Annotated in this window: 57 protein-coding genes and 1 tRNA gene (2 of these 58 running past the window's edge); 26 read left to right on the top strand and 32 right to left on the bottom strand. The window is 61.1% G+C overall.

The genetic code is table 11. From position 1 onward, the window contains the following. On the bottom strand, positions 1-18 hold the start of the coding sequence (locus tag LF41_RS03285; RefSeq protein WP_036165508.1) for a hypothetical protein. It extends 882 nt beyond the left edge of the window; only the first 18 of its 900 coding nucleotides appear in the window; it begins with the start codon at positions 16-18; the stop codon falls past the left edge of the window. Here LF41_RS03285 and LF41_RS03280 point away from each other — a divergent pair. Further along, positions 17-1,624: an FG-GAP-like repeat-containing protein gene (locus LF41_RS03280; protein ID WP_036165505.1), complete on the top strand. Its 1,608-nt coding sequence runs from the start codon at positions 17-19 to the stop codon at positions 1,622-1,624. The genes LF41_RS03285 and LF41_RS03280 overlap by 2 nt on opposite strands. Positions 1,625-1,636: 12 nt before the next feature. Here LF41_RS03280 and LF41_RS03275 read toward each other — a convergent pair whose 3' ends face one another. Continuing rightward, positions 1,637-1,828, bottom strand: coding sequence for a hypothetical protein (locus LF41_RS03275; RefSeq protein WP_036165503.1), 192 nt, complete (start codon positions 1,826-1,828; stop codon positions 1,637-1,639). Positions 1,829-1,960: 132 nt separating this feature from the next. Between LF41_RS03275 and LF41_RS03270 the strand changes: the two genes are divergently transcribed. Continuing rightward, positions 1,961-2,671, top strand: a complete 711-nt coding sequence (locus tag LF41_RS03270) for a M15 family metallopeptidase (RefSeq protein WP_084073281.1) — start codon at positions 1,961-1,963, stop codon at positions 2,669-2,671. Here LF41_RS03270 and LF41_RS03265 read toward each other — a convergent pair. After that, on the bottom strand, positions 2,668-3,714 hold the full coding sequence (locus LF41_RS03265; RefSeq protein WP_036165500.1) for a serine hydrolase domain-containing protein: 1,047 nt from the start codon (positions 3,712-3,714) through the stop codon (positions 2,668-2,670). The two genes, LF41_RS03270 and LF41_RS03265, sit on opposite strands and share 4 nt — an antisense overlap. Positions 3,715-3,836: 122 nt before the next feature. Here LF41_RS03265 and LF41_RS03260 point away from each other — a divergent pair, with 122 nt between their 5' ends. Then, positions 3,837-4,376: a hypothetical protein gene (locus LF41_RS03260; protein WP_036165497.1), complete on the top strand. Its 540-nt coding sequence runs from the start codon at positions 3,837-3,839 to the stop codon at positions 4,374-4,376. Positions 4,377-4,382: 6 nt separating this feature from the next. Here LF41_RS03260 and LF41_RS03255 read toward each other — a convergent pair whose 3' ends face one another. Together LF41_RS03255 and LF41_RS03250 are read right to left on the bottom strand one after the other, a co-directional pair. Then, on the bottom strand, positions 4,383-5,021 hold the full coding sequence (locus LF41_RS03255) for a hypothetical protein (RefSeq protein WP_152599871.1): 639 nt from the start codon (positions 5,019-5,021) through the stop codon (positions 4,383-4,385). A 35-nt stretch (positions 5,022-5,056) separates the two neighbouring features. After that, positions 5,057-5,542: a GNAT family N-acetyltransferase gene (locus LF41_RS03250; protein ID WP_036165491.1), complete on the bottom strand. Its 486-nt coding sequence runs from the start codon at positions 5,540-5,542 to the stop codon at positions 5,057-5,059. Positions 5,543-5,628: 86 nt separating this feature from the next. Between LF41_RS03250 and LF41_RS03245 the strand changes: the two genes are divergently transcribed. Continuing rightward, positions 5,629-6,213, top strand: a complete 585-nt coding sequence (locus LF41_RS03245; protein WP_036165489.1) for a hypothetical protein — start codon at positions 5,629-5,631, stop codon at positions 6,211-6,213. 5 nt (positions 6,214-6,218) lie between these two features. Further along, on the top strand, positions 6,219-7,154 hold the full coding sequence (locus LF41_RS03240) for a hypothetical protein (protein ID WP_152599870.1): 936 nt from the start codon (positions 6,219-6,221) through the stop codon (positions 7,152-7,154). Positions 7,155-7,169: 15 nt separating this feature from the next. Here LF41_RS03240 and LF41_RS03235 read toward each other — a convergent pair whose 3' ends face one another. The 9 genes from LF41_RS03235 to LF41_RS03200 all read right to left on the bottom strand — a co-directional run bounded on the left by LF41_RS03235 (position 7,170) and on the right by LF41_RS03200 (position 12,100). Further along, the gene (locus LF41_RS03235; protein WP_036165483.1) at positions 7,170-7,493 is read right to left on the bottom strand and encodes a hypothetical protein; all 324 of its coding nucleotides are present in this window, start codon (positions 7,491-7,493) and stop codon (positions 7,170-7,172) included. A 250-nt stretch (positions 7,494-7,743) separates the two neighbouring features. Beyond that, positions 7,744-8,472 carry a DUF4365 domain-containing protein gene (locus tag LF41_RS03225; RefSeq protein WP_084073279.1) on the bottom strand — a complete coding sequence of 243 codons (729 nt, stop codon included), beginning with the start codon at positions 8,470-8,472 and terminating at the stop codon, positions 7,744-7,746. A 43-nt stretch (positions 8,473-8,515) separates the two neighbouring features. Beyond that, positions 8,516-9,199 (bottom strand): hypothetical protein, encoded by a 684-nt coding sequence (locus LF41_RS16655; protein WP_152599869.1) that lies wholly within the window; start codon positions 9,197-9,199, stop codon positions 8,516-8,518. Positions 9,200-9,424: 225 nt separating this feature from the next. Next, a complete protein-coding gene (locus LF41_RS16875; protein WP_161786910.1) occupies positions 9,425-9,598 on the bottom strand; it encodes a hypothetical protein in 174 nt (57 codons plus the stop codon). A gap of 273 nt (positions 9,599-9,871) precedes the next feature. Further along, positions 9,872-10,165, bottom strand: coding sequence for a DUF3800 domain-containing protein (locus LF41_RS17340; protein ID WP_202594009.1), 294 nt, complete (start codon positions 10,163-10,165; stop codon positions 9,872-9,874). Next, complete coding sequence (locus LF41_RS17255; RefSeq protein WP_202594008.1) at positions 10,134-10,598, bottom strand: DUF3800 domain-containing protein; 465 nt, start codon at positions 10,596-10,598, stop codon at positions 10,134-10,136. Before LF41_RS17255 ends, LF41_RS17340 begins: the two co-directional genes overlap by 32 nt. 142 nt (positions 10,599-10,740) lie before the next feature. Beyond that, positions 10,741-11,121 carry a hypothetical protein gene (locus LF41_RS03210; RefSeq protein ID WP_036165474.1) on the bottom strand — a complete coding sequence of 127 codons (381 nt, stop codon included), beginning with the start codon at positions 11,119-11,121 and terminating at the stop codon, positions 10,741-10,743. 17 nt (positions 11,122-11,138) lie between these two features. Then, positions 11,139-11,651 (bottom strand): hypothetical protein, encoded by a 513-nt coding sequence (locus LF41_RS03205; RefSeq protein ID WP_036165471.1) that lies wholly within the window; start codon positions 11,649-11,651, stop codon positions 11,139-11,141. A 20-nt stretch (positions 11,652-11,671) separates the two neighbouring features. After that, on the bottom strand, positions 11,672-12,100 hold the full coding sequence (locus LF41_RS03200; RefSeq protein WP_052116078.1) for a hypothetical protein: 429 nt from the start codon (positions 12,098-12,100) through the stop codon (positions 11,672-11,674). A 199-nt stretch (positions 12,101-12,299) separates the two neighbouring features. Between LF41_RS03200 and LF41_RS03195 the strand changes: the two genes are divergently transcribed. Together LF41_RS03195 and LF41_RS16650 are read left to right on the top strand one after the other, a co-directional pair. Continuing rightward, positions 12,300-13,280: a restriction endonuclease gene (locus LF41_RS03195; RefSeq protein ID WP_237577587.1), complete on the top strand. Its 981-nt coding sequence runs from the start codon at positions 12,300-12,302 to the stop codon at positions 13,278-13,280. Continuing rightward, positions 13,281-14,036 carry an 8-oxoguanine DNA glycosylase OGG fold protein gene (locus LF41_RS16650; RefSeq protein WP_338037841.1) on the top strand — a complete coding sequence of 252 codons (756 nt, stop codon included), beginning with the start codon at positions 13,281-13,283 and terminating at the stop codon, positions 14,034-14,036. A 53-nt stretch (positions 14,037-14,089) separates the two neighbouring features. On the opposite strand, the gene LF41_RS03190 is transcribed toward LF41_RS16650, so the two are convergent. From LF41_RS03190 to LF41_RS03185, 3 genes are all read right to left on the bottom strand, one after another. Then, a complete protein-coding gene (locus tag LF41_RS03190; RefSeq protein WP_036165465.1) occupies positions 14,090-14,599 on the bottom strand; it encodes a hypothetical protein in 510 nt (169 codons plus the stop codon). Between the two features lie 998 nt (positions 14,600-15,597). After that, positions 15,598-15,978 carry a hypothetical protein gene (locus LF41_RS16645; RefSeq protein WP_152599867.1) on the bottom strand — a complete coding sequence of 127 codons (381 nt, stop codon included), beginning with the start codon at positions 15,976-15,978 and terminating at the stop codon, positions 15,598-15,600. A 145-nt stretch (positions 15,979-16,123) separates the two neighbouring features. Further along, a complete protein-coding gene (locus tag LF41_RS03185) occupies positions 16,124-16,447 on the bottom strand; it encodes a hypothetical protein (protein ID WP_152599866.1) in 324 nt (107 codons plus the stop codon). A gap of 1,204 nt (positions 16,448-17,651) precedes the next feature. On the opposite strand from LF41_RS03185, the gene LF41_RS17335 reads away from it, so the two are divergent. Next, positions 17,652-17,960, top strand: coding sequence for a DUF6804 family protein (locus LF41_RS17335; protein ID WP_036165460.1), 309 nt, complete (start codon positions 17,652-17,654; stop codon positions 17,958-17,960). 510 nt (positions 17,961-18,470) lie between these two features. On the opposite strand, the gene LF41_RS16640 is transcribed toward LF41_RS17335, so the two are convergent. The 3 genes from LF41_RS16640 to LF41_RS03165 form a co-directional block, all read right to left on the bottom strand. After that, complete coding sequence (locus tag LF41_RS16640; protein WP_152599865.1) at positions 18,471-18,716, bottom strand: hypothetical protein; 246 nt, start codon at positions 18,714-18,716, stop codon at positions 18,471-18,473. Positions 18,717-18,746: 30 nt separating this feature from the next. Continuing rightward, positions 18,747-19,664 carry a restriction endonuclease gene (locus LF41_RS03175; protein ID WP_036165458.1) on the bottom strand — a complete coding sequence of 306 codons (918 nt, stop codon included), beginning with the start codon at positions 19,662-19,664 and terminating at the stop codon, positions 18,747-18,749. A gap of 1,145 nt (positions 19,665-20,809) precedes the next feature. After that, positions 20,810-21,244, bottom strand: a complete 435-nt coding sequence (locus LF41_RS03165; RefSeq protein WP_036165457.1) for a hypothetical protein — start codon at positions 21,242-21,244, stop codon at positions 20,810-20,812. Between the two features lie 652 nt (positions 21,245-21,896). On the opposite strand from LF41_RS03165, the gene LF41_RS16635 reads away from it, so the two are divergent. Further along, positions 21,897-22,589, top strand: coding sequence for a hypothetical protein (locus LF41_RS16635; protein WP_152599864.1), 693 nt, complete (start codon positions 21,897-21,899; stop codon positions 22,587-22,589). A gap of 97 nt (positions 22,590-22,686) precedes the next feature. Here the strand turns inward: LF41_RS16635 and LF41_RS16630 are convergent, their stop codons facing one another. Beyond that, the gene (locus LF41_RS16630; protein WP_161786909.1) at positions 22,687-23,226 is read right to left on the bottom strand and encodes a MarR family winged helix-turn-helix transcriptional regulator; all 540 of its coding nucleotides are present in this window, start codon (positions 23,224-23,226) and stop codon (positions 22,687-22,689) included. 115 nt (positions 23,227-23,341) lie between these two features. Between LF41_RS16630 and LF41_RS03145 the strand changes: the two genes are divergently transcribed. The 3 genes from LF41_RS03145 (at position 23,342) to LF41_RS03140 (ending at position 26,458) form a co-directional block, all read left to right on the top strand. Then, on the top strand, positions 23,342-24,106 hold the full coding sequence (locus tag LF41_RS03145; RefSeq protein ID WP_036165450.1) for a hypothetical protein: 765 nt from the start codon (positions 23,342-23,344) through the stop codon (positions 24,104-24,106). A gap of 105 nt (positions 24,107-24,211) precedes the next feature. Beyond that, positions 24,212-25,342 (top strand): hypothetical protein, encoded by a 1,131-nt coding sequence (locus LF41_RS16625; RefSeq protein ID WP_152599862.1) that lies wholly within the window; start codon positions 24,212-24,214, stop codon positions 25,340-25,342. 540 nt (positions 25,343-25,882) lie between these two features. Continuing rightward, complete coding sequence (locus LF41_RS03140; protein WP_036165447.1) at positions 25,883-26,458, top strand: hypothetical protein; 576 nt, start codon at positions 25,883-25,885, stop codon at positions 26,456-26,458. A 129-nt stretch (positions 26,459-26,587) separates the two neighbouring features. Here the strand turns inward: LF41_RS03140 and LF41_RS16395 are convergent, their stop codons facing one another. Continuing rightward, entirely contained in the window at positions 26,588-27,034 is a 447-nt protein-coding gene (locus LF41_RS16395; protein WP_084073273.1) for a helix-turn-helix domain-containing protein, read from the bottom strand. Between the two features lie 686 nt (positions 27,035-27,720). On the opposite strand from LF41_RS16395, the gene LF41_RS03135 reads away from it, so the two are divergent. From LF41_RS03135 to LF41_RS03120, 4 genes are read left to right on the top strand one after another with little or no spacing between them, the layout of a single operon-like run. Then, positions 27,721-29,283 carry a type I restriction-modification system subunit M gene (locus tag LF41_RS03135; protein ID WP_036165444.1) on the top strand — a complete coding sequence of 521 codons (1,563 nt, stop codon included), beginning with the start codon at positions 27,721-27,723 and terminating at the stop codon, positions 29,281-29,283. Continuing rightward, positions 29,280-30,536 (top strand): restriction endonuclease subunit S, encoded by a 1,257-nt coding sequence (locus LF41_RS16390; protein ID WP_084073271.1) that lies wholly within the window; start codon positions 29,280-29,282, stop codon positions 30,534-30,536. The genes LF41_RS03135 and LF41_RS16390 overlap by 4 nt, the downstream gene beginning before the upstream one ends. A gap of 1 nt (position 30,537) precedes the next feature. Next, entirely contained in the window at positions 30,538-31,722 is a 1,185-nt protein-coding gene (locus LF41_RS03125; protein WP_036165441.1) for an AAA family ATPase, read from the top strand. Beyond that, on the top strand, positions 31,715-34,816 hold the full coding sequence (locus tag LF41_RS03120; protein ID WP_036165439.1) for a type I restriction endonuclease subunit R: 3,102 nt from the start codon (positions 31,715-31,717) through the stop codon (positions 34,814-34,816). The genes LF41_RS03125 and LF41_RS03120 overlap by 8 nt, the downstream gene beginning before the upstream one ends. 507 nt (positions 34,817-35,323) lie before the next feature. On the opposite strand, the gene LF41_RS03115 is transcribed toward LF41_RS03120, so the two are convergent. Next, entirely contained in the window at positions 35,324-36,055 is a 732-nt protein-coding gene (locus LF41_RS03115) for a tyrosine-type recombinase/integrase (protein ID WP_052116076.1), read from the bottom strand. Between the two features lie 354 nt (positions 36,056-36,409). On the opposite strand from LF41_RS03115, the gene LF41_RS16620 reads away from it, so the two are divergent. Continuing rightward, on the top strand, positions 36,410-37,048 hold the full coding sequence (locus LF41_RS16620) for a hypothetical protein (protein ID WP_152599861.1): 639 nt from the start codon (positions 36,410-36,412) through the stop codon (positions 37,046-37,048). A gap of 14 nt (positions 37,049-37,062) precedes the next feature. After that, positions 37,063-39,006 (top strand): hypothetical protein, encoded by a 1,944-nt coding sequence (locus LF41_RS03110; protein ID WP_152599860.1) that lies wholly within the window; start codon positions 37,063-37,065, stop codon positions 39,004-39,006. Positions 39,007-39,200: 194 nt separating this feature from the next. On the opposite strand, the gene LF41_RS03105 is transcribed toward LF41_RS03110, so the two are convergent. From LF41_RS03105 to rnd, 3 genes are all read right to left on the bottom strand, one after another. Further along, complete coding sequence (locus LF41_RS03105) at positions 39,201-40,397, bottom strand: tyrosine-type recombinase/integrase (RefSeq protein WP_036165436.1); 1,197 nt, start codon at positions 40,395-40,397, stop codon at positions 39,201-39,203. A gap of 143 nt (positions 40,398-40,540) precedes the next feature. Further along, positions 40,541-40,616: transfer RNA gene (locus LF41_RS03100), tRNA-Ala, on the bottom strand. Between the two features lie 85 nt (positions 40,617-40,701). Continuing rightward, positions 40,702-41,799: a ribonuclease D gene (rnd, locus tag LF41_RS03095; protein ID WP_036165433.1), complete on the bottom strand. Its 1,098-nt coding sequence runs from the start codon at positions 41,797-41,799 to the stop codon at positions 40,702-40,704. A 118-nt stretch (positions 41,800-41,917) separates the two neighbouring features. Here rnd and LF41_RS03090 point away from each other — a divergent pair, with 118 nt between their 5' ends. Together LF41_RS03090 and LF41_RS03085 are read left to right on the top strand one after the other, a co-directional pair. Further along, positions 41,918-43,765 carry a formylglycine-generating enzyme family protein gene (locus LF41_RS03090; protein ID WP_084073269.1) on the top strand — a complete coding sequence of 616 codons (1,848 nt, stop codon included), beginning with the start codon at positions 41,918-41,920 and terminating at the stop codon, positions 43,763-43,765. Positions 43,766-43,794: 29 nt separating this feature from the next. Next, positions 43,795-44,682 (top strand): M48 family metallopeptidase, encoded by an 888-nt coding sequence (locus LF41_RS03085; RefSeq protein WP_036165431.1) that lies wholly within the window; start codon positions 43,795-43,797, stop codon positions 44,680-44,682. A gap of 15 nt (positions 44,683-44,697) precedes the next feature. On the opposite strand, the gene phbB (LF41_RS03080) is transcribed toward LF41_RS03085, so the two are convergent. From phbB (LF41_RS03080) to gluQRS, 4 genes are all read right to left on the bottom strand, one after another. Further along, positions 44,698-45,438: an acetoacetyl-CoA reductase gene (gene phbB / locus LF41_RS03080; RefSeq protein WP_036165429.1), complete on the bottom strand. Its 741-nt coding sequence runs from the start codon at positions 45,436-45,438 to the stop codon at positions 44,698-44,700. A gap of 104 nt (positions 45,439-45,542) precedes the next feature. Then, positions 45,543-46,055, bottom strand: a complete 513-nt coding sequence (gene phaR, locus LF41_RS03075) for a polyhydroxyalkanoate synthesis repressor PhaR (protein ID WP_036165849.1) — start codon at positions 46,053-46,055, stop codon at positions 45,543-45,545. A gap of 128 nt (positions 46,056-46,183) precedes the next feature. Continuing rightward, on the bottom strand, positions 46,184-46,924 hold the full coding sequence (phbB, locus tag LF41_RS03070; protein WP_036165428.1) for an acetoacetyl-CoA reductase: 741 nt from the start codon (positions 46,922-46,924) through the stop codon (positions 46,184-46,186). Between the two features lie 41 nt (positions 46,925-46,965). Next, a complete protein-coding gene (gluQRS, locus tag LF41_RS03065; RefSeq protein ID WP_036165426.1) occupies positions 46,966-47,874 on the bottom strand; it encodes a tRNA glutamyl-Q(34) synthetase GluQRS in 909 nt (302 codons plus the stop codon). Positions 47,875-47,976: 102 nt separating this feature from the next. Between gluQRS and htpX the strand changes: the two genes are divergently transcribed. Beyond that, entirely contained in the window at positions 47,977-48,882 is a 906-nt protein-coding gene (gene htpX / locus LF41_RS03060; protein ID WP_036165424.1) for a protease HtpX, read from the top strand. Between the two features lie 44 nt (positions 48,883-48,926). Here the strand turns inward: htpX and LF41_RS03055 are convergent, their stop codons facing one another. Then, positions 48,927-51,005, bottom strand: coding sequence for a GGDEF/EAL domain-containing response regulator (locus LF41_RS03055; RefSeq protein WP_036165421.1), 2,079 nt, complete (start codon positions 51,003-51,005; stop codon positions 48,927-48,929). 109 nt (positions 51,006-51,114) lie between these two features. Continuing rightward, complete coding sequence (epmB, locus tag LF41_RS03050; protein ID WP_036165418.1) at positions 51,115-52,131, bottom strand: EF-P beta-lysylation protein EpmB; 1,017 nt, start codon at positions 52,129-52,131, stop codon at positions 51,115-51,117. A 73-nt stretch (positions 52,132-52,204) separates the two neighbouring features. Here epmB and efp point away from each other — a divergent pair, with 73 nt between their 5' ends. The 5 genes in view from efp to LF41_RS03025 are tightly spaced (at most 13 nt apart) and all read left to right on the top strand, a layout consistent with a single transcriptional unit that may run on beyond the window. After that, positions 52,205-52,771: an elongation factor P gene (gene efp, locus LF41_RS03045; RefSeq protein ID WP_036165414.1), complete on the top strand. Its 567-nt coding sequence runs from the start codon at positions 52,205-52,207 to the stop codon at positions 52,769-52,771. After that, positions 52,771-52,995 (top strand): hypothetical protein, encoded by a 225-nt coding sequence (locus LF41_RS03040; RefSeq protein WP_036165411.1) that lies wholly within the window; start codon positions 52,771-52,773, stop codon positions 52,993-52,995. Before efp ends, LF41_RS03040 begins: the two co-directional genes overlap by 1 nt. After that, on the top strand, positions 52,989-54,329 hold the full coding sequence (locus LF41_RS03035; RefSeq protein ID WP_036165847.1) for a TRZ/ATZ family hydrolase: 1,341 nt from the start codon (positions 52,989-52,991) through the stop codon (positions 54,327-54,329). The genes LF41_RS03040 and LF41_RS03035 overlap by 7 nt, the downstream gene beginning before the upstream one ends. Before the next feature lie 13 nt (positions 54,330-54,342). Further along, a complete protein-coding gene (gene ubiG / locus LF41_RS03030; RefSeq protein WP_036165407.1) occupies positions 54,343-55,062 on the top strand; it encodes a bifunctional 2-polyprenyl-6-hydroxyphenol methylase/3-demethylubiquinol 3-O-methyltransferase UbiG in 720 nt (239 codons plus the stop codon). Then, positions 55,041-55,649 carry the 5' portion of a phosphoglycolate phosphatase gene (locus tag LF41_RS03025; protein ID WP_425599463.1) on the top strand. It continues 78 nt past the right edge of the window, so the window shows 609 of its 687 coding nt (coding positions 1-609); its start codon is at positions 55,041-55,043; its stop codon lies beyond the right edge, outside the window. The genes ubiG and LF41_RS03025 overlap by 22 nt, the downstream gene beginning before the upstream one ends.

The following is a 55,649-nucleotide window of genomic DNA, read 5'->3' as shown; positions in this document are numbered from 1 at the left end:
CGAAGGGAGCGGGCACATGCGCACGAATACCGGCGATCGGCGGGGGTGGTTCAAGGCGGCGTGGCTGGCGGGCTTCCTGCTGCTGGTGCTCGGCCCGGCGCAGGCGACCTTCCATCTGATGAAGATCGTGGAAATCTTCCCCGGCACGGCCGCCTCGCCGCAGGCGCAGTACATCGTGCTGCAGATGTACGCACCCGGGCAGAACCTGGTGGGTGGGCACGACCTGGTGTTCTACAACGCGGCCAACCAGATGACCGCGAGCTTCGTCTTCCCCAACAACGTGCCCAACGGCGCGAACCAGTCGCGCATCCTGATCGCCACGCCGCAGGCGGCGGCGTTCTTCAACGTCGCGGCCGACGTGACCATGCCGGCCGCGCTGATCTCGGCGGGCGGGAAGGTGTGCTTCGCCGACTCGATCGATTGCGTGGCGTGGGGCGCCTTCGCGGGGCCGCCCGCGGGCGTGGGCACGCCGTTCAACGCCAGCGGCGGCCTGACGTCCGGGCGCGCGGCGGTGCGGCGGCTCAACATCTCCGGCGGCGCGACGTCGCTGGAAGCCACCGACGACACCGACAACTGCGCGAACGACTTCGCCTTCGGCAATCCGGTGCCGCGCAACAACGCGGGGCAATCGGGCATGACGCCGGCATCGACGTGCGGCAACGGCACCGTCGAAGGCCTGGAGCAATGCGACGACGGCAACACCAACAACGGCGATGCGTGTTCCAGCACGTGCCTGGTGACGTCGGCGCCCCCGTATCGCCCGTATGCCGATTTCAACGGCGATGCGCGTGCTGACATCGCGTGGCGCAATTCGAGCAGCGGCGCGAACGCGATCTGGCGCTCGGGCAACGCCGCGACGCAGCAGGCGGTCGCCAGCGTGCCGAACACCACGTGGCATGTGGTGGGTATCGGCGACTTCGACGGCGATGGCATGAACGACCTGTTGTGGCGCAATAGTTCGTCGGGCGCCAATTCCATCTGGCGCGGCGGCAACGCGGCGACGCAGATCGTCGCGGCGACCGTGCCCGCGTCGTCATGGAAAGTCGTGGGCGTCGGCGATTTCGACGGCGACGCGCGTTCGGACATCGCATGGCGCAACGACGTGTCGGGCCAGAACACCATCTGGCGCTCGGGCAATGCGGCCTCGCAGATCGGCGTGAACGGCGTGCCGAACCTGCAATGGCGCATTGTCGGCGTCGGCGATTTCAACGGCGACGGCCGCAGCGACTTGTTGTGGCGCAACACCGCCACCGGCGGGAACACCATCTGGCGCAGTGGGTCCGCTGCGACGCAGCAGGCCGTCGCCACCGTCGGCACGCAATGGACCGTGGCCGGCGTCGGCGATTTCAACAACAACGCGATGGCCGACATCTTCTGGCGCAATTCGGCCAACGGCGCGAACGTGATCTGGCCATCGGCCAACGCGGGCGCCGCAAGCGCGGCGGCGCTGACCAACAACACCTGGCACGTCGAGGCGGTGGCCGATTACGACGGAGACCGCCGCGCGGATGTGTTGTGGCGCAATTCGTCCAGCGGCGCCGATGTCATCTGGCGTTCGGGCAACGCGGCCACCTCGCAGGCGATCGCGAGCGTGCCGAACCAGACGTGGACGGTCGTTCCCTGACCGTCCGGGCGATCAGGCTTCCCAGTCGTGCCCGCCCGGCGCCGGCGCCAGCGCGGGCGCGCCGAACGAGGCCTGGATTTTCGCGACCAGATCGTCCGTGATCGCTTCGGCGATGCGCGCTTCCCAGTCGCGGAGCTGGCGCTCGTCGGCGTGGTTGGACTTGCGCATCTCGTCCAGGACGGTTTCCAGCGTCTTGATGTTCATGGCCTTCCCCTGCAAGGCGGTGCCCTGTCGTGGGCCCGCCAAGCATGAGCCATCCGGGTGAATAGGGGGTGATCTTTTTGCCGGTGTGGGGTCGGGCGTTTGCTACCGTAGCCAAAAGCCACGGATTTCCGAATGCGCTCGATCGCCGCGTTGCTCGTCCTGTTCCTCACCGCTTGCGCATCGCACCAAACTTCTGCGCCGACCGTCTCCCCGGCGACCACGCCGGAAGAAGCCGACCTCGTCGACCTCCGCACGCTCGTCCCCGACATCGACCTCGACATCCGCTACGCCGGCGCGAACAACTTCACAGGTGCGCCGGTCGACGGCTACGACGCCCCGAAGTGCTACCTGCTGCGCCCGGCCGCCGAGGCCCTGGCGGCCATCGAGCGCGGCCTGCGCGACGACCACCTCCGCCTGCGCCTCTACGATTGCTATCGCCCGGTGCGCGCGGTGCGGCGCTTCGTCGAATGGGCGCACGCGCCCGAGGATGGCCGCACCAAGGCCGCGTATTACCCGTCGTTCGACAAACCCGACCTGCTCGGCGACTACATTTCGCCGACCTCCGGCCACAGCCGCGGCGCGACGGTCGACCTCGACCTGCTGGAATGCGACGACACCGGCGTGTCCTGCACGCCGCTCGACATGGGCACGCATTTCGACTTCTTCGACACGCTCGCCAACACCGAGTCGCGCAAGGCCACCGACGCGCAACGCGCGAACCGCCACCGCCTGCGCGACGCGATGCAGGCCGGCGGCTTCCGCGATTACAAGATGGAGTGGTGGCACTTCACGCTGGACCCGGCGCCTTCGCCGGGGGTCGCGTTCGACATCCCCGTGCGCTAGTCCAGGTACAGCGCGGCGATCTTCTTCGCCGTCTCGTAGGGCTCGGGGTCGTTGCGGTTGGTCAGCACGACGACAGTCAGGCGCCGCTTCGGATACCGCACGATCACGTTGCGGAAGCCGACGGTTTCGCCCGAGTGCCACAGCGTTTCCCCTGTGATGCGCCAGCCGAAGCCGTATTCGATGGTGGGGTCGTCGGTCTTCGTCGCCGGCGTGAACGCCTGTTTCCACACCGGTTGCGGCAGCAGGCGGTCGTCGTACAACGCGGCATCCCATTTGGCCAGGTCGTCGATCGACGAATAGATGCCGCCATCGCCGAGCACCGCGCTGGTCGTGCTCTGGTCGGTGCGCGTCCACGCGCCGTTCTCGAACGTGTAGCCGTACGCGCGATGGGCGACGGTCGAAATGCCGTTCTCGTACGCGACGGTGTCGCGCATCCCGAGCTTGTCGAAGATGCGCGTGCGCAGGAAATCGGCGTAACGCTGGCCCGATGCGCGCTCGACGATCAGCGCGAGCAATGCATAGCCGCTGTTGCTGTACCGATACGCGGTGCCGGGTGTGAAGTAATGCTTGCGTTCCTGCTCCAGCAACCGCAGCACGCCGCGGTCGTGGATCTGCGACGTGTCCTTCGGGTCCATCAGGTCTTCGTAGTCGATCAGGCCCGAGGTGTGCGTGAGCAGGTGCCGGATGGTGATCGCGTCGTCTTCCTTCGGCAGCGTCGGCAGGAAGCGTTTGATCGGATCGTCGATCGACAGCTTGCCGTCCTGCGCGAGCAGCAGGATGGCGGCGGCGTTGAATTGCTTGCTGACCGAGGCCAGGCGGAAATTGGTGTGCGGCGTGATCGCGGTCTTCGCTTCGAGGTCGGCGAAGCCGTAGCTGCGGCGCTCGATCGACTTGCCGTCGCGGACCACGAGCACCGACGCGCCCGGGCCGTCGCCCGCGTAGTCGTGCATCACGGTGTCGAGTCGGTCGTTCATCGCGGGCGTGGTTCCGGCGGTGCACCCCGCCAGCAGGACGGCGGCTCCGAGCAACAGGCGATACGACATCGGCGTGGCTCCCCTCGGGACCGGCGGAGTGTACGGCGACTTCTTCCCCGCTTCACACAAGCGCCATCGGCCGCTCACGGCGGCCGGCGAGGGTAGGGACACCATCCGACAAGGACACCGCCATGGCCGCACACCTCCGTACCCCGGGCCACCGCTGGCGCCTGGCACTCTGGACCGGCGCGGCCGCGTTGCTGGCGCTGCCGGCGGTCGCCATGCGCTTCACCGACGAAGTGCAATGGACCGCGCGCGACTTCATCACCTGGGGGGTCATGCTCGCCACCGCGTGCGGCGCGTACGAAGTGCTCGCGCGCAGGAGCGCCAGCCTGGCCTACCGCGCCGGCGCTGCGGCCGCCATCGGCACCGCGTTCTTCCTGGTGTGGGCGAACCTCGCCGTCGGCGTCATCGGCGACGAACGCAACCCCGCCAATCTCATGTTCATCGGCGTGCTCGCCGTCGCCGTCATCGGCGCGCTCCTCGCAAGTTTCCGCGCGCACGGCATGGCGCGCGCGATGGTCGCCACCGCGGTGGCGCAGGCGATCGTCGGCGGCATCGCGATCTTCGGCCGCCTCGACGTGCCCGTGGCGCTATTCGCCATCACCGCGATGTACGTCGTGCTGTGGATGGGCGCGTCGGTGTTGTTCCGCAAGGCGGCGCGCGCCTGAGGCCTGCTACTCGCGAATCAGGTGGGTGATGAACAAGGCGCGGTGGTCGGGCGAATCGACGATCGCAATCGACGGCTCGCGGAGTTGCGCGGGCCGGTACCAGGGTTCGGCGTGCATCGCGAACAAGACGTTCTGCCAATCGTCGACATCGAAGGGCGCCGTTCGCGGATCGCGATTCGCCGCGAGGACTTCGCACATCGTCGAGCGGCATTCGAGCCCGACGATTTCGAATGCGCGCGCGTTGCGCTGTCGCGCGAAATACTCGCGCAGGCGCGGCTCGACGATGTCGGCCCATTCGGCGTCGCGCTTTTCGGCGGCGAAGACCGCGTGGTACTGGCGTCCGGTCACTATCGCGACCGGCGGGCCGTCGTCCGGCGCGGCTTCAAGGTAATCGGCAACGGCCGCAGCCGCGGGCCGCAACGGCGGTGGGCGCGACACCGCGGTGCGCTTCCCTGCATCCACGGCCGTGGAGGACGATGCGACGACCGTGCTTGGCGACGCTGCGTGGCTCCACACTTCGCCGACCTGCGAAGGCGCCGACGCAGTGGCCGGTGCGGCTTGCGCGTCCTGCGTCGGTTCACGCGAACAAGCGCCGCACAGGAGCGTGAGCGCTACCAACATCGCGCGATGTGCGCTTCCAGTCACCAGTGCCATGCATGCCACCCCGACGTTGTCCGAACTCACATCTGATCGCGGTCGGGTGCATCTTGCAACAGTGTCTTCGCCAGGCGCACCGCATCGATGCGTCCTTCGTAGTAATGCGGGAACACGCCCTGCACGCGGTAGCCGCAGCGGCGATAGAAGGCGATGGCGCCGGGGTTGTCGGCGCGGCATTCCACGTCGACCCGCTCGATACCCGCGATGCGCGCGGCGTCTTCCAGCCACGTGAGCAAGCGTGCGCCCAGGCCGCGTCGGCGTTGCGTGGTTTGCACGCCCAGCAGGACCAGGTGGGCCGTGGTGTCGCCGTAGTCCATGATCGCGAAAGCGTGCAAAGCGCCGGTCCCGTGGGCCACGGCGACGTTCGTCGTGCGGCTGCGGATGGCGGCGAGGATGCGCGCGGGCGTGTAGCGCCAGTGCAGCCCCCGTTCGATGGCATCGCGGGAGAGCGCGGCGATGGCCTGCGCATCGGCGGGCGTCGCAAGGCGGATGGCGGGCAGGCCGAGCATTGGGGCGAGTCTATGCCCCGCACCGTTGTCCCGCGGTCGAGGCTTGGATAGTCTGGCGCCGGGGAATCCGAATCGCAGGGGAAGTCATGCAGCATGTGTCCGTCGCGGCGCCGAAGCCGCGCGCGTTGTCGTGTTTGATCGCGTTGTCGTCGATGCTCGCCTTGTCGAGCTGCAATCCGGCGTACCAGAAGCCGGCCTCGCCCGAGAACACCGCGAGCGTGCGTTTCACCACGCCGCAGGAAAAGGGATGGTCCTCGGCGATGAACGCCTATGTGCACGATGGCAGCGACAAGTGCGGCACGCCGAAGAAGATCTTCAGCATGGGCGGCGGGATGTTCAATTTCGGCGGCGGCAAGAAAGCCGACGGCGACATCGGCATGCCCAAGGATCCGGCGACGACCTACGTGCCCGGCCGCTACTACGAAACGCGCGTACCGGTCGACAAGCGCTTCGACTTCACCGTCGCCGGTGGCGAACGCGATGGCCAATGCTTCCTCAGCGGCTCGTTCCAGCCCGAGGCCAATGCGCTGTACGAAGTGACGTACAAGACCGACCGGTTCAAGTGCTACGTGCGCGTCGACCGCCTCGTGGCGGACAACGGCGCGGTCTCGCGCAGCCGGGAAACGACCGCGCACATGCGCAGCCGTCCGTGCACGGCGTTCTGGAACTGATGACCATGCAACGATCGATCCTCCTGCTCGCCCTGTGCGGCGCGATGTCGCCCGCTTTCGCCGCCGACGACGCCGTGACGTGGAAGCTGCCGTGGCGCGCCGGTCTCGAAGTCACGCACGCGGTGACCGACTACTCGGTGGAAGAATCGCCGGGCGAACGCTTCGCCTATCGCATGACGTCGAAAAGCACCGACCGCATCGTCGATGCGTCGCCGAACGGATTCGTCCTCCAATCGTCGAGCGCGGACGAAATGCTCGAGGTCGAGGGCGACGCGGAGCGCGAGAAGCAGATGCGCAGCGTGATGGCGGCGTTCGCCGGCATGGAGGCGCGCGTCGAGCTCGATGCGTCGGGCCGCGTCGGCGACATCCACGTGGATCCGGCCCGCCTGGCGCGGATCCTGGCGACGGGCGGGCCGATCATCCGCGAAATGATGGAATCGGAGTTCGAGTCACTGCCCGACGAAACGCGCGAAATCATCGCCCCGCACAAGGACGCGATCATCGAAGGAATCGTCCAGAAGGCGTTCGGGGCCGAATCGATCGTGCAGACGACCCGCGATGCCTTTTTCGTCACGCAGCTGATGGGCCTGACGTATCTCCCCGGCGTGCCGCACGAGTTGCAAGGCACCATGGACGACACCGAATGCGGCGTGGTCCCTGCCACGGTTTCCGCATGGCTCGATCCGACGCGCACCGATGCCCGCCTCGCGACCGTGAAGTTCCGTCGCGAAGCCCAGCCTGCCGACGCGCAGGACGAGGACACGCAGGAAGGTTGCGGACGCGCCGACTTCTCGCTGCTGGAAGAAGGCGACATCACCTTCGACCGCGAGACCGGGATCATCGAGACGATGAACGAGCGAGAGCTGCGTCGCTCGGGAGAGTCGAACCGTACGAGCGAAAGCGAGGGGCATCGCATCCCGGCGCGCCCGGAAGGCGCCTGACCCCATGCGCCGCGTCTACGGACGCGGCGGCTTCGCCACGCACTTGCTCTCCTTGTCGCTGAACACCTGTCCTTCCGGACAGTCGGCGAGCTTCTCTTCCACCTTGCGCATCGACAGACAGGTCTGCCTGACCTCGTCGCAAACTTTCTTCGCCGGGCACATCTGCTCGCGCGCGGGCATGCACATCGCATTCCCGTAGCGGCCCTCGCACCGTTCCACGCCGTTGCACCACGAGCCGTCCTGGCACTCGCGGTCGCTGACGCAGGATTGCGCGTATGCGCCGCCGTGCAGCGCAAGGAGGAAGAGCAGGGACAGCCAGGCTTGCGATCGTGCGTTCATGCACGAGCCAACGCAGGCCGCGAAAGAAAAAGGCCCGCGTGAGCGGGCCTTTCGAATCGTGGTGGAGCGGAGGAGGATCGAACTCCCGACCTTCGCATTGCGAACGCGACGCTTGCCCCCTCGGAGCGAGCGGAAAGTCCTATCGGTTCAAGGACTACCTGGGATAGCTAACTCATTGATTAATGGGATAAGTGCCTGGTAAGCCGGGAGGGTGTCGGCGGTGGGTCCTGATGCAATGCAACAAAAGACCCTACATTCCGTTCACGCCATTCCGCCAGCTAACTTCAGCATCGTTCAGATGTCGAAACATACCGCTCTTGATGCGATCAATCGCGTTGCCTGTGAATGGACTCATTCTCCACGGGTAATGCCTCCTGATCTCCTCAATTCTTGAGATTATCGAATCGAATGCGTCGCTTTCGCGCTGGATCACGATCAGTTCGTCCTCTGAGATTGCTAGAGCCGCCGAGCTAGTCACTCGGTTGTGGATCTCGACTGCCTGGGACACGAGATCGTCCAAATCCTTGAATTGATCAGGTGAGGAAAGGGCGGCGATGCGGGGCTTTGACGTCGCTGTCAACTCATCCTGCAAGAGATCGAAAGTCACTTTCTTGGATGCGCCGCCGGATGCGTACGCTTCGGTCGCGCTGATTGGCTTCCAATAAATCCTTCTTGATTTCAGGTCAACGCAAACTACGATTGTGGGCACGGAGAATCGTTGCCAGTAGGAGATGTCAGAGCTATCGACATAAACGTCGTGCTTGTTGGCAGATGGAAGAGTCTCAAACGACTTAACCTGCACCTTGACGACGTTGCCGGTCGCACAATTCTGCTCGTCGCATACTTCAATTTCTGCGTCGACTCCCAAGTCCACACTTTGTAGGCGGCATGGCCAGTTTAGGGCGCGTGTCAATAGGAATGCAGCAAGGTATTCCCCAGCGTCGCCATTAACTGATCGTTTTGGATATTGCTTCGACATTGCGATTCCTTTCGTAGTTCGTCAGGCAAGCGGGGGCGAGGCTTTAAAAGCCACGGTAGTAGAAGGCCGCGATCTTCCTCGCGATTTCTACGAAGTCAACCCCAAACCGAGACGCATTGGATGGATGCTTATCCAGCATGAAGAATCGATCCCATGCGAGCTGAGCTACATGTGCTTCGCTCTCATCAAAGGACGAGAGCAACGCATCCGTTTTGCTTTTGGAGTAGCCAGCTTTCATTAGACGATCGCGACTGCGTTCGATACGAGCCTGTCTGTTTGCCTGCCTGGCATCTATGATCATCTTCTGAACCCAAGACTCCCACGCCAAAATGGCGATAGGCTCAGGTTCGAAAAGAACGCCAGACTCCCAGGTGGAAGCGTCCGCCATAGCTTGAAGGTGAGCCGTCCCTCCGACCAATGGCCGGTAGAACGCCTTTGCTGCTTCGACAGATTCGTACGCTGATAATTTAACTGCTGGGCCGACGAGAGCCACTGCAGGAGCGCGGGGGCCTTGCGCCAAAGCGAGAATTCCCGCGAAGCCTGCGCAGGCCGCCATGAAGACTAGAAGGTTGCAGCCGCTAGCCTCGTTTAGCGACTGAAGAACAGGGGTCAATTCGTCCCACGAAAGAAACTCATTTCCAGAGCCATCGTCGATGCCTTCATCGTTTCCGTGGCTCTCAATATGAAGAATCTTTCCGGTGGAAGCTGCGGAGTCGATCGCAGCCAACAGGTCCGCCTTCGTCGCGCATCGAACATACGTCGACCAGCCAGGCTTGATGACTTCCAAGTACGCATGGAGTCGAAGACCCGTGCGGGGCTCGCCCAGCTCGTCCTGCAACCATTCAACTATAAGCACCCCGCCAACCCTGACGTCCCCAATCGGAGGGGGTTTGGGTAGCGAATGAAAAGTTCAGTCTCTTCCGCTGTTAAATCATCCATTCGCGGGGATCGTTCAGAGCTTCTTGCCAAAGAGATCTAGGCCGTTCAAGCAGAGGGAGAAGATGGCATCAGCTTCAATTTTGCTCAGGTTGGTCGCGACGGAGACAATCAAAGGCAAGTTGGGATCAAAGGTGTCGTCAGAAGTAATGTTCGTTCGGTCGTCGTCGAATTGTTGTGCGAGCTCCACGGGGAAGCGCTTAAGGCGATACTCGATTTATCAGCCGCAAGTTCTTCCCTGAATGGATCGGAGGATGTTGGTCCGTTGTAGCGATAGAACACGCCGTAGCGATAAGTTGCCATGAGCTTCTTCCTGACCTGACCTAGTATTTTTTTGCAGTCTATCGAAGTCCTAGAATCATCGCCGCCAGCGCTGTCCACCTGATCCGCAGTGGGCGACTGGCTGAGTGAACTCCATAGAGGGCCTCGCCATGCTGCTAACAAGACCGTCAAAGAGGTAGGGCTAATTAGCGCCAGATGGGCGTGCAGGCCATTCTTTGTACTTTCTAGGGAACAGGTTGATTCCATCCCGTCGCAGCAATTCGAAGACTGCAGCATGGCGAAAGTTCTCAGACCCGCGGTTCCTCGCTTGGAACTGCAATATCCACACGTAAATGTCTGCGAGTTGCAGGAAGCGGCTCAGATGGGACTGGGTAAAGTGAACTGAATCAACGAGATGGGTGATGCTGCGGCCGACCGCAAAGTCAGTGCCGCGGGCCTTGTAGTCAGCGAGAGAAACCCGCGTGCTTGGCAGCACTCTGATCGTTTTCGCGGTCGCCGATTAGCATTCCCAGCTCCCGGCGACTCCGCATGTGGTCGTTAGCTCTTTCGCATAGAAACATGAAAGCAATGTCTTCAGCGTTCTGAGTATCGGCAAGAAGATCGCTATTGATTCTAATGTCTATTAGATCGACATAATCTAAGTTAAGGATGTCGACCAGTCGGCGCAAGATATCAATTCTTGCTGCGAAGTCGTTCCAATCCTTAAAGTTTTTCTTTCGATGGAATATCTCCGCCGCATGAAACTCCGTGTTTTGTACCAGGCGGGAGCTACCGAATACATCCTGAGCAATAGCGTTAATTTGCCCTTCAACCTCAAGGAGTCGAGTGTCCTCAATGACAACAGCACCGATGTGGTAGGAGGGGTGGTTGTTGTCGTTTTTGGATTCATCGAAAAAAATAAGTCGCATGACGAGCTCCTAGATCCGTTGCGATCCGCGCATCCCCAGCGGTCCACGATGCACGACTGGCCGGAGTTGCTCTATAGAGGAGGGCCACGTCGCCTTAGCACTTCGAGGGCATGGCGAGTTCGTTGATAGCTGCTTAGGAGTCTCAACTCGCCGGACGACGAAAGCCTTTAGCCACCCAGGAGATCAGAGCGATAAGCGCGTAAACCGCGCCCCAGCCAAAAATGGGTGGGATCGAGGCAGCCATGATTACGCCGACCCAATTGATTTGGCTGCGATCAGGTCTCCCTTGGGCGAGGGCTCCCCGCGCGCAGCCATGGGCTTCCTCGAACGTGAATGTCTTTGTGGTTGATGGCGCCGCTGGCTGGGTGCATTGAGGCTCGACGCCCGGAATTGTCTCAACAAAGTACGCGTCACTCCGTGCACGGTCGGCAAGCTCAACAAACGCCAGCGCGAGAATGAAGATCAGCCAGGCGCCAGTGAGAAGCACCCCGATGCGCTGCCACCCGTTTAGTCGGTCGAGCATGCCTGTCTCCGAGAGGTTTATTCGAACCCTGTCCATCGCGCCTTAATCAAGGGGCTTGCCCCTTCTTTCAGATCGCCGCGCTCAAATAACTTTGACGAAAACAAGAAGTCTTCAGACACGCGAACAACTAGCAGCTTTTCAAAGTTGCCCGCGCGCTTCACGTACACACGGTCTTTCTTCTTTTCCGGTGAGATCGTCTTTACCTCAACCAATGCGACGCCGATCGTCCCGTCTGATCCTGCGAAGTGCTTTGGATGTCGAACAAGGCCATGGCGGATCTCCGCATAGAGTTCCCCCAACTCCCCCCAGATTTCGAGGTAACGGCCAGTCAGGTCTTTGTATTCCTGGGCGACGCTAACGAGATCCAGGAACACCCGCGTCAGTTCCAACACGCTTGGGGGGCTTCTCCGCTCGCATAGGTCCTCGGGGTCTTGCTCGTCGTTGAGCTGGCTATTTATCCATTCCCAGCTAATCCACTCCCCGTCGTCGTAGATGCCATCGCTGGGATCGTTGATGAGGACATCGGTCATGGAACAGCGCGGGCTGCTATTCATTCGTTGGAATCCGAATCGGCAGCGAGCGCAGGCATCGCGCCGGTGGGCGGCACAATTAACACACCCCCGTCCGGACTCACGAGCAACCAGTGAAGGTTGAGCGCTTCGGTGACGCGTCTGGACACTCTGGCCACCTGTGTTCTGAAGGCTGGGGTATCTGGAATCGCCAGCCCATACATCATGTTTCCCGCCGTGACGGCCTGCACGAGTTGACCCAGCCCAGTCCTGAAGTCCAGACCGATTTGCGTTGTGACGCCTTTGACCTCGATATGCCATGACTGGCCATTCGCAAGACTTTGACACAGCAAGTCAACGCGACCTCCGCTATCAATCTCGTACCCCCGGTTCGCAAAATGCCGTTCAAGCGCATGCTGCACGAAGCCTTCGTGCGGGAACTCAGCGCCGCGCTTGTAGCTCCGGGCCATGTCAAAGTAGTCAATAGATTCAGCAGCTATATCGTAAACCAGCCGACGACGTGGCTGTTTACGCAGAAAAAAAGACTGCCCTTGTCGAGGCGGCTAGGAATAGTTCTATGCTGCTAAGCAGCAAGTGGGCGGTGCTCCGCACGGGTACGATAAGTTGCCGGTGAACAATGGGAAAGGGCGTCAGATGAGTAGGATGTGGATGGTCCGGGGCGATGGCGGACGCTTGTATGAGGACTTTCGCGAAAAGGGCGTGGCTGCGATTGGCTGGGCAGACCTCGGGGAAAAGGTCACGAAGGGGATGACGCGCAAACAAGTAACGGAGCAGTTTGCTCAGTTGCACCCGTCGCTAGCCCGAGGTCAAGTTGTGTCCGGGGCATCCCAGGTATGGCGCTTCATCAACGATATGAGTGTCGGAGATGATGTCATCACGTATTCGCCGGCAAATCGCACATATCTTGTTGGCAAGATCTCTGGCGAAAGCGCTTATCGACCTGAGTGGGCAGAGCAGGACATGGCTGTCGCGCGGCCGGTCGCGTGGGAGCACGAGGTCGAGCGAGATGCTCTAAGCGATCAGGCCAAGAATAGCCTTGGGTCAACACTGACAGTGTTTCTTGTGCCGGCGTTGGCGACTAGCGAACTACTGGCTGCTGCTCTAGGCCAGCCGATGCAGAATTCTGCTGCCACCGATCCTCTAGAAGAAGAAGTGCCTGACGCCCTGGCTGATGTTCAGACGCTCGCGGTTGAGCGAATCAAGGACATCGTTAGTGGACTGGGTTGGAGCGAAATGCAGGAACTGGTAGCAGGCATCTTACGTGCCATGGGCTACAAGACCCAAGTGTCGCCTGCCGGCGCCGATCGTGGGAAAGACATCGTCGCGTCCCCTGATGGATTCGGTTTTGAGAATCCGCGAATCGTCGTAGAAGTGAAGCATCGCACGGGTCAGATGGGTAGTAGTGCTATCCGCAGTTTCCTAGGCGGCCGCCACAAGGACGATAGAGGCCTTTACGTCAGCACAGGCGGGTTTTCTAAGGATGCGTTCTACGAGGCCGACCGAGCCGCTGTCCCATTGACGCTTTGGACGTTGGACAACGTGGTTAGAACGCTTATAGAGCACTATGACGCGACCGACAGCGAAACGAAGCGTCTTGTTCCACTTAAGCGCATGTACTGGCCGGCGTGAGTGGCAGGTAAGGTGATTGACGTCTACTTGAATGATGACGCAGTCGAGCGTTTCGGCCTTCTGGCGCCCACCCGGCCAGAGCGATTTCCGTCTAGACCGCCCCGCGCTTGGGCTAATACCGTGCGTGCCGGCTTGGGAGACGAACTGCACTTGTGTACGCAAGAGGTGCAACGTGACGAGCTGCGGGAGCTTTGGAAGGCTGATCAAAGTGTTCATTCGCTTTTCTGGACCACGATGGCGTGGGGAGGAATGCACCGGCGTCATGCCAGAACGCTTGCGGGACAGGAAGAATCGGCGCTCCGGGTGTGCGAACGACTTAAGCGCGCTGACATCACCGGAACCGAGGCGTTCGAAGAATTTGCGTCGCTTAGCACCTGCGGGACCATTCCTGGCTTGGGGCCGGCGTTTTTCACCAAGTTGATATTCTTCTGTTGCCCTACAGAAGACTCATTCATTCTCGACCAGTGGACAGCGTGTAGCGTGCACTTGCTTACGCTCCAAGCGAGAATGCCCGCTGTAGTAGTCAGCAAACGCAGTGAAATTCCGACCAAAATTAGTGCTTACGTTTCGAATCGCGTCACGGCTCACGATTACGGTCGATTCTGTGAAATCGTGCTTGAGCTGGGGGAGCGCTTGGGTATTACTGGTGAGGAAGCCGAGCATCGAATGTTCGGTCTGGGCGGACGACAACGGACTGCGTGGCGACAGCACGTAATGGAAAACTGGCATGAAGTTGCCAAACGGTCGAAGTCCTAGGTCCACCGCCAACCGCGCAATCCCGCTGATCCGCGGTGGATGGCTGGTCGATGTCAGTCCATAGAGGAGGGCGATGCAGCGGGGAGGCGGTTTCGGAACTCCACGCATAATGCGTCGAAGTCGTCAAACTCCGGCGTGCCTCGATATGTGATGTCGCGCAACGCTTCCATCAATCGCAAGGCAAGCCCCTCCACCGCTTGCTCAAGTGCCTTTGCATTTGCTCGTATCGTGCGAAGCGCTGTTATGACGCCTTCGACATCACCGTCTTTCAACTGCTTCCCGTAGGTTTCAGCGAAGTGGTGCACCACCCGGTTCCTGTCATCTACGAGATTCGCGAGATCGGCTTCGAAGTGATCAGACTTCGAAGTCGATGCATCCACCAGCTTCCCGACAAGATCGCCAAGTGTTCGCCGCTTCAGTTTTTCAGCGCGCGCTAGAGCACCCGCGAGACTTGGATCTTTTGTATGGGTGAACGGAAGAATCGCTTTCAGGTAGTGTTCGGAAGATTGGGCGGACAGCACGATCGCCCCGACCAACTCCAAAATCTCTGTTCTGGCATTCATACTGCCTACGACCCATCCGATGACCGCCCCGCTTGAGCGTAAAGGCATCGGGGTTTGGTGGATAGGTCTAAGGCCGCTACCGTTAGGCGTCACGGTGACCAGAAGTGATTGGGCAGCCGGGGTGAGTTTGGGCCGCGACTTTCGGCGCGCGCGGCTTCCGATATGCTCCGTCTGATAGGGGGGCTATGCGCTGGAAATCTGACAGGGAAGACGAGTTCTTTTACCTCAAACTGGCCTTGATGCTCGCCGTGGTTGTTAACGTGATTGCAGGTCTAATTGAATGGAACGCCCGACGCCAGGCGGCAGCGTTTACCCGTGAGCTAATGCGGCCTGCCACGCTAGAAGAACTGCGACAAGTACAGCAGATGTTTCCCATCGAGCCATTGGATGGGTCCGGTACTGTGCGCAAGCGGTCGAACCCAAAGCCAGTCGTCACACCACACAGCACGCCGCTTGGTCATCCCCGACCCAGGCAGAAATTGCTCATGCGCCGGTCTATGAGCCTCAACGGCGTGATGATCCCTTGTTCATGCACGAACGCTGCATCGACGGCAGGTGGTACCGGAAGGAGGGGCAGGAGTGGAAGGCTATCGGCAAATGCCTCTAGTCGGTGGATGGGGGCGGTGGCCCATGTCTATGGCTGACCAGCATGGCGTCGCGCATCACAGCACACACTGCTTGAGTCCGAACGTTCTCCCGAGATCAGTCGATGACCACTGAGCGACGCAGAGCCTGCTCTATCTGGGGATGCTCGTTTCCCATGAGCGAGTTCACCTATGGCAACTGGGAAAACCGTTCGTATTGCCAAACGTGCAATTGAAGGCAACGGGCAGCTTATGTCGCAGGTGGCGTGGACGCAGCTTGTGCTTTTCGGGATGAACAGCGTAGGAAATTGAAGTCCTAGAACCATTGCCGTCCGCGCCATACAACTGACCCGGAGCGGACGTTTGGCCGGGTGGACTCCGTGCCAGAAGCGCAGTTACTCCGGTTCAGTGGCTCTAGCTTATGTACGGCCTGACGTAGCCTTTGATTCCCAGTTCTTGCTGGATGACCCGCAACGCCGCTTCGTCAGCTGCCACGCTTATAGCCTGGTCTTGCCCGGTGACCGGCGGAACTAGGTCGAACTGGTAGGGAAGGTTTAGCACGAAGCCACCTTCATAGCCTTTGCGAATCTGTACTCCGGGTTGTTGATATGCTGAGAGAATGCGACCGAACGCTGTTCGACCATCCACGTCTAGGATAAGTAAAGACCCGCCGCACGCATCGGTGAATCTTATCTTGGCGAGTCGGACAACCTCAGCTTGAGCAGCATCGCTGCCTGCCTTGATGGCGCGCTCCAATGTCGAACGAAGGGTCTCTAACGTATTGGGAATCGTCATTATGAGTCTGATTGGCGGGTGGCGGGTTTTGTGTGGTCGGCCCTGGACGACTGGCCGGGGTCACTTCATAGGATTGAGAAAACGCTTCAAAAGAAGCGGATCGCCGACAACCTGCAGCGCTTTCGCCCTTGAGGCATTAGTGAAGCTACGGGACGGTGCAGGTTGCTTCGTACTGGCCGTTAGGAAGTTGGAGATAGATAACCCTGCCGCCAGCAAGGTAGATGCGGCAAAGGATGTAGTCCCATTCTGAGCCATGCACTTGAATGAGCGATTGTAGTTCCGCTGTTTCGATCAATGGAGTCGGAGGAATTTCGAAGCCTGTTTTTAGTAGCGATTGCAACGACGGAAGTTTTTCGAACGACGCATCGTCGGAGATGTCCGTTCCGTCAATTTCAAACGTGATGGAACCGCCGTTCGCTTTGAACGCGTTCCACTCCGCTTGCTTCTGTTGGCTGTACGTAATGGCCATAATGTTCCGATACTGTTGATTGAGCAGTCTCACACTCTTACTAGGCCCCATCGGCGTTGCCCTCAATGGAGAAGCAGTCATTTGCGAACAACTGAACTAACCGCGCCGCGAAGCGGCGTGGGGCCTATCGGCTAATAGTAGCCGACAGGACAATACGCTGAGTCGAACTGATACACCTGACCAGAGATGTCGCCGAACCTTTTGCAGCTGACCGTCTGTTTATACTGCGGAGCAGCTTGAGACTGCATCTGCTGCTGTTGATAGGCCCGTTGCATTTGATACATCTGCAACTAGTCGGGCGTCATTGCATCCCTATAGCCAGTCTCAGCACCATTTTTGTCCATGCACATGATTCTCGTCTCTGACAAAGGCCTACCCTGCCTGCAGTTTGAATCACCGGTCATGTAATAGTTGCCGTTGTAATAATTTGGCACTGCAGTTGTGGCGCAGCCGGAGATCAGTAGTAGTACGCCTGCCGCAATAAACACCTTCTTCATTTCATTCCCCCTCACGCTAAGGAGATCTACGATTATATTTGGGTGTTGGTTGTGCGCGGTTACGGCATTCCGGCATCACGTCGATTCTTGCCTCGGAACATTGCCAGCGCGCCCATCATTGGACTCTCCAATGGATGTTCCCTGCAAAACTTGTCCAAGTAGGCGCTGATCGTAGGTCCATCTGGCAGGACTACAAAAGGGCTCTTTACCGTCGTGTACTCCGCAACATTCAGTCCGCTCAAGAATCCTTGGGCCCATGTGACATGCATGTGCGACAAGGAGTCATCTGATCGGGATTCAAGGTATTGACCGCAGGATGCTGTCCCAGCGCCGCTGACTGCGAAGCCAGATGACTGTGCCGAAGCGACCCCAGCGCTAGTCATGAGCGTGATCGCTACCAGTGCTTTGGGTGAACTGAGGATCCATCTGATTTGCAGCGAAATGAAGCGCTGGAACATTTTCCCCCCGGAAATGTTTGGCTTCCTGACAGTATTCTTGACGTAGGCCCGACCTGCAACGTGGGCGGCATCGCCATCGTTGGTGCGCGGAGACCGAAAGTGCATCGGCTCACTATGCCAGCGACCCGGGGTGAATTACTTGCGGGGCTCTAACAGTCGAGGGCGACGGGGCGAGTGGTGCGCTCTCTGACGCAGTGCGGCACATCGTTCATGCGATAGACTGCTGATGCAGCCTGGGGAGGCAGCCAAATGCAACCGAGAGTCGTGCTGGGGGTAGTCGTGGTTGCCGTGGCGATCGCACTGATTCCGTCGATGCCGTACGGGTACTACCGAGTGATGCGATGGGTCGTATGTGTGGGGTGCGCCTGCTTGGCGCTCTATTCGCTTCGATCGAAATCCGAGGCCTGGGCATGGATCTGGGGCGCGATTGCGGGCATCTACAACCCAATTGTGCCGGTGCATGCGAGCCGGGAGATTTGGTCGATCGCGAACGTCGCCACGATTGTTGTCGCTGGATGGTTTGCGACTCGCCTCCATGGCTTAGAGCGATCGGACTGAGGACGGGAACCAACTACGCCAGTTCTTCAACGACGTCATGAGCAAACGTTTAGTCCCGGTATAGCGTCATTGTATTTTGCCCGTAGCATCCACCCCACTCCGTTACCTCAATCTCCCTCGGATCGCCCAACTCGTTAGCCGTGATTTCGAAGTGCCAGGACAAGGGGGCGTCGCCGTCACAGTGCAACCGCGAGGGTGCACGATTGAGCGCGCAACGCACATCAACGTATTGCCCCCGCAGTGCCGGCTTTAGTAGGGCGCTCTTCACCATGCAAAGGTCAGACGCTCCGTCTTCGTAATGGACACGGAGCGTATTCGCAGTCATCGTCATGCCCGTGACTCTGGTGATATGGTCTGTACTCCAGGTCCCGCGTAGAGATTTTGGAATCTTCAATGCTTCCGTGTTGCACGCAGCCAGAAGGCAAAGAGTCGAAATTGCGAAGTAACGTGAAGGATTCAGGACGCCCATAGCTATTGCACCGTGCGGCAGCAAACATCTGGCTCGCTGCCTCAGCTGTCGCCTGCAAACTGAAGGCCAAGGTTGGTAACGCCAGTTACATAGATCTGGTTGTACACATCCCCCTCAGGATCAGGCACGCGGTGAACGTACACGGCATAGACGTATCCGAGGCGTTCCGCCTCGAACGCCAGCGCCGCTAAGTCTTGAAAATCACGAAGGTCAGCCGAAGCATTTCCAGACGGCTCAAAAAATCCTGTCCCGGAGGAAGCCATTCTTAGGAGCGTTTTCATATCCACTCGATTTCCTCCGAGTACGTAAGTTCGCCTCTACGTGCCCTCTTCGAAGTAGTCACTATCGACCTTGGGGATGTGAACCGCGCGGACACTAATGCCGACTTCATGGTCGATCATTAGTTCTGCGAGCTTTACCCCGTCAACTAGGACGACATGGCCCACTGATGCAGCGTACTGGACGGCCTGTTGCGAAAAGGAAGAGGTCGTAATAAAGACACCCTTGGTAGCCCGCTGTCCCGCCAAGGCGCCAAAGAAGGCCTGGATCTCAGGTCGACCAACGCAATCCTTCCAGCGCTTTGCTTGTACGTACACGCGCTCAAGGCCGAGTCGATCGAGCGAAATAATGCCATCGATACCACTGTCGCCCGGGCCACCTACACGCTGCAGGTCGCTACGGTTTGCTCCGTATCCAACCGCATGTAGAACATCAAGCACGACCTCTTCGAAAAACTGCGGCGTTACCGACATGAGCTGGTCAAGAAGATCGCCAGCGACCGACTGTTTGATTTCAGAGAGCGCCTGGTCGAGGCGGTCGTCGGGACTTTGAACGGTCTGAATTTGTGCGGATAGGACGACCGGCGCGGGGGCGCGGTCTTCGTCAACAGGGCGCAGCCGAACGTCGAGCGCTTCGAAGGCAATCCGCTGGACTTCTGCGTCAGGCAGGGGGTTCGGCGCTAACGCCGAAAACGCCATGCCCTCAGCCGTTAGCTGCCAATAGCCCCGCTTTGGACTAGTGGAATATCCCGCCCGCTTTAGTCGGTCGTGCGCCCAACCCGCCCGGTTCTTGTAGACCTGCTGACCGCTTGACACTGTTTCCTGGCGCTGCTCCTGATTGAGCCCTAGCGCACTGGCCACTGCTTCGTAGGCTTCCCTTGTAGCCACAGGGATCGACTGCGTGGCAAGAAAGCGGAGTAGGGGGTCGATGAACTTGTCGTAGGTAGGGACAGGCATTTCGGTGTTTGCTTAGCGGGTGTCCACCAAGATAGCCCAAGGTGCAAAACCTCTGTGACGCACTGCAGCAGTGGATTTTGCCAGCCCCGAGAAGAGCCAACGCCTTGTGCGCGTGCCACTAAGTTGGACGACCGACTGAGAGTGCCAGGCTAAGTCGGGTACCAATCGCAGACGCTGCTACCGAAAGCGAACATGGGCCCGGATTCGCGCGTTGGCGTTATCCTCCTGCCAGGGGGAACACACGTGCTCATCAAATCCGCCGACGACCAATCGGCTTTCATCGCGCAGCTCGAAAAGGCTGCGACAGGGCCAAGGGCCGCAGCAACTGTGATCAATTTGGAGACGACCCACTTTGGAGAGGGCGGATGAGGACACTTGGCGTCTTGATCTTTCTAACCGGACTTGTCTTGGTAACTGTCTCGTTCAACATGCAGACGACGGTCACCACACCTGAGCGCAAGGTCGGTGAGGGCGAATATGCCCTGTATGTACCCTCCCACACCGTACACAACATCGGCCTACTCGAAAGGCGCCGAAGTCACTTCATGCTAGCCGGCCTTGTCACGCTAGTTGGTGTGCTGATGATGGGATTCAGCGCTATTGGGGGGGCGGAGGCCGATCGAAATTTGAAGCCGTGCCCTATCTGCGCGGAACCGATCCGCCAAGCTGCATCTAGGTGTCGTCACTGCAATAGCGAGCTACCCGATTCATTCCGAGATACTACGTCGCCGCATCTACGACAGGTCCGCGTACGTCAGTTGAAAGCTTCCGAGATGGAAACGATGGAAGCATTCGGGATTTCATACGTGGATGGGCGATTTCGCTTTGGCGAATACGAGTACGACGGATTGGCAGAGGCTGTTATTCACGCGAAAGCGGCGAAAGCTACGGTCTAACTTCGCAATCGACAGGGAGCAGCATCGCAGGGGGGGCAAAGTGAGTGGGCTGGAAGCATGCTTTCGAGTCCCCCGTCCCATTGAGGGCGATGTAGACTCGGATGCGTTCTCCCTAGTCGAAGTCCTAGAACCATCGCCACGAGCGAAATCCCAGCGATCCGAAGTGGACGACTGGCAGACTGGCAGAGTGAACTCAATGCAGGGCGGACACCAATTTCGCTGGCGTGGCGTTCTGAAAGTTCCGAGACTTCAAGCCAGTCGTTTCCCTTGGCGAAGATGGGTCGGCGAGAGCCGCTTCACTGCGCCAAAGGCCTCCGCGTAAGTCCCAACGTCCCATTGCCATGCTTCTTGGATCTGGTATTGGCTGTCGTACAGAATCCAGATCAGGTAGTCCCAATCGTAATTCGCAGCCTTCGGGACCCAGGTAACAAAGCTGCCTGGTTTGCCACTGGGGCGGTTGCCTTTCACTTGGTACCGCGCTCCATTAAAGATGAAGTCGTGGCCCTTCTGGACGACGCTGCATCCTTGCATCCCCTGCGAATACGCACCAAGGGAGCACCCGACCAAGAGTGCGGCGTCGTACTCCGACAAGACGGTGGTGATTTGCGGCGCATTGCCGAACGCGCGCTCCCACGCCAATGCATTCTCGACAAGCTTTTCCCGCAGTTGAGTTATCGCGACCATGTGCCGGTGACATGTTGAGCCAGTTACGGCCCCGGATCGTATTCTGCTTGTAGGTCGTCGTGTAACGCGTCTAATGCCTCTTCGATCGCTTGCCTGCATCCGCGCTGGAAGTTATCGGTGTCATGGTCGCAAGCTTGTTCTTCATGCAGGTCTCTATCGCTAGCCCACGTGTACCCACGGATCTCCTCCGCGCACGTGTCCGCGCACTTCAGTTGGTGGTAAAAGCGCGCCCCGGTTAGAGAAAGGATCGGTCGGTTCTGCTCGGTCGATAGGGCCTGTGCCTGCTCGTCCGTGCAAACTTGAGTGGTCTTGCATTTGCGCATCTCAGCGAGGCGCTGTTCCCGTGCGGAGGACCCGCAACCTGAAATTGCGAAAATGGCTGCAAAAACGGGTAAGCAGAGAGCATGCATGGGGTGCGGGGGCATACGGTACCTGCTATCTGTCGGTCCCCAAAGAATATCGGACTTGCTGCCGAGTACTTGATGCAGTGCATCACGAGTCGACGTTCTAGAACCATCACGATCCGCGCAGTCCCACTAATCCGAAGTGGACAACTGGCCGGGGTCACTCCATACAGGGCCTCGACTGCCGGGCGAGTAAGGTTGTCGCCATCTTCCAGCAGGGGGACCCGTCTGTGAAAAGCTCGTCAGCCGTGCTGCCAGAAGCGTTTTCAACTTGCTTCGAAAGTGCCGCAACTCGTTTAGGGCGAGCTTTGGAAAAACTCGAATGGCCTTCGGGCGGTAAGGACGCACCTTGCCACGAAGTCAACGCGGTCTTCAGTCTTGCCCACTGCCTCGGCCATCTGGAGCCGCAGTTTGACCTATATGCCGAAGGAAACCTGGGCCGCAGGGGACGTGTCGACCTGATCGGCTCGAATGGCGAAATCGCTTTTGCGCTCGAGGCCAAAGGTTGGGGCGACATTGGAGATCGTGCAAACAGCATCTTGGGCGACATCAGTCGGATTCAGAGCTTTTCGCCTACGGCGAGTGAACTGGCGAACAATGTAGTAGCTGTGGACTGGTGGAGTCAGGCGTCAAAACGGTTGGGAATTATCCTAATTACGAGCTTCAGAGGGGTTGAGGTCGCAGAAGCATGGACGGCAAATGACGAAGGACGAGCCATTGAGTCCATGTCCGCATATACGACACCGACCGCCATGGCTTTGAACGACAACGGCGAACCGCAGGCCTTCTTGCACTTGTATCGGAAGCTTCGAGAAGTCCGCGCAGAATGCGGCGCGTCTTTGATCACCAAGGGCGATAGATGGAAGGATTGCGGCGAAGGTTGGTTGCTATGGGCTGCATTCCTGCTTCAGTCTAATGCCGCAATCGAGCTGAAGTCCTAGAGCCATCGCCATCCGCGCCATCCGTGCCATAAGACCATCGCCATCCGCCCCCTCACTGATCCGAAGTGGACTAGTGGCTAGGCAAACTCCATAGAGGCTACCCCTTTGATCGCGCCTTGAGGACTCTTGCGCGCGTTGAGTGCTTCTTAAGCGACTTCAAATATTTGTCTTGATGCTCGGTCGTCACTTTCTGGTCGAATGTGCGATTCGCCATGCGTGCGCTTGCAAAAAACTTTCGTCGATCGTCCGACGGCAAGTCATCGTGGAACGATTCCAAGATGATGTCTCTGATCACTAAGCCGCGTCGAAGCGCCCGATGCCCCAATTTGGTCAACTCCAGCTTATGCTTCTTGAAGACCTCGCTCCGTTCCACGACAACAAGTCCTTTTGTCTCAAGGCTCCGAATTGTCGTGACTAGGCTGCTGGGCGTAACACCGATTGTTCGTGCGATTTGCGCTTGTGTGCATTCAGTTCGTGATTCAACGCTTTTGGCAATCTCTGTGAGCACCTGCAATCCAGTGATCGTCAAACGCGGCGATGATTTTTTGAGCGCCCCGTCAAATGCGCCGTAGAGTCGATTGCAAAACAGCAACAACTCATCGAAGGCGGGGTAGGGGATATCGTTGCGAATTGCCATGAGATGACCGTGGCGCATTGTTGGATATCCAACATTTGACCATTTTTTAGAGCCCGAAGCTTTCCTCCAGCAGCCGAGGCATTCCGCCGAAGCGCTAACGAGAGGAAGCACAGCTATGCATGTTTATGGCAACACTGCCCGCGCGACGCGCATCTTGAAGGCCCGCGCCATGGGTGCCTCGGCCGTCGCAGCAGCGGAACACGAGGTGACGATTACCTTGGTGGGGCCGGTGGTTATGGCCCACGACGTCTCGGTGCGTCGCGACTGTTACCCGCAGTACGGCTACATGACGCCGTTTGAGGCAACTGAGGAACTGGCCCGCCAGCTCCAGCAGGGCGTTGCCTGGTTCGCAACCAACGAAGGCATCAAGAGCCCGACCAAGGCGACTTACAGCCCGTTGTACGCCACGCCGACCATGGGTTTCGACGTGTGGCGCCTGCGTCAGGTGCTTGACGAACTTGGCGTTTCCTACTGGTTCTTCGTGCAGCACGCGATGCAGTTCTGGGCCCAGAAAAAGGTGGCACGCAAGCGCGTGCCCCGCCCAATGCAGCTCTGCACCCCCACTGTGATCGACTTCGTGATGACTCGCTGGACTGATCCCCAGTTCCGCTTCGCCACGCCCATCTTTGATGACTGGGACCAGCGCTTCAAGGTCGAACGTTACGTGGGAGACCTCGTCCAGACTGCCGCCCGCAAGCTGATTGATCAGCGCCTCGACGATGCTATCGCCCTCGGCTACAACCCTGCGCATGCGCTGGCGCCGTTCGTGGGCAAGGTGCTGACCAAGGCGGAAGCCATCCACCGTTACGGCGAGTCCTTGGTTGAAGAAGCGGCGGCGTACACCCCCGCCGACGAAGTGGGCGACCTGGGCCCCGTGTAAGCACCCACATGCCTGACTGAATCGAGCGGGAAGGCGTGTCCTTCCCGCTCAATCCATCGAACAAATGCAATTGGCCTATGCGTAGGCCAAGGGAGGAGTGTTGCCATGAAGAAAGAAAATCAACGCGGTGGCTCGAAGAATGCCAAGGGGGAAAAGGCAAAACAGTCGGGCAAACGGACGAAGCGAGCGCGAAAGAACACTGTAGGAACTGGCCGGAATAAAGCAAAGCATCCGGCGCTGCGGGCCGAGGCAATAGAGCGTGTAAGCAAGTTTCAGACGATTTGCGACATTGAGGACGACAACGAGCGTCTTATCGCAAAGCGCCTGTTCGAGCGCACCTACGTGAACAGTGAATTGCGCAATAACGAGCCAAGCCTACAAGCCACCTGTTGGGTCGCGTACCGCTACATGGACTCCATTGAGCGTACGAAGGCGTTCGCACAGGAATACATCGCGGCGTATCGCCGTGCGCACACCCACATTGATCCTGAAGCCGCCCCCCGCAAGCGTCCAGTTCAACCCAAATTGTTTGAGAACAGCCGTGATGTGATTACCAACTTGTACAAGGCGCGGCAGGAGGCAGATCGTCGTGGCATGCCGTATGACTTGTTCTTGGACATCCTGATGCATGGCAAGGTTGTCAATGACAAGCACAAGCAGCCACCATTGCCAAATCAACTGCTTTCTCGCAAGCATTCGATGGCGCGTCTCACGTCACATCCTACGCGAGATGAAATTTCCGCCCGGTTGTTCTTGCGTAGCTGGGATCGGCGGTTTTTCGCGGTGCGGTCCGAAGATGATCCAGTGCAGGCGGCGGCGATCGAGGAGCTGCGGGCAGACGTGTTGCGCGCGGATGATCCGGCAGGCCGTCTTGCGAAGTACTTGTCCGTCCCTGGACTAATTGACGAAGTGCGCGCCCGCGTCCTGTTTGAGGGCGAAGTTGTCGACGCCGCCGTGGTCCGTGCAACGAAGACGCGACGACCGGCCCATGATTACGACCCGGCCGATTTTAGGCCGGCTTGCTTCGGGCACCGTATCATCGCCAAGGACTCACCTTGCCGGGACTGTCCAGTAACCCGCGCGTGCAAGGCGTTCCGAGCTCGCGTCACAGGCCGTTCGATCAGTGCGACGGGTAGTGGCGATCCACTCGTGGCGAGGCAGCGCACGCAGGAGCGAGATCGGAAGCGGAAGCAGCGAGGGAGGGAGCATGTTGATCCGGCTGGGGGCACTGGCTGACGGGGATGTCACGCTTCCCTTAAAAGCTAAATCAAAAGCTTAAAGAACTTCTGCTTTGCAGAAGATTCTTTTAATTACGCCGAAACAGAAAACGCCAGTTGACATTGCACGTGGACCTGCGGGGCGGTCGGGCCTTCGGCCCACCCACCCCTACGGCCCACGTGTGGCGCCTTCGGCGCCAGGTTTTTATTCCGCAGGGTTTCAGGGAATCACGGACTTTAAGACCCCAGGCAACCACTACGGTGTCGCTTCAGGTCCCGGATTACCCACATCGTGCCTTCGGCACACTGGGCACATCCGGCAAGCGCCAGGATTGCGTCCGTATAAAGCGTTTTCGCTGTGACGCGTCATACCTGGCGCACGCTGCATTAGTGACCGAAAACCACCGTCGGAACTACGCGCCAAACCGCACGAATCGCGCTACAGCGAGTGCCGGGTATCCAGGGGCCCCCAGGTAGCGTGTTGACTCTTGTTCGCATCAGATCGCTTGCCGTTGCGGACTAGATATAAAGTATCCGGAAGTGCGAAGGGGTGGGGCTGATGCTGTCGGAATTGATCGAAGCGAACGGGAATTTGCTGGTGCCGCTGGCGCTGCTTGTGGCGATAGCCACATTGGCCAAGGGCATTTTCGGATTGCATCGATCGAGAAGCGCCGACCGAAAAGATTTCCTTGAACTGTGGCGAGGGGATCATCCAGACGACCTCTGGTTGGAGGTAGCCGTTAGACATCTGGTAGGCGAGTACATGCCAGCTCCGATCATCCGGATGCTCTGGGCGGGGCCGCAGGCTGGTCGCGCGCTAATGGAGGTCGCCGAGTGCTGGCCTCTGTTTGAGTTTGATCCGGCTACAAACGGGGTTCGCTGGCGCAGCACCCGGTACTCGACAAGTCGAAAGCGTTTTTGGTGGCGGGCTACGTATTGGGCTGCCTACTTGATCTCGATGGGTATAGCGTTGTTGCTCGCATTGCCTTTGATCGGTGAACGTGGCGCTGGGGCAAGCTTGGTGCCGTGGGTGTTCGTGCTGGCGGGGGCAGTCGTGGGGTTGAGCTGCGCGTACCAGGCCGACCGCCTCGCGACCGCATCTAAGTCAGGCCCGAAGTGGCTTGCGCTTCCATAGTTCAACGGCAGCATTCAGGGCTTCACCAATCGCGTCAGGAACCATTCCTAGCGCGCGAGAGCTGCTGGGGTAGCTGTTGTGCTAGAGAATGCGCCAGGAAGCGATTGGTTGGTCCGAACTGGATGCGGATTATCCGCGCTTGTTTGGCGCGCCTTGCTTGGCTAGTTGTGCAATCGCTTCCCGCTTACCCATGCCACGCAAGGCAGCAAGGGCAGCTACCTGCGACGGACGAGGAATCGTAGTGCCATCTTCCCAGTTGTAAACGGACTGTCCCGACACCCCGGCGAGTCGACCGTAATCCCCGGCAGATAACCCAAGCTTGGCGCGGTGCGACTTCAAGCCTTTGGTGGAAAAACGAACCTTTGTCGTTTCAGCCGATTCCGAGGGGGTTGCTCGCTTGCTGGATCGAGTCGCAGCAGCCAACTGACGCTGGAGGTCCGTGACCTGGCGCTTCAAGGCAGCGATGTCCCGCCTGTATGAAGCGCCCGACTTACGCAGAGCATCGGTCTGGGCCTTGACTTCTTTGCGGGCGAGGCGGGTGATCTCGGACTTAAGCAAAGTGGCGATGTTGGGCATGTATGGAGTTCATTGCGGGGGCCGCCGATAGTAGCCTGTTGACCATGCCATAAGAACCGGTCAAATCGCCCAGGCGAACACATGGAATACACATCGAAACCTCGGTCTGGTCGTCCACGATTTGGACGCAATTTAGGGGGCAGTTAGCACGGCCGAGTAGGGGGTCAACAACCTATGGAGCACTAGCCCATTGCTCCCTGAACTTTAGCGAGGCTTCGGGCGATGATCCCTGCCGCACTTTCCGCGCGTCCCTCCCACAGCGCTCCAAGGAAGGCAAACTAGCTGGGGGACTGCGTTGGCTCATGAGTAGAGCTGCATGCGCCGGAGGCCCCCGCGAGGCGGCGTAGCTGGCCGTGGGATGACTGGGTCAGGCCCTCTTCTCGGAAAATGACCATCGCCCTATGCCGAGAGCGCCAGAAGACAGACGGGACGCCTCCCGAGCGCGGTTGCGTCCCCGGACCTAACGAATTTAATGCAAGAGTCATTTCGGAAACTTCGGGAACGGCATCGGAACCTTTCGTCATTTATCCTGCACGTCTTGGGGGAGGCAATAGATACGTGGAGGGCGGCAATCCCCCACAGGTGTAGATCCGACCACTTTGGGGAGCGCACCTAGCACCCATTCACCAGAATTTACGGCTCGGGCTAATTCCTGGCCAATCGTTACGTTAAGCAGGAACCACGGTATGACTAGTACCCAACAACGCGCCGCTCTACAACGCCAGATATGGCAAATCGCCAACGATGTCCGCGGCGCCGTCGATGGCTGGGATTTTAAGCAGTACGTGCTCGGCACCCTGTTCTACCGCTTCATCAGCGAGAACTTCGCCAGCTACATCGAAGGCGGCGACGACAGCATCCGCTACACCGAGCTGGCCGACAGCGTCATCACTCCCGAGATCAAGGATGACGCCATCAAGACCAAGGGCTATTTCATCTACCCCAGCCAACTGTTTGCCAATGTGGCCGCCCGCGCCCACGGCAACGAGAAGTTGAACACCGACCTGGCCGCCATCTTTGTCGCCATCGAAAGCTCCGCCAACGGCTACCCCTCCGAGCACGACATCAAGGGGCTGTTCGCCGATTTCGACACCACCAGCAACCGTCTGGGCACTACCGTCAAGGACAAGAACGCCCGCCTAGCCGCCGTGCTCAAGGGCGTGGCCGGGTTGGATTTCGGCCATTTCGACGCCGCCCACATCGACCTGTTCGGCGATGCCTACGAATTCCTCATCTCCAACTACGCCGCCAATGCCGGCAAGTCCGGCGGCGAGTTCTTCACACCGCAGCATGTGTCCAAGCTGATCGCCAGGTTGGCCATGCACAAGCAGACCAGCGTCAACAAAATTTACGACCCGGCCTGCGGTTCCGGCTCGCTGCTGCTGCAAGCCAAGAAGCATTTTGATGCTCACGTGATCGAGGACGGGTTCTTCGGCCAGGAGATCAACCACACCACTTACAACCTGGCGCGGATGAACTTGTTTCTGCATAACATCAACTACGACAAGTTCGACATCCAGCTGGGCAATACCCTAACCGACCCGTATTTCGGCGGCGACAAGCCCTTCGATGCCATTGTCTCCAACCCGCCGTACTCGGTTAAGTGGAAAGGCAGCGATGACCCCACCCTGATCAACGACGAACGCTTTTCGCCGGCCGGCGTGCTGGCGCCGAAGTCCAAGGCCGACTTCGCCTTCGTCCTGCACGCGCTCAGCTACCTCTCCGCCAAGGGTCGCGCATCCATCGTTTGCTTCCCCGGCATCTTCTATCGCAGTGGCGCCGAGCAGAAGATCCGCCAGTATCTGGTGGACAACAACTATGTGGAAACGGTGATTTCGCTGGCGCCCAACCTGTTCTACGGCACCACTATTGCCGTCAACATCCTGGTTCTGGCGAAGAACAAGACCGACACTCGCACCCAGTTTATCGACGCAAGCAGGCTATTCGATAAGAAGACCAACAATAATGAACTTTCCGAGATGCACATCGAACAGATCATGCAGGTATTCGACAGCAAGGCTGATGTGCAGCACTTTGCCAAGTCGGTGGACCTAGAGGTGCTATCAGGCAATAGCTACAACTTGTCGGTAAGCAGTTACGTGGAAACGCCGGAAACCCGGGAGGTGGTGAACATCGCTGCGCTCAATGCTTCCCTTAGGGCGACCGTCGCCCGTATCGATGACGTGCGCAAGGAGATTGATGTCATCGTTGCAGAGATAGAGAATGCAAAGCGAGAGGTAGCACGATGAGCCTGGAGAAGTGGCTGGCTCAAGATGAAGTGGAGTGGCGGGAGCTGGGCGAAATCGGAGACTTTGTTAGAGGCAAGAGATTTGTAAAGAGTGATATCCGAACAGCCGGAGTTCCCTGCATACACTACGGTGAGCTATACACGCACTATGGAATTTCGGCTACGGAATCGAAGTCATTTCTCGACGCCGATCTGGCCGAGAATCTGCGGTGCGCAAGCCATGGCGATGTCATTATCGTTTCCGCTGGCGAAACGATCGAAGATATCGGTGATGGAACGGCCTGGCTCGGCGAGGGAGATGTTGTAATTCACGATGCATGTTTTGCATATAAGAGCGATCTGAACCCCGTATATGTTTCGCACTTCCTAAGATCCACATCCTTCAAGGACCAGATAAGAAGGCACATCTCCTCGGGGAAAATATCTTCAATCAACTCGAAGGGATTGGGTAAGGCGAAAATACCAGTCCCATATCCAGCCAATCTGCAAAAGTCATTGGCATTTCAGGCCGAAATTGTCCGCATATTAAGCGCCTTCAATGAGTTGACCGATGAGCTCGTCGCCAAGTTGGCAACCGAGCTGGTCTCCCGGAAGAATCAACACGAGTACTACCGCGACCACTTGTTGAGTTTTGAAGGGAGTGGGGTGGAGTGGAAGGCGATTGGCGAAGTATTTGATTTGAAAAATGGCTACACCCCGTCCAAATCAAAGGCCGAGTACTGGACTAACGGAGAAATCCCTTGGTTTAGAATGGAAGATATTCGTACGAATGGCAGGGTCCTTAAAGAATCAATCCAAAAAGTTTCTGCATCATCCGTAAAGGGGCAATTGATTCCCGCCAATTCTCTAATAATGTCTACGACGGCAACTATTGGAGAGCACGCTCTTGTCGGGATACCTTTTTTGACCAATCAACAAATAACTAGCTTCACTATTTCCAGTGCTTACAGTGAAAAAGTCGATGTGAAATTCATGTTTCACTATTTCTATAAGTTTGGAAAATGGTGCTTGGAAAAAGCAAATAAAAATGGAGGGATGGGAATCATTGGAACGGCAAAGCTAAAGCAGTTCCAGATCCCCATTCCTTTGCCGGAGGAGCAGGCACGTATCGTTGCGATCCTCGACAAGTTCGACGCCCTCGCCAACTCCATGAGTGAAGACCTGCCGCGCGAGATCGAGCTGCGCCAGAAGCAGTACGCGTATTACCGCGATCTACTGCTGAGCTTCTCCAAGCCGGAAGCGGTAGGTGCATGACGTGGGCAAGACGTTGACCGAGATTGCCCAGCAGCTGAAAGACGTTGACAAGAAGGTGCAGCTGATCTATGCCTTTAACGGCTCGGGAAAAACGCGCCTTTCCCGAGAGTTCAAACAGCTAATTGCACCCAAGCCAGACGTTAATGGTGGCGACGAAGTTGAGCTGTCGCGCCACAAGATCCTTTACTACAACGCCCTTACCGAAGACCTGTTCTACTGGGATAACGACCTGGAGCTGGATGCCGAGCCAATACTGAAGATCCAGCCTAACTCTTTTACGGACTGGGTATTGAAGGATCAGGGTCAGGACCAGAACATCATCGCCACCTTTCATCGCTATACCAGCGACAAGCTGACACCGCGGTTCAACGAAGAACGCAAGGACGAAAGTACGGGGGAAGTTGTCGCCAAAGCCTTCTCGGAAGTCACCTTTTCTCTGGAGCGCGGTGATGACGAGCGCACCGGGAATCTCAAAATCTCCAAGGGTGAAGAGAGCAGTTTCATCTGGAGCATTTTCTTCAGGCTTATCGAGCAGGTAATTGGCGTCCTGAACGTGCCAGAGCCCAGCAACCGAGAAACCGACGAGTTCGATCGGTTGGAATATGTGTTCATCGACGATCCGGTCAGCTCATTGGATGACAACCACCTGATCGAACTTGCTGTCAACCTCGCAGGACTGATCAAGAGCAGCGAGTCCCACAAGCTCAGATTTGTAATTACCACTCACAGCCCACTCTTCTACAACGTACTCCACAACGAACTTGGCCTGAGTGCCAATGGCAAGAAGGAAGGCTGCTACCTACTGGAGCGATTCGAGGACGGCAGCTTTAACCTGAATGTCAAATATGGTGACTCTAATCGGAGCTTCTCCTACCACCTTCATCTAAAGAAGGCTCTCGAGCAGGCGATCGCCGCCGATGAGGTCGAGCGCTACCACTTCACTCTGCTGCGCAACCTGTACGAGAAGACGGCCAGTTTTCTCGGGCATCAGAGGTGGTCGGAACTCCTGCCTGACGACCGGCAGACCTATTTCAATCGCATCATCCAATACACCAGCCATAGCACCCTCTCCAATGAGACGGTTGCCGAGCCCACACCGCCGGAAAAGCAGACGGTCAAATTTCTGCTTGATCACCTGATCAACACCTACGGCTACCTCCAGCAACGGGACGTTCCAAATGGCTGACTACCTGACGCCCATTGCCGAATCGAACAGCTTCATTGTCCTGGACAAGTACAGCCGTGAATGGCAGGTCGCGGAGAGCTACCAGAGCGAGGACGCGCTGGAGCGCGAGTTCATCCACGACCTGGCCGCCCAGGGCTATGAGTTCCTGCCGGGCCTGAACACGCCCGAGGCCCTGCTGGCAAATGTGCGCGTGCAGCTGCAGGCGCTCAACGCCGTGCAGTTCTCGGATGGCGAGTGGCTGCGCTTCGTGGAAACCTACCTAGACAAGCCCAGCGACGGCATCGTTGAGAAGACCCGCAAGCTCCAAGACGACTACATCCACGACTTCGTGTTCGACGATGGGCGCATCCAGAACATCTACCTGCTGGACAAGAAGCACATCACCCGCAACAAGCTGCAGGTGATCAAGCAGTTCGAGCAGACGGGCAGCCACGCCAACCGCTATGACGTGACTGTGCTGGTCAATGGCTTGCCACTGGTGCAGGTGGAGCTAAAGAAGCGCGGCGTAGCGATCCGCGAGGCTTTCAACCAACTCCACCGCTACAGCAAGGAAAGCTTCAACAGCGAGCAGTCTCTGTACAAGTACTTACAGCTGTTCGTGATCTCCAATGGTACCGACAGCCGCTATTTCGCCAATACCACGCGGCGTGACAAGCACAGTTTCGACTTCACCATCAACTGGGCGAAGGCGGACAACGGCCTGATCAAGGACCTGAAGGACTTCACTGCCACCTTCTTCCAGAAGCACACCCTGCTCAATGTGCTGCTGCACTACTCGGTGTTCGATGTCAGCAACACCCTTCTGGTGATGCGGCCCTACCAGATCGCCGCCACCGAACGCATCCTATGGAAGATCAAGAGCGCCCATGAGGCCAAGGGCTGGAGCAAGCCTGAGGGCGGCGGATACATCTGGCACACCACCGGCAGTGGCAAGACCCTGACCAGCTTCAAGGCGGCGCGCCTGGCCACCGAGCTGGACTTCATCGACAAGGTGTTCTTCGTGGTGGACCGCAAGGATCTGGATTACCAGACCATGAAGGAATACCAGCGCTTCTCGCCGGACAGCGTGAACGGCTCGGACTCGACCGCCGGCCTCAAGCGCAACCTGGAAAAAGACGACAACAAGATCATCGTCACCACCATCCAGAAGCTCAACAATCTGATGAAGAGTGAGGGCGACTTGCCCATCTACCAAAAGCAGGTCGTTTTCATTTTCGACGAGTGTCACCGCAGCCAGTTTGGCGAGGCGCAGAAGAACCTGAAGAAGAAGTTCAAGAGATTCTATCAGTTCGGCTTCACCGGCACTCCGATTTTCCCGCAGAACGCCCTGGGCGCGGAGACCACCGCCAGCGTGTTTGGCCGTGAGCTGCATTCCTACGTGATCACCGATGCCATCCGTGATGAGAAGGTGCTCAAGTTCAAGGTGGACTACAACGATGTGCGCCCGCAGTTCAAGGCCATAGAACAAGAGCAGGACGAAAAGAAGCTTAGCGCCGCCGAGAACAGGCAGGCGCTGCTGCACCCCGACCGCATCCGTGAGATCAGTCACTACATCCTGAAACACTTCCGGCAGAGGACGCACCGGCTGCAGCACGGCGCTAGAGGTTTCAACGCCATGTTCGCGGTGAGCAGTGTGGACGCGGCCAAGCTGTATTACGAGGCGTTCAAAACGCTACAGAAGGACAGCGACAAGCCGCTGAAAGTGGCCACCATCTTCTCGTTTGCCGCCAACGAGGAGCAGGACGCCATTGGCGAGATTCAGGACGAGAGCTTCGATGTGTCGGCCATGAACAGCAGCGCCAAGGAGTTTCTGAGCGCGGCTATTGCCGACTACAACTCGCTGTTCAAGACCAACTTCAACGTGGACAGCAACGGCTTCCAGAACTACTACCGCGACCTGGCCAAGCAAGTGAAAGCCAAGGAAATCGACCTGGTGATCGTGGTGGGCATGTTCCTGACTGGCTTCGATGCGCCCACGCTCAACACCTTGTTCGTGGACAAGAACCTGCGCTACCACGGCTTGATCCAGGCGTACTCGCGCACAAACCGCATTTTTGACGCCACCAAGACTTTCGGCAACATCGTCACTTTCCGAGACCTGGAACAGGCGACTGTCGACGCCATCACCCTGTTCGGCGACAAGAACACCAAGAACGTGGTGCTGGAAAAGAGCTACAAGGAGTACATGGAAGGCTTCACCGATGTGATGACCGGCGAGGCGAGGCGTGGCTTCGTGGAAGTGGTGGGGGAGCTGGAGCAGCGCTTCCCCGACCCCGCCACCATCGAGATGGAAGCTGACAAAAAAGCTTTCGTGAAGCTGTTTGGCGAATACCTGCGCGTGGAGAACGTGCTGCAGAACTACGATGAGTTTGCAAGCTTGAAAGCCTTGCAGGACGTCGACTTGAGCGACCCAGCGGCCGTGGAAGCCTTCAATGCCAAGTACTATCTGAATGACGAGGACCTCGCGGCGTTGCAGGCGGTCAAGCTGCCAGCCGAGCGTAAGCTCCAGGACTACCGTTCGACCTACAACGACATCCGCGACTGGCTGCGAAAGGAAAAGGCCGCCACCGAGAAGGAGCAATCCACCATCGACTGGGACGATGTGGTGTTCGAGGTCGACCTACTCAAGTCGCAGGAGATCAACCTGGACTACATCCTGGAGCTGATCTTCGAGCACAACAAGAAGAACCGGAGCAAGGCCGACATGGTGGACGAAGTGCGCCGGGTTATCCGCGGCAGCCTGGGCCACCGCGCCAAGGAAAGCTTGCTGGTGGATTTCATCAACCAGACCGACCTGGACCGGATCGGCGACAAGGCCAGCGTAATTGAGGCCTTCTTCACCTTTGCCCAAGCGGAGCAGAAGCGCGAGGCGCAGAAGCTGATCGCCACCGAAGGGCTGAATGCGGAGGCGGCCAGGCGCTATATCGCCAACTCACTCAAGCGGGAATTTGCTAGCGAGAACGGCACCGAGCTCAACGCGATTCTGCCCAAGATGAGTCCGCTGAACCCGCAATACCTAACCAAGAAACAGAGCGTGTTCCGGGTGATCGCTGCCTTCGTTGAGAAGTTCAAAGGTGTTGGCGGCCAGATCTGACGTGTAGGTGGGGGAAGCCCGCCGAGCGTAAGCACCGGCCCTAGTCTGCCGAATTCTGCGCATTTGGACACTTCACCACGTAGAAGAACTCGCGACTGGAGGCGTCTTCTCCTTCTGGGGCGCGAGCGCGCGCGAGACGCGCGCTCGGCACGGGACCTCGCGGTGGAACTTCAACGTCGCACAACGAAGTTGGGGTGCGGACTCTCCTCGGAAGCGATGCATCCGCAATTGAGCTTATCGCCATCGTCGCAGACGCCTCGACCCGGAATGACTCGACTCGGGACCTCGCCTGATACTCCACGCGCCGTCCGCGTGTCTAGCGCACGCCAGCTTCGCACGTCGCTCCGGCCGTGCCTCACGGATCCGCCTCGCGCGAATACCGATCGAAAGATTCCGAACCGTTTCCGAAGTCCAGAAACGAAAAGGGCCGCTTGCGCGGCCCTCGTCGTAATCGCTTGATTTATTGGGCTTTCTAGTGGCGCCCCACGGAGATTCGAACCCCGGTCGCTACCGTGAAAAGGTGGGAAGGACGGTTGCCCCCAAGTGGCCCCGAAGCAAAGTGCGTGTAAGTTTTGCGACTGCCGCAGCTAAGTGATCAGGTGCCAGGTGCGAGTACCGAAGCGTCATCTTGATGTCCGAGTGTCCGAGCAGTTCACGCACGGTGTTGAGGTCAACGCCCGCCATAACAAGCTTGCTGGCGAAGTGATGTCGCAGATCATGGAACCGAAAGTTTTCTAGGCCTGCGGCGTGCGTCAACGCAGTCCAGGCCGTCTTGACGTCAGCAACACCGAATACGTCTGGGCCGTTGGAGCGTTTAGACCATGCTCGAAGAACGTTCGTCGCTTCCTCATTTAGCGGTATGTGACGCTGGCGAGCGCTTTTCGCGGTCTCGGCCCGAACTGTCAGGACGCGGGCTTCGAGGTCGATGTCTGACCAGCACAACGACAACAACTCGCCACGGCGCAGCCCGGTGTTCATTGCCAACAGAACCACGGCTGTCAGGTGGTCACCGAATCCAGCTGCCTCGAGCTCCGGTAGTAATCGCTTGCCACGCGCGATTCGCCATCCGTTTCCGGACTCGCGCGCTGCAATCATCGTCGCATCGCGGTCAGCAAGCGCCTTGCGCAACTTGCGTTCTTCGGCCTGATTGAGGAACCTGACAACTCGACGGGACTCAACAGGACGAAACGGGAAGCCGGAAATGGGCTTCACCACGTCGCATTTGACCACCTCGTTCATTGCTTTTGAGCGCGATTGGCACCGCAGTTGCTTGTGGCAAGCATTTCTTGCAGCAGCGCGATCTTGGGTCTCCAGTGACCACGGGTATCGACGACACCGAAAGTGCACTGATTTCTTCCATATCGCGGGTGCCGCGCTAAGCCTGTCCGATCCAAGAGATCGTCTCCGTTGGCGAGGATAGTGCGTTCGCCGGAGTGCTCGCTTGTGGACCGCAGGAAATTCGTGGGGTCTGGCCTTGCCGCATTCCTCCTTGGACCCTCGGCATGGACGGGGGCGTTATTCGCGCAGGTCCTCTCGCCTGCCGCGACCGATCGCACTTCGGCCTTACCTCCAAAAATCTTGTGCGGACTGCGCATGACGCTTAGGCGGGAAGACATTCCCGTTGATCGTCCCACGATCATTTGGGCGGACATCGTCACCCTAGAAGGCCGATTAGAAACGAAGGGACACAGCTTCGGGATTACTGCGCGTCAGCTCAATTTCGCTCAAAACGCGCTGATAGACACCAGCGGCCCGGAAGCGTCGCCATCTTTCCCTGCCGGCGATAAAGCCTCCTTGGGAATCAATCAAGGAGACAACGGTCGGAATGGCGACAACGGCGGTCAGGGTGCATATGCCGGAAGTGTGCTGCTAATCGCGGACACCATTCTTGGCGAGATTTCGGTCTTTGCGCCAGGTGGAGACGGAGGCGATGCGCAGAGCGGTGGTGATGGGGCGAAAGGCGCAACTGCGCCTCCACAACCTAAGAAATGCAGGCCCGGAATACAAGGCGGTGCAGGTGGACGTGGCGGCCTCGCTGGTAAGCCCGGTGACGGCGGGCCGGGTGCAAGAGTCCAGATCTACTCTTCCAGGAATGCGGATTCCACCCCTGAGTTCAACGTTGAAGGCGGCAAAGCAGGTGCCCAAGCGTCCCACGGAAATCCTGGCGAGGGCGGTGACGGCGGACGTGGTGGTGAGATTAGCTACACGCTTGAGCCGAGTTCGCGGAACTAGCCAAGGAGCCCAGTATGGCCAGAATCCCCGACTGTAAACCTCAGCCAGGCGGTCCCCGTGGACCAGCCGGGGAGCCCCGATTAGAGCCGATCGACAGCGCGATGGCTGGCATAGGCGGAACAGTCGAGCAGCATTCGCTTGCTGGCGCAGATTCATATCCGCACTTGCAAGCCCTGCCCCCGCTGCACTGGATAAACAGCTACTTGCATTCAGCGGAACTCGACTACGTGAACGCTGACGTGGCGCTGTGCGTTGAGAAGCTTGAGTGGGTTACAAGATTGCAAAGCTGGTGCACCTTGGTAAGTCCTGGCTATGCGGATTATGTGATCGATAAAGCGAGATCGATCGCGACGAATATTCTTGCGGGCCGTGATGTTTTTGGCCGAGATCAGACGTACGTCCCTCTGCTCTCTTATGATTTCTTGCGCGACCAGGTGCAGCGGCACATCGACAACTCCAGGGTGGTTGAAGGCGCTAGGGATTCACTTCGCTCAAGGCTCTCGGATCAGATATTGATCCGTTCAGAGGTAAACAAGACCATTGCGGCACTGGCTTCCGACTCGGAGATGGTCAAGTCGCGAATACAGCGCAACTTTGAGCTGTCTCGGGAAATGCTGCAGCAAATCGAGTCGCTTCGAGACGATCTGGATCGAGTCTGGCATCAGTTGGACGCCGCGTCTGAGAACTTCAAGGCTGCGCTGCGACGGAAAAGTGGCGGGTGTGGATTTAGTGACGCTCTAAGCTTCGCTGCCATGGTCGCTACTGTTGCTGCAACGGGCGGATCTGCGCTCGCTGTCACTGCTGCGGCGTCGACTTCACTTTCGAAATTGAAGGCGATGAAGTCAGCACCACCAAGTGCAACAGATTCGTGGTACCAGCCCATCGTCAATGACGTAAAAGAAATTGCGAAGATCGTTGAGCCTGCTGGAAAGTCCATCGAGGAGTTCAAGAAGAACTACGCAAAGGCAAAAGATGCAATCGACAAACTTGAAAATCCTGGAGTTGCGCAACCACAAGCAACGAAGGTGAGCACTGACTACATCAAGTTGGTAGCAAACAAGAGTACGTTTGATGTTGAAATAGACAAGTTCCGAGAAATGCCAGAAGCGCAGACATATAAGCGTCTGATGGACCTGTTTGTTGCAACTTCTGAAACCAGAAATAACAAGATCATCGAGCACGATAATATTGTGCGGGACATCTGGGCGGGGTGGGCTCAAATTCGAACGAATGTCGCAGACTCAGGTGCGCTATCGGCCTCGCTACAAACGGATTTTGAGTTGGAGGACGTGACGGCGGCATTAGACAGATCGCTTACTCAGTCAAAATGGAACTTGATACGTTCGTTGTCTTCCTTATCAAGAACATTGGAGTACATTAGTGGAAACGCAGCGTCCGCCGTTTACGACGATCACTCCGTAGGGGCCATCGCGGCGACGTTTGACATGATTGACGCGCAGTATTCGTCGACACTGGAATCGCTTGGCCAAGGAGCAGTTGAGGCCACCAATCTGAGCATCCTGCTAAAGGATTTGCTGCCAGCCGACTCAATCCAGCGTCTGATTGATGGGCAAGCGGTGATGTTTTCGATTCCGCTAGATCATCCGGTCTTTGCCGGGCGTTACGGAGTCACCGCTCGCAGAATTCGCGTTGTTGAGCTTCCCACCGGTGCCAACGATATGCGCGTCACCTTTCAACATGAAGGTCGCTCTATCATGCGGTTTCGGGACGGCAGCTTGCGACCGTTTACGCATCAGCAGGTGAGGGCAATCTATCAGCTAGATCACAAGGGCGCGGAGATTGATGTCGGAGAACTCGGAGAGAGAAGCGGTGCGTTTGTTGGAGTTAGCCCGTTTGGACCTTGGAAACTGCAGGTTAACGGACCAGAGAAATCGCGGCGTGCGGTCACCCAGAGTCGCGTGAGCTTCAATGTGCTGAGCAGGCCAACGCCGATCTAGGAAGCGATTGGCTTCGTAGCAGCAGCCAAGTCATCTTGCCCTAGTTTCTAGTGCTCTGGGGCGATGTGCTTTGATGCCCCAAATACTCGCGAGCTCGCGCAGGATCTTCAGTTGTTCGAACGCCGCCCGTTAGCTCGAGAACAAGGCAGCACGCTGCAAGAGATCCGAGTTCTTAGCCCCCTTCGGGGCGACACCTAGGCTGGATAGTTACGGCTGATTTTTGCAACAGCCGCAGCCAAGTGATCGGGCGCGAGATGTGAATATCGCAAGGTCATCTTGATATCGGAGTGGCCCAGTAGCTCGCGCACGGTATTCAGGTCGACTCCGGCCATGACCAGCTTGCTGGCGAAGTGGTGTCGGAGGTCATGGAACCGAAAGTTCTCCAGGCCTGCGGACTCTATCAACGCAGTCCAAGCCGTCTTGACGTCAGCAACACCGAATACGTCTGGGCCGTTGGAGCGTTTAGACCATGCTCGAAGCACTTTCGTGGCTTCGGCATTCAGCGGTATGTGACGCTGGCGACCGCTTTTCGCGGTCTCGGCCCGAACTGTCAGCACGCGGGCTTCTAGGTCGATGTCAGACCAGCACAACGACAACAGCTCGCCACGGCGCAGCCCGGTGTTCATTGCCAACACAACGACGGGTGTGAGGTGATCGCCGAACCCACCAGCCCCGATATCTGGCAGGACTGACTTGCCACGCGCGACTCGCCAGCCATTTCCGGATTCGCGCGCTGCAACCATGGCTGCATCGCGATCCGCTAGCGTCTTACGCAGCTTGCGTTCTTCGGCCTGATTGAGGAAGCGAACAACGCGTCGCGATTCGACGGGGCGCAAATGGAGGTCCGAAAGTGGGCTTCGATCCAACATGCCCCACTTGACCGCCTTGTTCATCGCCGCCCGCAAGCAGGCGAGGTCCCGAGAAGCCGTTGCTCGGGATACGGCAGCGATCCTCTTTAGCCACCACTGATCAACCCACGCCGGGTCGATTTCCGACAGGTCACGCGGTAGGGCGTCAGCAAATGCGGCTTCGATCCGATCAACCCACTGTTGACCCCTGCGCAAATGTCCGACGGCCCAAGGGGCGTATCGATCGCTCAGAAAGCCAGCCAGTGAGCACCTGGCGCGGTCCTGCTTCGCAATGCTGGGTAACCCACGCTGGATGTGCTCGGCCATCGCCTGCGACGCGTGTGCGCGTGCCTGGCCGAGCGTCAGATGCCCCAGTGCCCCTAGGGTGCGTCGCTTGCCCCGGGTCCACTCGATGATCCAAGCCTTGTGCCCGGAGGGCTGGACCCGCAGGAGCAGGCCCCTGACCTGCGTGTCCCTGAGCTCGTAAGGGCGTTCTTGGGGCTGGGCCGACTGGATAAGACGCTTGGTGAGCTGTGCTCGCATGTGATCCCTCGTAAGTGCACGTGTAAGTGCACGCTAGGAAGGACCGCGAATCGGTGTTCGGATAAGGACCATCCGCATTAATGCTGCGGAACCACGGAAGTCCTTGAAAGAAAAAGGCCCGCGTGAGCGGGCCTTTCGAATCGTGGTGGAGCGGAGGAGGATCGAACTCCCGACCTTCGCATTGCGAACGCGACGCTCTCCCAGCTGAGCTACCGCCCCACGAAGTCGCGCAGTATACGGAGGCCTCGCAGGGCTGCCAAGCGGTGCGTGGCGATCCGCACCGCGAATCGGTGCCGATCCCCGTTCAGTTCGGGCCTGCGGCCAGCAACGGCTTGAGGCGCGCTTCCAGCTGTTGCCTGCGCCAGCCGGAGAGTGCGCCGGGCCAGTCGTGTCCGTCGAGCAGCGTTTCCAGCCAGCGGCGGGAGGCGAGGACGCCGTCGGGGAGGCCGAGTTCGCTGGCGACCTGCGCGGTCATGTCCTGCAATTTGCGCAGGGCCGCTTTGTCGCGCTCTTCGCTGCGCGGCGGCGGCGATTCGGCTTCGTCGGGCAGGGGCGTGGTCAGCGCGTTCCACAGGGCGTCGACCAGGCTGCGCGGGGATTTCGGGATCGCGTCGAGCTGGCGCTTGAGCGCGTCGCGGTCGATCGGCGGCGTGCGCGCGAGCGTTGTGGCCAGTTCGTTGTCGAGGATCCAACTGCGCGGGCGGTCGCTGCTGCGGGCGTAGGCGTCGCGCCAGCGGAGCAGGCGCAGCAAACGGTGCTGGCCCGGCGTGTCGAGGAATTGCGCGGCGCGCAGCGCCAGGTGCGGCCAGCGTTCGCCGGCTTCGTCGGCGCCTTGCGCGAGGCGGGCGCTGTCTTCGTCGAGCCATGCACGGCGGCCGAGGTCGTCGAGTTTGTCCGAGAGCGCGCGATACAGCGCATCGAGATGCACGACGTCGTCCGCGGCGTACTGCAGTTGCGCATCGCTGAGCGGGCGGCGCAGCCAATCGGAGCGTTGCTCGCCCTTCGCGAGCGTCACGCCCAGCATTTCCTGCACGAGGCGCTGATAGCCCATGCCGGCGCCGATGCCGGCGAGCCCCGCGGCGATCTGCGTATCGAACAACGGCGTCGGCGCCACGCCGCACGCACGCTTGAACGCGACGATGTCCTCCGACGCGCTGTGCATCACTTTCAGCACCGCCGGATCGGCGAGCATCGGGGCCAGCGCTGCGTTCATGCCGTCGCGGAGCGTATCCACCAGCAGGATCTGCGGATGGCCGTCCGCGTCGTCGAGGGCGATCTGCACCAGCGCCAGCTGCGGCCAGTAGGTGCGTTCGCGGATGAATTCGGTGTCCAGTCCGACGCGGGTGGGGCGGTGCGCCAGGCGTGCCGCGAGGTCGGTGGGGTCGGTGATCCAGTGATGCACGAGGTGTCTTGCGAAAAGGACAGGGCGCCAGACTAACCGGCCACCCGCGGCGAAGCCACGGTTGCCCTGGACAGCGGCCATGGCCCACCATCGTCGTGTCACGGCCCCACGGACGTTCATGACGCCTCCACGGACCCGCTCGCCCCGATTGCTTGCCTTCGCGTGTGTCCTCGCGCTCGCCGCCTGCGACGGCAAGCGCGTGGGCGACGCGGACACGCCCGAAGCGCAGCGCAATCCGCTGGTGACCATCACGGGCGAAGAAGCGGTGGTCGTCCCGGCATGGCAACCGCCGCCGGTGATGATCGAACCCGGAGAGGAATCGACGGTGCTCGCCGAAGCGAACACGGCGCTCGGGGAAGGACGCCTGTTCGGCGGTCCGCGCGACGCCGTGCCGCTGCTGCTCGAATTGTTGGCCCGCCAACCGGGCGATGCCGACATCCAGCGGGCGCACGCGCGCGCCATCGCATTGCTGATCGTCGCGGGCGACGCCGCGCTGGCCCGCATGGACAACGATCCGAACGGCCTCGTGCGCGCGCACGAAGTCGGCGAAGTGGGGCGCACGGCCGCGCCGGCGGATGCGGGCATGGTCGCGTATCTCTCGCGCGTGGATCGCGCCGATCAATCCGTGCAGCTCGATCACCGCGGCGAACGCGAACTGCAATCCGGCCGCCTGGGCGAAGCGCCCGGCGATCGCGGCGCGCTGGATTATTTCCGCGAAGCGCTTGAACGCCGCCCCGGCGACGCACGCGCCTCGCAAGGCATCGCCGCGGTGGAAAGCGCGCTGATCCGCCGCGCGGAAGACCGCGCGGCGCAGAACGATTTCGACGGCGCCGAGCAACAATTGAAACTCGCCGAGCGCGTGCGGCCCCGCATGACGACGGTCGACGACGCGCGCCGCCGCATCGCCACGCAGCGCCGCGCCGGTGTCGACGCACTGCGCGACAAGGGCATGGCCGTGCTCATGCGCGAGAACGGCTTGCCCGAAGCGCGGCGCACGTTGTCGGAAATGCTGCGAATCGCGCCGCCCGGCGATCCGGCCGCGACGGAATTGCGCACGCGCATCGACCAGGTCGCGCACTACGGCCTGTTCCGTCCGGGGCAGGTGTTCACCGACGCATTGCAGAGCGGCGCGCGCGGGCCGCAGATGGTCGTCGTGCCGCACGGCGGCTTCCGCATGGGCGCGCGGGAGGGCGAGACCGATGCGAACAAGTCCGAACGTCCGTTGCATTACGTGCGCTTCGACCGCGGCTTCGCCATGGCGCGCACCGAAACCACCGTCGGCGAATTCCGCCGGTTCGTGCAGGCCACCAACTACAAGCCGCGTGCGGTGCGTCGCGGGCATTCGATCGTGTACGACGAACGCAGCGGCACGCTCGTGCGCCGCAGCAACATCGATTGGCGGCACGATTACGTCGGCCAGCTCGCCTCCGACGCGATGCCGGTGCTGCACGTGAGCGCACGCGACGCGGAGGCGTACGCGCACTGGCTGTCGCAGCAGACCGGCGAACGCTATGCGTTGCCGAGCGAGGCGCAGTTCGAATACACCGAGCGCGCCGGCAGCGAAGGCAGTCTGGCGTGGCCCGGGACGATACCGCCGCGCTTCGCGGGCAACATCACCGGAATGGGCGATGTCTCGCCGACGGGGCGGCGCTGGCGGAACGCCTTCCTCGGCTATTCCGACGGGTACTGGGGGCCCGCGCCGACGGGGCGCTACCCGCCCAATGCATTCGGTCTTCACGACCTGAGCGGCAACGTCAGCGAGTGGGTCGCCGACTGCTGGCACGTCGGGTACCGGCGCGCCCCCGCTGACGGGCAGCCGTGGGTCAATCCCGGTTGCCGCCAGCGCGTGATCCGCGGCGGTTCGTGGGTGAGCGCACCGGCGCAGGTGCGGTCGGCCTGGCGTTTGTCGACGGATGGCGACACCACCAATGCGCGGCTCGGCTTCCGCCTCGTGCGGGAACTGTAGGGCGCGGTCCACTCGCAAGGAGCATCGCGATGAACATGCAGTACGGGAACCAGCAAGGCCGGCGCGGCATGGGATTCGGCGGCATCCGCTGGTGGGTGCTGCTGTTGTTCGCCGGTTACGCGGCGTATTACTGGTTTTCCAATCGCGTCGACGATCCGCTGACCGGCGAGAAAGTGCTCATCGACCAGAGCATCACGCCAGACGACGAAAAGGCGCTCGGCCTGCAGGCCTGGAACGAGTTGCAGCAGACCGAGCAGATCGTCCCGCCGAGCGATCCGAATGCGCGCGCGGTAAAGGAGATTGCCGCGCGGCTGATCGCGAAGATCCCGCAGGTCTCCGACGCGCTCGCCGCCGAACACGGCATGCAGGCGCCGCACATCGAGAAGACCTTCGATTGGGACGTCAACCTGATCCAGTCCGAACAGGTCAACGCGTTCTGCCTGCCGGGCGGGAAGATGGCGGTGTACACCGGGCTGATTCCCGTCGCGCAGAACAACAACGCGATGGCGGTGGTGATGGGCCACGAAATCACGCACGCCTTGCTGCGCCACGGCGCGCAGCGCATGTCGGAACAGAAACTCGCGCAGATGGGCCAGATGGCCGGCGCGATGAGCGGCATGGACCAGCAGCAGATGCAGGCGGTGATGGCCGTGTACGGCTATGGCCGCGCGCTGCCGTATGCGCGCAAGCAGGAAACGCAGGCCGACGAGATGGGCCTGATGCTCGCCGCGGCGGCGTGTTTCGACCCGCAGGAAGCGATCCCGTTGTGGGAGCGCATGGGCCAGGCGAGCGGCGGGCAGGCGCCGCCGGAATTTTCCAGCACGCACCCGAACCCGGGCACGCGCATCCAGAACCTCCAGGCGTTGATGCCGAAGGCGATGGAGTACAGGAAGAAGTTCTGCGAGACGGCGCAGTAAGCGCCGTCGCGCGAATCAGAAGCTCATGAACAGGCCGCCGTTCACCGGGATGTTGGCGCCGGTGATGAAGCCTGCTTCGTCGTTCGTCAGGAATTCCACGGTCCGCGCGATTTCGCTCGGCTTGCCGAGGCGGCCGACGGGCACGCTGGCGACGATCTTGGTGCGCACGTCTTCCGGCACCGCCATGACCATCGCGGTTTCGCAGTAGCCCGGCGAAACGCTGTTGACGGTGACGCCCTTGCGCGCGACTTCGCGCGCCAGCGCCATCGTGAAGCCGTGCATGCCGGCCTTGGCGGCGGAGTAGTTCGTCTGGCCGACCTGGCCGGTCTGCCCGTTGACCGAGCTGATGTTGACCACGCGTCCGAAGCCGCGCGTCGTCATGCTGTCCACCACGTGGCGGCACATGTTGAATACGCCGTCGAGGTTGATGTTCATCACCGACTCCCAGTCGGTGCGCTCCATCTTGCGCAGGGTCGTGTCGCGCGTGATGCCGGCGGCGTTGACGAGGATGTCGATCGGGCCGCGTTCGGCCTCGACCTTGCGGACGAGGGCGCCGCAGGCATCGAAGTCGCCGACGTTGCCGGATTCGAAATGCACGTCGAGGCCGTCGACGTCCTGGCGGAACTGGGCGATGCGCTCCTCGCGCGCGCCGAGGTCGGCGGCGACGACGGTGCGGCCGGCGAGGGCCAGGGTCTTGCAGATCTCGGTACCGAGACCACCGATGCCGCCGGTCACGACGGCCACGCGCTTGCTCATGGGAATTCCGATTGGTGCGGTGCAACAGGAGGCCGCAGCGTGCCAGCGGCGAACTCAGCCGTCAACGCACGCACGTCACGCCCCGGACGCGGGGGGCGAAAGCCTCAGACCTTGGACTTGTCCTTTTCCTTGGGCTGGTCCTTCTCGTCCCGCGGCGTGGCGCGCGGGGCGGCGGGGCGGCCCATGCCGCCGACCAGGCCTTGCTGGAAGTCCTTCCACATCTCCAGGTTCCGCTCGGTCAGCTGGTTGAGCATGGTCCACGGCGCCTGGCCGATCAGGCCGCTCATCTGCTGGCGGAACTGTTGCTGCTGCTCGAGGAACATCTGCATCGAGCGTTCGAGGTAGTTGCCCATGAAGCCCTGCAGCGAATCCCCGTAGAACCGGATGATCTGGCTGAGCAACTGGGTGGAGAGGATCGGTTCGCCTTCCTGCTCGTGCTCGGAAATGATCTGCAGCAGCACGCAGCGCGTGAGGTCCTCGCCGGTCTTGGCGTCGCGCACCTCGAACTCTTCGCCATCGACGATGAGCTGGCGCACGTCCTCGATGGTGATGTAGCTGGAGATCCGCGTGTCGTAGAGACGGCGGTTCGGATACTTCTTGATGACGCGGACTGGCATGTGCGGTCGACCCCCGAAGACGGCGTGCCCGAGCATGGCGCACCGCAACAGGGGATTGCAACTGGGCTGTCAAGACCCTCAGGTCATGAAGGTGAATCCCCGGGTTGCCGGGGATTCACCCACGGGCGTCACCAGCCCATGTATTGCCCGCCGTTCGCCGAGAGGTTGGCGCCGGTGATCCAGCCCGCTTCGTCGGGGATGAAGAACGCCACCGCGTATGCGATCTCGTCCGGTTCGCCCAGGCGGCCCGTGGGGATCTGCGCGACGATCTTGGCGCGCACGTCTTCGGGCACGGCCATCACCATGTCGGTGCCGATGTAGCCGGGGGACACCGTGTTGACCGTGATCCCGAACTTCGCATTCTCCTGCGCCAGCGAAATCGTGAAGCCGTGCATGCCGGCCTTCGCGGCGGCGTAGTTCGCCTGGCCGTACTGGCCCTTCTGCCCGTTGATCGATGCGATCTGGATGATGCGGCCCCACTTGCGCGCGCGCATGCCTTCGATGACCGGGCGCGTGACGTTGAAGCAGGAATCCAGGTTGGTCGTGATCACCTCGCGCCACTGTTGCGAGGTCATCTTGTGGAACGTGGTGTCGCGCGTGATGCCCGCATTGTTGACGAGGATGTCGACGGGGCCGAGTTGCCGTTCGACCTCGCGCACCATCGCCTCTGCATCCGCGTCGCTGGAGACATCGCCCGCGGCAAGCGCGACCTCGATGCCGTCGGCGCGCAGCTTCTCCTGCCAGGCGCGCGCCTTTTCTTCGTTGCGGTAGTTCGTCGCCACCCGATGGCCCGTCAGCGCCAACCGCCGGCAGATCGCCGTGCCGATGCCGCCCGTGCCGCCCGTCACCAGGGCTACCCTCGAAGTCATGCGCCTCTCTCCTTGATGTGCGTAAAGCGTGCTGTCCCAGTCTAGGGCGCGATTGCGACACCCGTGTTGTGCATCGCAACGGATTCCGACGGAACGCGTGAAGGCGAGAAGCCGGCCAGCGCCGCGGCGAGCGTTCCGGCGACATCGGTGCACGCTTCCAGCGCCGCCGGGTCCTGCCCGAGCGCGCGCCAGGCCCACCGCAGCGCGGGCAGGGGGGCGGCGGCGTCGTCGATGGGGGCCGCGTCCATCGACTTCGACAGCTTGCGCCCGTCGGCATCGACGATCAGCGGCAGGTGCGCGTAATCCGGCGTCGGCAGGCCGAGCGCGCGCTGAAGCAGGATCTGGCGCGGCGTGGAATCGAGCAGGTCGGCGCCGCGCACGACATCGGTGATGCCCTGCGCGGCATCGTCGACGACGACGGCGAGTTGGTAGGCCCAGAAGCCATCGGCGCGGCGCAACACGACGTCGCCCACTTCGCGGCCAACGTCCTGCGTGACGCGGCCCTGGATCGCATCGTCGAAGGCGACGACCTGTCCTTGCGGCACGCGCAGGCGCACGGCCGGCGTGCGACCGGCCTGCGGACCGGTGACGCACGCGTGGTGCAGGCCGCCGTTGTCCGCCAGGTCCGCGCGGCTGCACCAGCATTCGAACGCTGCGCCGCTGGCGAGCAACCGCCCGAGCGCGTCGCGATAGGCGGCATCGCGCGCGCTCTGGTAGAGGATCGGGCCGTCGGATTCGAAGCCGAAGGCCTGCAACGTGCGCAGCTGGCGTTCGATCGCGCCGGGTTGTTCGCGGGGCGGGTCGAGATCCTCGACGCGGATCCACCATTCGCCCCCCGCATGGCGCGCCAGCAACCAGCTGCCGAAGGCGGCCAGCAACGAGCCCGGATGGAGCGGGCCGGTGGGCGAGGGCGCGAAGCGCCCGCGACGAACGGGATTCCGGGGAGGCATGGACGGGGCGGTTCGCATCGACATTCGGCTTGAATTTATACGAAGCTCGCCACACTTCCCCTACATGGCCGCTTCCCCCGCCGGCCTGGTGAGATACAACCCATGATCAAGCGCGTCGTCCTGTTCCTCGCCACCAACCTCGCCGTGCTCGCGCTGTTGAGCGTGGTGATGGCGATCTTCGGCATCAACCCGCAGTCGGCCGTGGGGCTCGTCGTGATGGCCGCGGTGTTCGGTTTCGGCGGCTCGATCATCTCGCTGCTGATCTCCAAGTGGATGGCCAAGCGCAGCACCGGGGCGCACGTCATCACGCAACCGCGCAATGAAACCGAACGCTGGCTGTTCGACACCGTGCAGCGCCAGGCGAAGGCCGCCGGCATCGGCATGCCCGAAGTCGCCATCTACGACGCGCCGGAAATCAACGCGTTCGCCACCGGCGCCAACCGCAACAAGGCGCTCGTCGCCGTGTCCACCGGCCTGCTGCGCGCGATGGACCGCGACGAGGCCGAAGCCGTGCTCGGCCACGAAGTCAGCCACGTCGCCAACGGCGACATGGTCACGATGGCGCTGCTGCAGGGCGTGCTGAACACCTTCGTCATCGTGCTCTCGCGCGTGGTGGGCCGCGTCATCGACGGCTTCATCAGCGGCAACCGCGAAGGCGGTGGCGGCGGCATCGGGTACTACGTCATCGTGTTCGTGCTCGACCTGGTCTTCGGTTTGTTCGCCAGCATGATCGCGATGTGGTTCTCGCGTCACCGCGAGTTCCGCGCCGACGCCGGCGGCGCAACGCTCGCCGGCCGCGACAAGATGGTCGCCGCGCTGCAGCGCCTGTCGCTCACCTACGGCGAAAGCACGCTGCCCAAGCAGGTCGCCGCGTTCGGCATCAGCGGTGGCGTGGGCCACGGCCTGCGTCGCTTGCTGATGACGCATCCGCCGCTGGAGGAGCGCATCGAGGCGCTGAAGAATTGGCAGCCGGCGGCGAACCAGGTGCGCCAAAACGTGGTGACCTGAAACGAAAAAGGCCCGCTTCGGCGGGCCTTTCTCCTTGGTGCGGCTTACTGGAAGTCGTAGTCCATGTCCGGTCCTGCGGCGGCCAGGAAGTGCCCCTGCACGTAGTCCACGCCGCTGGTGAACAGGAACGTCATCGAGCCTGCGTCCTGCACGAACTCCGCGATGGTCTGCGCCCCCTGTTCCGCGGCGCGCGCGCTGAATTCCTTGATCTTCGCCTGGTTGTCCGGGTTCTGCGCGAGTTCCTGGATGAAGGCGCGATCGATCTTCACCAGTGCCGGCTCGAAGTGCTGCATCAGCTGGAAGCTGTTGAGGCCCGTGCCGAACTGCTCGAGGCCGACGCGGCAACCGAACTGCTTCACCGCCGCGCGGAAGGCCTGCGCCTGCTTGAGGTGCGTGAAGACCTTCGACTCCGGGAGCTGCAGCACGAGGCGGTCGCCCTGCACCTTGTTGAGCGCGAGCTGCTCGCCGATGAACTTCGCCAGCGTGTCGTCGCCGAGCGAGGCCTGCGTGATCTTGACCAGCAGCGTGGTGTCCTTGCGCTGGCGCGCGCGCTCGGCGATCACCTGGATCGCGCGGCCGGCGACCCAGCGGTCGATTTCCCACAACAATCCGTGCTCCTCCGCCACCGGCAGGAACATCTGCGGCGGCACCAGCTCGCCTTCCTGCGCGCCACGCAGACGCAGCAGCGCCTCGTAAGTTTCGCCCGGCTCGCCGTGCAGGCTGATGATGGGTTGGTAGTGCAGCACGAAGCCGTCGCCGTCCACCGCCGCGCGGATGCGGTCGACCCACGCACGCACGCGTTCTTCCTCGGCGCGATCCACCGCGCCCGGATCGAAGATCTCCGCGCGATTGCCGCCAACGCCTACCGACGACTGCACGCCCTGGCTGGCCTTGGCCAGCACCTGCGTGACCGACGCGATCTTTTCGCCGATCTGCACGCCGCCGATGCTCACCGTCGCCGACAGCGAACGCTCGCCGACTTCGAACACGTGGCCCTCGAACGCCGCGCGCACCCGCTCGGCGAGCGCGACCGTGCCGACGTGGTCGCTGTTCTTCGACAGCACCGCGAATTGATGCTCGCCGAAGCGCGCGGCGATGTCGTCCGGGCCGAGCGCGCTGCGCAGGCGCGTGGCGAGGCCGGCGATGAGGTCATCCGACGCATCCAGCCCGATTTCCTGCATCAGCTTGACGAAGTGGTCCGGCTCGATCAGCAGCAGGCCGTGGTGCGCGCCGCTGTGCGCGGCGCCGGCCACCGACGACTCCAGTTGCTGGAGGAACGTCGGGCGGTTGAGCAGGCCGGTGGCCTGGTCGCGCTGGCGGAGTTCTTCCACTTCGCGCGCGAGTTCCGGATCGGTCTCCTGTCTGCGGAACACGATCTGGATGCACGGCTCGCCTTCGTAGAAGGCGGAGGTGAATTCCATCGTGGCGGGAAAGCGGTTGCCTTCCTGGTCGAGCGCTTCGAGCTCGTAGCGCGGCGGAGGTGCCTCGCCCTTCGACAGCCCCTTGAGCAGCGTCTTGAAGTTGGCGACATGGCTTGGCGCGACGAGGTCGAGCAGCGACATGCCTTCGATGTCGTCGAAGGAATCGAACCCGAACATCTCCAGGTATGCCTGGTTGGCGCGGATGTGCATGCCTTCGTGCACATAGGCGATCGGGTCGCGCGAGGAATCGATGAGCGCATCGCAGCGGCGTTCGGTCTCGCGCACCTGCGCTTCGAGCAGGCGCTGCGCGCGGCGGGCCTCGAGGTCTTCCCATTCCGCGCGCACCGTGGCCAGCACGTGCGGCATGCGGCCGCGCAGGATCAGGCCGCGCACGCCGCGCTCGCTCGCTTGCAGCAACGTGGTGTCGTCGACGGTGTCGACCACCATCAGCAACGGAATGTCCTTGCCGCTGGCGTCGATGGCCTGCATCGCGGCGGCCATCGTCGGGTGCTTGGCGTCCTTCGCGGCGATCACGAGGTCGAGCGCGCCGCCGACAAGGGCGGGCAGGGCGTCGTCGTTTTCGGGGCGCGACACGCGCACGTTGATGCCAGCGTTGCGCAGGCCGCTGAGGATGGCTTCCGCCGCCTCGACACTGTCGTCGACGATCAGCAGTCGCAGCACGCTGTCCTGTTTTGCTCGCATCCGGGTCTCTCTGGGTCGCGGGGTCGACCGGGGAGTGGGAAAACGGTTCCGGCGACGGACGGTTGACCTTATGGCACGAATGGCCCGTCAAGGTCCATGCGTCGAACGGTCAGGAGAGGGGTCTCTTGCCCGGATCGCCGGGGAGTTCACGGACCAGGCGGGGCACGAGGTACCCGGACAGGCGGGCGGCGAGCGTGCGGTGCAGGGACAGGGCGGTCGCATCGTCGACTTCGAAATGCGCCGCGCCCTGCACGCGATCGAGCTGGTGCAGGTAATAGGGCAACACGCCGGCGCGGTGGCCGCGCTCGCTCAGCGCCGCGAGGGACGCGACATCGTCGTTGACCCCGCGCAGCAACACGGCCTGGTTGAGCAGCATGGCCCCGGCATCGCGCAGGCGGGCGAGGGCGGCATCGACCGCGGGGTCGAATTCGTTTGCATGGTTGGCGTGCACCACGATCGTCACCGGCCAGGGCAGCCCCCGCAGCCAGGCGACCAGGTCCTCGTCCACGCGGTCGGGCAGCACGATGGGCAGCCGTGTATGGATGCGCAGGCGCTTGAGGTGCGGGATGCCGGCCAACGCATCGGTGAGTTCGGCGAGCTTCGGCGTGGCCAGCGAGAACGGGTCGCCGCCGCTGAGCAGCACTTCGTCGATGGTCGGGTCCGCGGCGATGCGCGCGACCGCCTCGCCCCATCCGCCGGCCGCCGCGGTGTCGCCCGCGTAATCGAAGTGCCTGCGGAAGCAGTAGCGGCAGTGGACCGCGCAACTCCCGGTGGCGACCAGCAGGGCGCGCCCCCGGTATTTCTGCAGCACGCCGTTCGCGGTGCGCGCGGCGGCATCGCCCACCGCATCGAGGCCGAAGCCCGGCACGAGGCGGTCTTCATCGTCGAGCGGGAGCACCTGCCGCAGCAGCGGGTCGTTCGCATCGCCCGGGCGCATGCGGGAAACGAAGGCGCGCGGCACGCGCAGCGGGAATTGCGCCGCAGCCGCATCCGAAATGCACGAAGCCAATGATTCCAGGCCCAGGAGGGTGAGCAATTGCCGCGGATCGCGCACGGCATCGCGCCACTGGTGGCGCCAGTCGGGCGTCGCAAGCGGCTGCAGGGGAAGGGCTTCGGCAGGTATCATGGCGAGCTCGGCATTCTAGCGGCCCCGTCAACGGCCCGCCGGGCTGCACAGGCAATCAATCAGGAGCGACACCGTGGCCACCCTCGGCATGAACGACGTCAAGACCGGACAGAAGATCCTGGTCAACAACGACCCCTGCGTCATCATCGACACCGAATACGTCAAGCCGGGCAAGGGTCAGGCGTTCACCCGCGTGAAGTACCGCAGCATCAAGTCCGGCCGCGTCGTCGAAATGACGATGAAGGCCACCGACAGCGTGGAGCAGGCCGACGTCGTCGATACCGACATGCAGTTCCTCTACGCCGACGGCGAGTACTGGCACTTCATGAACCCCGAGTCCTTCGAGCAGGTGCAGGCCGACAAGAACGGCATGGGCGGCGCGGACAAGTGGCTCAAGGGCGAGGAAGAATGCGTGGTCACGCTGTTCAACGGCACGCCGATCATGGTGCAGCCGCCGAACTTCGTCGAACTCAAGATCACGGAAACCGATCCGGGCGTCCGCGGCGACACCTCGGGCGGCGGCGGCAAGCCGGCCACGCTGGAAACCGGCGCCGTCGTGCGCGTCCCGCTGTTCGTCGGCCAGGAAGAAACGATCAAGGTCGACACGCGCTCGGGCGAGTACGTCAGCCGCGTGAAGTGATGGACCCTTCGGCCTTCATGCAACTCGCGATCTGGCTCGCCGGCGTCCTCGTCGCGGCGGTCGCGGTGCTGTGGCTCTGGAACACGACGCTCCCGCGCGTGTTCCCGGGGAGCGTACGCGCGCTGCGTTTCGGCGAAGCGTTGCGCCTGATGCTGCTGGCGTGGCTGTTGTTCGGCGCCGGCGCCTTCGGGCTCACGTTCGCCCTCGGCGCGGGTCTCTGGTAAGCGTGGCGTTGGAGGCCTGCGACCTGCTGATCGAAGCCGGCCACGTCGTGCCGGTGCAGCCGCATGGCGTCGTGCTCGCCAATTACGCCGTCGCCGTACGCGACGGCGCCATCGTCGCGGTGTTGCCGGTGGCCGATGCGCGCGCGCGGTTCGAGGCGAAGGACGTCGTCTCGCGCCCCGACGGCGTGCTGATCCCGGGCCTGGTCAACGCGCACGTGCACAACCCGATGACGCTGTTGCGCGGCGTCGCCGACGACCTGCCGCTGATGGAATGGCTGCAGGGCCACATCTGGCCGATCGAAGCGGCCGTGATCTCGCCGGAATTCGTCGCCGACGGCGTGACGCTCGCCATCGCCGAAATGCTCCGCGGCGGCACCACGTGCTGCAACGAAAACTACTTCTTCCCCGACGTGCAGGCCGCGACGTACCGCAAGCACGGGTTCCGCGCGCGCGTCGGGTTGCCGGTCATCGATTTTCCCACCGCGTGGGCGCGCACGGCCGACGAATACTTCGACCGCGCCGGCGAAGTGCACGACCAGTGGCGCAACGACCCGCTTGTCGCCACCGCGTTTGCGCCGCATGCGCCGTACACCGTGTCCGATGCGAACTTCGAGCGCATCCGCATGCTCGCCGACCAGCTCGACGTGCCGGTGCACTGCCACGTGCACGAGACCGCGCATGAAGTCGCCGAAGCGCGCAAGAATCTCGGTCAATCGCAGATCGCGCGGCTGGATCGCCTCGGCCTCGTCAACGATCGCCTGATCGCCGTCCACATGACGCAGCTGACCGACGCGGACATCGCGTTGTGCGCCGAGCGCGGCGTGTCGGTCGCGCATTGCCCGGAATCGAACCTCAAGCTCGCCTCGGGGTTCTGCCCGGTCGCCAAGCTCGCCGCCGCCGGCGTGAACCTGGCCATCGGCACCGACGGCGCGGCCAGCAACAACGACCTCGACATGTTCGGCGAAATGCGCACCGCCGCGTTGCTCGCCAAGGCCGTCGGTGAAGACGCGTCCGCGTTCGATGCCTTCACCGCATTGCGCGCCGCGACGCTCGGCGGCGCGAAGGCGCTGGGCTTCGACGAGGCGATCGGGTCGATCGAACCGGGCAAGCAGGCGGACCTGGTATGCGTCGACCTCGGCGCGCTCGAAACGCAACCGCTGCACCACGTCGTTTCGCAACTCGTCTACGCCTGCGGCCGGCATCAAGTGAGCGATGTCTGGATCGCGGGCCATCGCAAGCTGGAAAGCCGCATCCTCGTCGACATGGACGTGGACGGCATCGTCGCCAATGCGCGCCAATGGCGCGACCGCATCGCCGCGGTGCGCACGGCGTGAGGACGGACCTCGCATGACCTCCGCGCAACCGAACGAAGACAACTTCCGCCAGGCCGAGCTCGACCGCTTCAACGAGCTCGCGCATCGCTGGTGGGATCCCGACGGCCCGCAGAAGGCGCTGCATGCGCTGAATCCCGCGCGCCTGTCGTACATCACCGATCGCATCACCTTGCAGGGCGCGCGCGTGCTCGATGTCGGCTGCGGCGGTGGCTTGCTGAGCGAAGCGATGGCCGCCGCCGGCGCGGACGTCACCGCGATCGACCTGGCGCCCGACCTGCTGAAGATCGCGCGCCTGCACGGCCTGGAATCGGGCGTCAAGGTGGATTACCGCCAGATGCCGGCCGAAGCGCTCGCGGAAGAATCACCCGCGACGTTCGATGCCATTGCCTGCATGGAGATGCTCGAACACGTGCCCTCGCCGCCGTCGGTGTTGCAGGCGTGCGCGACGATGCTCAAGCCGGGCGGCCGCCTGTTCCTCTCCACGTTGAATCGCACGCCGGCCGCGTTCGCGCTGGCCATCGTCGGCGCCGAATACATCGCGCGCATCCTGCCGAAGGGCACGCATCAGTATCGCGACTTCATCAAGCCGTCCGAACTCGCGGGCTGGTTGCGCGAGGCGGGCCTGGAACTCGAGGACGTCAGCGGGCTGGTGTACGAACCGTGGCGCAACGCCGCGCGCATCGGCCGGCGCACCGACGTCAACTACCTCGCCTGCGCGCGCAAGCCGGAGTGAGCGACGTGCCATTTCCGAAAGCGGTGCTGTTCGACCTCGACGGCACCTTGCTCGACAGCGCGCCCGACATGCTCGCCACAGTCGATGCCATGCGCGCTGCACGCGGCCGTGGCCCGATGGACATGGCGACGTTGCGTCCCGTCGTGTCGAAGGGTGCGCGCGCGATGACCGCCGCTGCGTTCCCGGACGTGCCGGCGGACGAACGCAACGCGTGGATCCCGGAATTCCTCGACACCTACCATCGCGAACTCGGCAAGCACTGCACGCTGTTCGACGGCATCGCCGCGATGCTGCGTGCACTGGAAGACGCCGGGTGCGCATGGGGCATCGTCACCAATAAACCTGAGTATCTCGCGCGCGACCTGATGCCGATGCTCGGCTGGGAAGCGCGCTGCGCGGTGCTCATCGGCGGCGATTCGCTGCCCGAACGCAAACCGCATCCCTTGCCGTTGCTGCATGCGGCCGATGCGATGGGCGTCGCCGCGTCGGATGTCGTCTACGTCGGCGACGACGAGCGCGACATCCAGGCCGCGCGTGCGGCGGGCATGAAGTCGGTCGTCGCGCTGTGGGGTTATCGGCTCGACAAC

Origin of the sequence: Lysobacter dokdonensis DS-58 (genome assembly GCF_000770795.1) — a bacterium.
Taxonomy (GTDB): domain Bacteria; phylum Pseudomonadota; class Gammaproteobacteria; order Xanthomonadales; family Xanthomonadaceae; genus Noviluteimonas; species Noviluteimonas dokdonensis.
The sequence above is the reverse complement of the archived record's forward strand: the minus strand, read 5'-3'. Positions and strand labels throughout refer to the sequence as shown.

Excerpts from the sequence above, each read along its gene's own strand:
- LF41_RS03280 (WP_036165505.1), top strand. The coding sequence starts at position 17 with ATGCGCACGAATACCGGCGATCGGCGGGGGTGGTTCAAGGCGGCGTGG.
- LF41_RS03275 (WP_036165503.1), bottom strand. The coding sequence starts at position 1,828 with ATGAACATCAAGACGCTGGAAACCGTCCTGGACGAGATGCGCAAGTCC.
- LF41_RS03270 (WP_084073281.1), top strand. The coding sequence starts at position 1,961 with ATGCGCTCGATCGCCGCGTTGCTCGTCCTGTTCCTCACCGCTTGCGCA.
- LF41_RS03265 (WP_036165500.1), bottom strand. The coding sequence starts at position 3,714 with ATGTCGTATCGCCTGTTGCTCGGAGCCGCCGTCCTGCTGGCGGGGTGC.
- LF41_RS03260 (WP_036165497.1), top strand. The coding sequence starts at position 3,837 with ATGGCCGCACACCTCCGTACCCCGGGCCACCGCTGGCGCCTGGCACTC.
- LF41_RS03250 (WP_036165491.1), bottom strand. The coding sequence starts at position 5,542 with ATGCTCGGCCTGCCCGCCATCCGCCTTGCGACGCCCGCCGATGCGCAG.
- LF41_RS03245 (WP_036165489.1), top strand. The coding sequence starts at position 5,629 with ATGCAGCATGTGTCCGTCGCGGCGCCGAAGCCGCGCGCGTTGTCGTGT.
- LF41_RS03240 (WP_152599870.1), top strand. The coding sequence starts at position 6,219 with ATGCAACGATCGATCCTCCTGCTCGCCCTGTGCGGCGCGATGTCGCCC.
- LF41_RS03235 (WP_036165483.1), bottom strand. The coding sequence starts at position 7,493 with ATGAACGCACGATCGCAAGCCTGGCTGTCCCTGCTCTTCCTCCTTGCG.
- LF41_RS03225 (WP_084073279.1), bottom strand. The coding sequence starts at position 8,472 with ATGTCGAAGCAATATCCAAAACGATCAGTTAATGGCGACGCTGGGGAA.
- LF41_RS17255 (WP_202594008.1), bottom strand. The coding sequence starts at position 10,598 with ATGCGACTTATTTTTTTCGATGAATCCAAAAACGACAACAACCACCCC.
- LF41_RS03210 (WP_036165474.1), bottom strand. The coding sequence starts at position 11,121 with ATGCTCGACCGACTAAACGGGTGGCAGCGCATCGGGGTGCTTCTCACT.
- LF41_RS03205 (WP_036165471.1), bottom strand. The coding sequence starts at position 11,651 with ATGACCGATGTCCTCATCAACGATCCCAGCGATGGCATCTACGACGAC.
- LF41_RS03200 (WP_052116078.1), bottom strand. The coding sequence starts at position 12,100 with ATGGCCCGGAGCTACAAGCGCGGCGCTGAGTTCCCGCACGAAGGCTTC.
- LF41_RS03195 (WP_237577587.1), top strand. The coding sequence starts at position 12,300 with ATGGTCCGGGGCGATGGCGGACGCTTGTATGAGGACTTTCGCGAAAAG.
- LF41_RS03190 (WP_036165465.1), bottom strand. The coding sequence starts at position 14,599 with ATGAATGCCAGAACAGAGATTTTGGAGTTGGTCGGGGCGATCGTGCTG.
- LF41_RS16645 (WP_152599867.1), bottom strand. The coding sequence starts at position 15,978 with ATGACGATTCCCAATACGTTAGAGACCCTTCGTTCGACATTGGAGCGC.
- LF41_RS03185 (WP_152599866.1), bottom strand. The coding sequence starts at position 16,447 with ATGGCCATTACGTACAGCCAACAGAAGCAAGCGGAGTGGAACGCGTTC.
- LF41_RS17335 (WP_036165460.1), top strand. The coding sequence starts at position 17,652 with ATGCAACCGAGAGTCGTGCTGGGGGTAGTCGTGGTTGCCGTGGCGATC.
- LF41_RS03175 (WP_036165458.1), bottom strand. The coding sequence starts at position 19,664 with ATGCCTGTCCCTACCTACGACAAGTTCATCGACCCCCTACTCCGCTTT.
- LF41_RS03165 (WP_036165457.1), bottom strand. The coding sequence starts at position 21,244 with ATGGTCGCGATAACTCAACTGCGGGAAAAGCTTGTCGAGAATGCATTG.
- LF41_RS16630 (WP_161786909.1), bottom strand. The coding sequence starts at position 23,226 with ATGGCAATTCGCAACGATATCCCCTACCCCGCCTTCGATGAGTTGTTG.
- LF41_RS03145 (WP_036165450.1), top strand. The coding sequence starts at position 23,342 with ATGCATGTTTATGGCAACACTGCCCGCGCGACGCGCATCTTGAAGGCC.
- LF41_RS16625 (WP_152599862.1), top strand. The coding sequence starts at position 24,212 with ATGAAGAAAGAAAATCAACGCGGTGGCTCGAAGAATGCCAAGGGGGAA.
- LF41_RS03140 (WP_036165447.1), top strand. The coding sequence starts at position 25,883 with ATGCTGTCGGAATTGATCGAAGCGAACGGGAATTTGCTGGTGCCGCTG.
- LF41_RS16395 (WP_084073273.1), bottom strand. The coding sequence starts at position 27,034 with ATGCCCAACATCGCCACTTTGCTTAAGTCCGAGATCACCCGCCTCGCC.
- LF41_RS03135 (WP_036165444.1), top strand. The coding sequence starts at position 27,721 with ATGACTAGTACCCAACAACGCGCCGCTCTACAACGCCAGATATGGCAA.
- LF41_RS16390 (WP_084073271.1), top strand. The coding sequence starts at position 29,280 with ATGAGCCTGGAGAAGTGGCTGGCTCAAGATGAAGTGGAGTGGCGGGAG.
- LF41_RS03120 (WP_036165439.1), top strand. The coding sequence starts at position 31,715 with ATGGCTGACTACCTGACGCCCATTGCCGAATCGAACAGCTTCATTGTC.
- LF41_RS03115 (WP_052116076.1), bottom strand. The coding sequence starts at position 36,055 with ATGAACGAGGTGGTCAAATGCGACGTGGTGAAGCCCATTTCCGGCTTC.
- LF41_RS16620 (WP_152599861.1), top strand. The coding sequence starts at position 36,410 with ATGACGCTTAGGCGGGAAGACATTCCCGTTGATCGTCCCACGATCATT.
- LF41_RS03110 (WP_152599860.1), top strand. The coding sequence starts at position 37,063 with ATGGCCAGAATCCCCGACTGTAAACCTCAGCCAGGCGGTCCCCGTGGA.
- LF41_RS03105 (WP_036165436.1), bottom strand. The coding sequence starts at position 40,397 with ATGCGAGCACAGCTCACCAAGCGTCTTATCCAGTCGGCCCAGCCCCAA.
- LF41_RS03090 (WP_084073269.1), top strand. The coding sequence starts at position 41,918 with ATGACGCCTCCACGGACCCGCTCGCCCCGATTGCTTGCCTTCGCGTGT.
- LF41_RS03085 (WP_036165431.1), top strand. The coding sequence starts at position 43,795 with ATGAACATGCAGTACGGGAACCAGCAAGGCCGGCGCGGCATGGGATTC.
- phbB (WP_036165429.1), bottom strand. The coding sequence starts at position 45,438 with ATGAGCAAGCGCGTGGCCGTCGTGACCGGCGGCATCGGTGGTCTCGGT.
- phaR (WP_036165849.1), bottom strand. The coding sequence starts at position 46,055 with ATGCCAGTCCGCGTCATCAAGAAGTATCCGAACCGCCGTCTCTACGAC.
- phbB (WP_036165428.1), bottom strand. The coding sequence starts at position 46,924 with ATGACTTCGAGGGTAGCCCTGGTGACGGGCGGCACGGGCGGCATCGGC.
- gluQRS (WP_036165426.1), bottom strand. The coding sequence starts at position 47,874 with ATGCCTCCCCGGAATCCCGTTCGTCGCGGGCGCTTCGCGCCCTCGCCC.
- htpX (WP_036165424.1), top strand. The coding sequence starts at position 47,977 with ATGATCAAGCGCGTCGTCCTGTTCCTCGCCACCAACCTCGCCGTGCTC.
- LF41_RS03055 (WP_036165421.1), bottom strand. The coding sequence starts at position 51,005 with ATGCGAGCAAAACAGGACAGCGTGCTGCGACTGCTGATCGTCGACGAC.
- epmB (WP_036165418.1), bottom strand. The coding sequence starts at position 52,131 with ATGATACCTGCCGAAGCCCTTCCCCTGCAGCCGCTTGCGACGCCCGAC.
- LF41_RS03040 (WP_036165411.1), top strand. The coding sequence starts at position 52,771 with ATGGACCCTTCGGCCTTCATGCAACTCGCGATCTGGCTCGCCGGCGTC.
- ubiG (WP_036165407.1), top strand. The coding sequence starts at position 54,343 with ATGACCTCCGCGCAACCGAACGAAGACAACTTCCGCCAGGCCGAGCTC.